The sequence below is a fragment of the Ottowia sp. genome (assembly GCF_035444425.1).
Lineage (GTDB): Bacteria > Pseudomonadota > Gammaproteobacteria > Burkholderiales > Burkholderiaceae_C > Ottowia.
Genome location: NZ_DAOMOQ010000014.1, coordinates 1 through 56,528, shown reverse-complemented (window position 1 = coordinate 56,528; position 56,528 = coordinate 1). Strand labels below are relative to the sequence as shown.

Genomic DNA, 56,528 nt, shown 5'->3' with positions numbered 1-56,528 from the left:
GCCCGCACAGGTAGGCCTTCTGGCCCACAAAGCTGCCGCCGAAATGCGCCTTGGCCGCTTCGTGCACGAAGCCGCGGAAGCCGTCCCAGTCCGAGCCCTCGGGCTCGTGCGAGAGCGCCGGCACGTACGAGAAGTTGGCGTGCTGTTCGGCGAGCGCGCGGAACTCGGCGTCGTAGTACAGCTCCTCGTGCGAACGCTGTCCGTAGACCAGGGTGATGGGCAGCGTGCAGCCGCGCGAGAGCAGGTCCGCGATCATCGAGCGCGGGCTCGACAGCCCCGAGCCGCCGGCCATGAACAGCATCGGCTGGCGCGCCGACTCGCGCACGAAGAAACGGCCGTAGGGGCCGGCCACGCGCAGGCGGTCGCCGGCCTTGAGCTGCTCGTGCAGCCAGGTGGTGCCGGCGCCGCCGGGCAGCTTGCGCACGTTGAGCTCGATGCCCTTCGTGGCGGCCACGTCGGCGGGTTGATTGGCGATCGAGAAGGCGCGGCTGCCCACACCCGGGATTTCCACCTGCACGTACTGCCCCGCCTGGAAGTCGATGGCCTTGTCCAGCTGCAGGTGGATCGCCTTGATGGTGGGCGTGAGGTCCTCGACGCGGCTGACCGTGGCCGCGAAGTCGCGCACCGGGATCACGCGCGCATCGGGTTCCTCGTCGATGTCGGCCTCGATGGTGGTGTCGGCCTGCAGCGTGGCGCAGCAGGCCAGGGTCTTGCCGTCGTCGCGCTCGAAGTCCATCAGCGCGAACGGGTTGGCCGCGCCGTGGTCCACCTCGCCATCGCAGACCTGCACCTTGCAGGTGCCGCAGAGGCCGTGGCCGCAGGCGTGCGGCAGGTAGAGACCCTGCCGCAGCACCGCGTCCAGCACGGTCTGGCCTTCTTCGACCTCGATGGTCGCGCCCAGCGGCTCGATCGTCAGTTGGTAGCTCATGGCCGGATCAGCTGAACGAACCTTTGATCCCTGTGAGCCCAGGGGTTCTGAAGCGGATCGCGTCCTTGTGCACCAGGCCGTTCTCGGCCAGCGACTTGGCCGGGTCGGGCGTCCAGGGCTGGCCGTTCTTCTTCCACTCGGCCCGGGCCCAGTCGATCCTGGCGAAGTCCGGGTGGTAACCGTAGATGCCGGGCAGCACCGCGGCCGACATCGCGCCGAACGGGGTGTCCGGCGGCAGCGGCAGGCAGACGGGGGCGCAGAACATCAGGTGGTCTTCCCAGCCGATGTAGAGCAGCGGGGCGGGGAAGTTCTCGCGCACATCCCTGGGCGTGAACTCGTAGGGGGCGATGGCGACGACGCTCATTTCTGCTCTCCTTGCACCAGGGGCTCGCCCTTCCAGGCGGCAAAGTTCTTCTGGTCTTCCGAACCTTCGAAGTCGAAGTTGTCGCGGCCGACTTCCATCTCGTAGTACTTGAACACGGCCATCAGCGGGTCGAAGCCCTCGGCGGTCGGGTCGGTGCCTTCGGGGAAGCAGTGGCCCTGGTAGATCTGGTGCACCGGCAGCCAGCTCTGCACGTACTTCTCGGGCTCGTGGTCGAAGATGCTCTTGCAGTGGTCGCTGCAGAAGTGGTACTTGTAGGCCTTGTAGTCGCTGTCGCGGTAGCAGATCTTGCTGGGGTCACCCTCTTCGGTGAACAGCATCGGGATCTGGCAGGTGGTGCACAGCATCGGCAGCGTCTTGTTGTAGAAGCGCTTGCCTTCGGCGGCCTGGTCGCGCCAGAACTCCCAGCGCGGGCGGTAGTACTTGTCGAAGGTCTCGGGGTACTTCTCGCTCAGCCAGGCCAGTTCGTCTTCCTTGGGCACCCAGGTGTGTAACGGGGCGGCGCCGTTGTAGTTGTAGAAGGTGGCCCAGGTCTGGTGGCTGATGTGGTCCTTGCCTTCGCAGGCCTGCTTCCAGCCGGCCGGCTCGCGGATGCCGTAGCGCGCCAGGTCCTTGAACAGGGCGCCGCCGTTTTCTTCGGCGTACATCTCCCAGGCTTCCTTCCAGCTCATCACGCGCTTGGGCAGCATGTAGTCCTGCATCATCGCGACCAGGGTCAGCAGGCGGTAGCCGCGCCAGAACCACTTGTCGATCCAGCGCTGCACGATGGGCACGTTGTCCGGGTCCTGCTCCAGCATGAACTTGATGCACTCGATGCCCAGCGTCATGTGGCGGCTCTCGTCGCTCTGCGCCGAGAAGCCGAAGGTGACGGTGGACATGTCGCCGTTGTGCGCCGCGCCGCTCATGAAGGGCACGAACAGCAGGTTGGTCAGCACGTACTCGAAGCTGAAGCTGACGGCGGTGAGGAACTCGAACGGACCACTGGTGCAGGCGTCTTCGAAGAAGGACTTCGGCACCGACAGGTACCACACGCGGTCGTACCAGTGGTTCGAGTGGTGAATGCCGTTGAAGTACTTGTTGTAGTGGCTGATCGCGTGCGTCTCGGTCTGGTAGTGGCGCAGCTCGTCGATGGACTGCATCTGCGCCGCGACGCGGGCGCCTTCGCCGGTGAACTGGCGGCCCACATGGGCGAAGCCGCGGTGCGCGTAGTACTCCAGCGGCGTCACGCCCTGGATGAACAGCTTGAGCGCGTTGACGTAGCGCGCGTCGGACACGCCGAGCTGGCCGTTGTTCTGCGCGAAGGCCTCGATGACGGCGTAGAGCTTCTTCTCCTTCTCGCCCTGGTACTTCCAGTAGGCGTCCATGGTCAGGCGGAACGGGTCCTGCCACTTGTCCCAGTCGTGGATCTTGATGCCCTCGTACTTGTCGTACGGGAACACCTTGTCCATCGGCTGGTAGCTGGTCTCCCAGCCCAGGCCGCGCGTCATGGCGGCGTAGCGTTCTTTCAGGCCGAGCTTCTTGCTCGCAACTCTCGTGTCCATGCGTGTCTCCTTCTGCTCGTGATTCAGTGTTTCCAGCTCAGCGTGAGCTGGTCGTCGTCCTCGTCGATGTAGCCCGAGAGGGTGACGAGGTTGACGTGGATGGCCTGCAGGTCGTAGGGGCGACCGGTGAGGCCCTCGATGGTTTCGCGGCGGATGGTCAGGCTGCCGGGCGCGTTGATCTTGACCAGGCCGGTCGGGTGGGTCAGCACCGCGTTCGGGTTGTCGGCCACGATGGCGTCGATCACCGGACGGGACTCTTCGTTGTGCTGGAAGGCGATGAATACGTCGGACATGTTGTGGTCTCCTGTTCAGGCCTGGTCAGGTGGTGACGCCGGTCTTGGCCAGGCGCGCCTGCAGCTGCACGCGGGCGTCGCTCAACACGGTTTCTCCGGTCTCGCCCAGGGCCAGGCGGGCGATGGGCGAGAGGGCGGCCTGGGCGCGGTCCATCCAGTGGCCGGCCCAGCCGCGCAGCAGGGCTTTGTTGGCGTCCGATTCGGCGCCCGCGGCCTTGATGACGGCGTCGATCCAGCGCGCGGTTTCGTCGTGCCACTCGGGCATGAAGCTGGTCAGCATCGCGACCGCGGTGCCGCCCTGCAGGGCGACGTGGTCGTCCACGAAGCCACCGTAGATCAGCGGGTACAGCAGGCCGTCGAGCGCGAAGTTCTGCGCCACGAACAGCTCGAACGGGTCGCTGACCACGAAGCTGTCCTCGACCAGCCGGCGCAGGCCCTGCCACTCGGGGGCGTCCAGCCAGGCCTGCTTGCCGTCTTCCAGCGACTGCGGCTCGCCCAGCACCAGGCCCAGGCGGGTCAGGTACTGCGCCACACCCAGGTTGTCCATCGCGTGGAACATGGCCGGCGCGGTGAAGGCAGTGCCAAAACCGTAGGCGCAGATGGACGCGTTGTTCATGTTGGCGCCCCAGGCCGCGTGGCGCAGCGGCATCAGCACCGTCAGGGCCTTCTCGCGCACGCCGTCGGGCATCTTGCCGACCATGCCGCGCTGCTCGACGAACTGGAAGTTGGCCTCCATCGCGTCCTGCTGCTTGGCGCGGGTCATGGTCCAGGTGGCGTAATAAAACTGGCGCGGGTCTTTGAGCACGTACCAGTCGGCCAGCACGATCTTGCTGCGGCTGGCGTCGAAGAGTTCGTGGCCCGGGTCCCAGGTCGGCCGGTAGTGGAAGTTGACCATCGGCTGAGCGCCGAAGGTGGCCTCCTGGTAGCGGCTGGCGGTCTTGTCGCCGCCGATGTATTTCGCCACGTGGGCGTAGGTCTGGCGCAGCGGCGTGATCTCCCGCGCCTGCAGGTCGATGTTCATCGGTGCTTATCTCCGTTGGAATGGTTGTTGAACGGCTCTCGGGAACTCAGGTGTCCAGACGCTGCACCCGGTTGTTGGCGCAGAAGGCCTCGAAGGCCGAGGCCGGCAGCATCAGCTCCACCGCCAGCTCCGGCCAGCCGATCGAGAACTCGAAGGCGACCAGGCCGTCGGCACGGCGTTCGATCACCCGCACGAAGCGCAGCGAGGTGTCGACGGCGGGCAGGGAGGTGTCGGTGGTCTGGGGCATGGTGCTGGGGGCGGTCGGTGCGTTGTCGGACGCGTCCCCTCTCGCAGATGGCGTGCCAGTCCGACCGGGTCGGGCCAAAAATCTCGATATTTCAGGGAAATCCCTGATGAAAAAGCCGGTGTGCAGCGCAGCATCCGGATCGCCCGGCACTCTTCGATAGCCTGTTTCTTGAGCTGTTGCGGTGCAGCACGAAGGAAAAGTCTTGATTTGATGAGGCGCTTTTGGCCGCGAGTGATCAAATGATCAATTTCAGGCACTGCTTCGCCGGCTTGTCGATCTGGGGGAGCGTGGCGGAAAATATCGAGATTCCAGTCGCCGCAGAGCGACCCACCGGAGACACCTTTGGACCCCCATCTGACCTACCCGCCCGACAACGACCTGCGCCGGCTGCTGCGCTTCGAGCCGCACAGCGGCGCCATCTGGCTGGGCGAGCGGCGCATGGTGCTGCTGCACACCGCGGCGCTGACGGCGCTGCGCCACGACCTCATCACCTCGGTCGGCAAGGACCACGCGCGGCGCCTGCTCACGCGCATGGGCTATGCCTGCGGCCTGCACGATGCGGGCTTCGCGGCCAAGACGCGCGGCAAGAAGACACTGGAAGACATGTTCCTGGTCGGGCCGCAGCTGCACATGCTCGAAGGCGCGGCGCGCGTCACGCCGGTGCGGCTGGAGATGGACGCCGCGGCCGGCCGCTTCGAGGGCGTGTTCCGCTGGGACGACTCCTGGGAGGCGCACGCGCACCGGCTGCAATACGGCGTGGTCGACGAGCCGGCCTGCTGGACCCTGCTGGGTTACGCGAGCGGCTACACCAGCGCCTTCATGGGCCGGCTGATCCTGTACAAGGAGACGAAGTGTTCGGCCTGCGGCGACGACCATTGCCTGATCGAAGGCCGGCCGATCGACGAGTGGCCCGACGGTGACGCGCACCGCCAGTACTTCGAGGACGACTCGCTGCTGGAGAAGATGGCCGCGCTGAGCCAGCAGGTCGAGGCGTTGAAGAACACGCTGGAGCCGGCCGAGTCGGGTGGCATGCTGGTCGGCTCCTCGCCGGGCTTCCAGCACGCGCACGACCTGATGCGCCGCGCCGCGGCGACGCAGGTGACGGTGCTGCTCACCGGCGAGACCGGCGTGGGCAAGGAGCGCTTCGCGCGCGCACTGCACGAACACTCCGAGCGCGCCGCCGGGCCGTTCGTGGCGGTCAACTGCGCGGCGCTGCCGGCCGAGCTGATCGAGGCCGAGCTGTTCGGCGTCGAGAAGGGCGCCTTCACCGGTGCCCACGCGGCGCGGGCCGGCCGCTTCGAGCGGGCCGAAGGCGGCACGCTGTTCCTCGACGAGGTGGGCGACATGTCGCTGCCGGCGCAGGCCAAGCTGCTGCGCGTGCTGCAGGAGGGCGAGATCGAGCGCCTGGGCAGCGAGAGCGCGCGCAAGGTCAACGTGCGCCTCGTGACGGCGACCAACGTCAACCTCGAAGCCGCGGTCGAACGCGGGCAGTTCCGGCGCGACCTGTTCTACCGCCTCAACGTCTACCCGATCTGCATCCCGCCGCTGCGCGAACGCAGCAGCGACATCGAGCCGCTGGCTCGGCACCTGCTGGCGCGCTTCACCGCGCTGCACCAGAAGCGCCTGGGCGGCTTCAGCGACCGCGCGCTGCAAGCGCTGGCTCGCCACCGCTGGCCCGGCAACGTGCGCGAGCTGGAGAACCTGGTCGAGCGCGGCGTGATCCTGGCGGCGCAGGGCGGCGTGATCGAGGTCGAGCACCTGTTCCCCAACCAGTCCGAGCCGGCGCAGGACGGCATCGACCCGCAGGGCCGGCTGGCGCGCCGTGCGCCCGAGGACGAGCTGCGCCTGTGCGCGCAGGTGCTCGATGCCGGCGTGCCGATCGAGACCCTGGAGGCGCAGGTGCTGGCCCTGGCGGTCGAGCGCAGCCGCGGCAATCTGGCCGGCGCCGCCCGCCTGCTGGGTCTGAGCCGCGCGCAGCTGGCCTACCGGCTCAAACGCCAGCATCAACAGGAAGCCGATTGAGGTCATCACCATGCTGCAAGACCTGCTTCAACCCGCACACGCCGCCGGCCCCGCGCCGCGCAGCGACGAACCCGAGCCGCGCACCCTCACCGAACGCGCCTACCGGGCGCTGCGTCACGACATCGTGTGTGGCGATCTGCAGCCGGGCCAGCGCCTGCGCGTCGAGCACCTCAAGGACCACTACGGCGTGGGCGCCGGCACGCTGCGCGAGGCGCTGGCGCTGCTGGTGTCCGACGCGCTGGTCACGGTCGAAGGCCAGCGCGGCTACCGCGTCAGCGCGGTCTCGCTGGACGATCTGCGCGACCTGACCGACACCCGCGTGCGGCTGGAAACCGAAGCGCTGCGCCAGTCGATCCGGCTCGGCGACGCGGGCTGGGAGCGCTCGGTGCGCGGGGCCTTTGCACGGCTCAGCGTGGCCGAGGAGGGCGGCGCCGGCCGCGACCCGGACCAGTGGGAGCGCGCCAACCGCCACTTCCACGAAACCCTGATCGCGGGCCACAGCTCACCCTGGACGCGGCACCTGCTGGACATCCTCTACCGCCACGGCGAGCGCTACCGCCACATCGCCATCCGCATCGGCGCCACGCCGGGCTTCGACCGCGATGTGCACGCCGAGCACGAGAGCATCTTTCTCGCGGCGATGGCGCGGCAGGAGGCCCGCGCCGCGCTGGCGCTGGAAGCCCATATCCGCCTGACCTGCGACATCCTGACCCGCCAGGCCGCCGCGGCGACAGGCGGCGGATTTAAGGCTGCGCTGAACAAGCCGTAGATCTCAACGAACCTCGCTGGCCGATTTCGACATGCGGGATTAGGTCGGCGAATCACGCATTCTGAGGCGACCTGAGACCCTTCTGGGCGTCTTCATCCGCCCTTGGCGCCCGCTGCGGGCGCACTCATGCCACGAGGCGCTGGCGCGCCAGGTGGATGTTGGCCAGACCCAGCACCACAAACGAGCGCGTGGCGTTCTTGGCCAGGCCCCGGTAGCGCACCTTGGCAAAGCCCCAGAGCCGTTTGACCACAGCGAAGACGTGTTCGACCCGGGCGCGGACCTTGGACTTGTTGTGGTTCCTGGATCGCTCAGCCTCGTCGATCTCGCCGCCCCTCCGCACGCGCTGGTTGGTGAAGTCCCGGGCCTTTGGGGGCCTTCGATCCGATCAACGCCTTCTGGCTGGCGTAGGCACTGTCGCCATACACACGCTGCTCATTGCCGTGCAGCAGATCGGGCAGCGGGTGCTTGTCGTGCACGTTGGCTGCTGTCACCACAGCGCTGTGCGCCAGCCCGGTGCGGCTGTCCACGCCAATGTGCAGCTTCATCCCGAAATACCACTGCTGGGCAGTACTTCACTTCGTCCCACACCTTGGCCCATTTTTTGCGCCAGGCCATCGGGCGCTGGCAACAGGCGCAAAGCTTTGTTGGCAAATCGCCTTTTCGCTGGGCTGTCATGGTGCAATGCTTCAGGGTGAGGTGTGACCTTGCCCCTGTTTCGTGTAGTTCTTAACCCACGATTCACGCGGCCTTTTTACGCTGTGCCTCGTACCAGCGCTGCTCGTATTGCATCGGGCTGAGGTAGCCCAGTGACGAATGCAACCTTCGGTGATTGTAGAAGGCCATCCAGTCCATCACCGCCTGACTTGCCTGCTCACGGGTGGCGAATTTGCACCCATGCACGCTGGCGGTTTTCAGCCGCCCCCAGAAGCTTTCCGTCGGTGCGTTGTCCCAACAGTTCCCCTTGCGGCTCATCGATGATTGGATGCCCCAGTTCTTCAGGGCCTGCTGGAACTCTGCGCTGCAATACTGGCTGCCCCGGTCGCTGTGGAATATCACCCCAGGAGGCGGTCTACGGCGCCACCACGCCATGGCCAGCGCGTCCTTGACCAAGCCCGCCTGCATGTGCGGCTGCAGGCTCCAGCCCACCACCTGACGGCTGAACAGGTCGATGACCGCAGCCAGGTACAGCCAGCCCTCGTCGGTCTGGATGTAGGTGATGTCGCCACTCCAGAGCTGGTTGGGCTCCTCGGGCTTGAAGCGCCGCTGCACCAGGTCGGGCGCCACCGGCAGGCTGTGTCTGCTGTCGGTGGTGACCACAAACTTGCGTTTCGTCCTGGCCTTGATGGCGTGCTGCTGCATGAGCTTGCGAACCCGGTCTTTGCCCACACGGATGCCTCGGGCCAGCAGTTCCTTGTGCATGCGTGGCCAGCCGTATTCGCCCTTGACCTGGGCGTGGATGGCACGAATGTGCGCCAGCAAGGCTTCGTCGCTGTAGCGCCGGCCAGGGCCACCGTGGCCAGACTCGCCTCGGCGCAGCCAGTTGAAGTACCCGCTCGCGCTCACCTCCAGCACACCGCAGGACACACTCACCGGATACAGCTTTCTCATTTGGTGAATCCAGGCGTACCTCGCAGCGTGTCCTGCGCGAAGTACGCCGCGGCTTTTTTTGCAACGTCACGCTCCATGCGAAGCCGGGCATTCTCGGCGCGCAGCCGAGCAATCTCCATTTTCTCGGGCGAGACTTGGATGCTCTTGTCACCACCGCCCGCACCGTCCAATTCTCCCTTGGCTGACAGCCGCACCCAGTTGCCCAGGCTCGCTTTGGGGATGCCCAGTACCTTGGCCACCACCGCAATCGGCTGACCCGAGCGCACCTGCCGAACAGCCTCCAGCTTGAACTCTCGCGTGTACTGCGCACGCACCTGCTTTTCACTCATCTCTGAACTCCTTGTCGGTATTTTCAACAAGGGCTAAGAACTCCACTTTTCAGGGGCAACCTCAGTTGACCTTCTGGCCTGCATGCGCGGCGTTCACGTGCACCAAGTGCCAATGCGCTCCGTCACATCGCGCCATTGAGAGGAAGATGGTGTTTGGCACCACGGGGTTTCGAAATTTCCAGGAAGGGAAAGACATGGACACACAAGCAAAACACGACCATGCCGGCCACCCCAACGGCGCGTCAAAACCACTTCATCCTGCGACCGGGCTGAAAGATCCCGTGTGCGGGATGGCGGTCACCGAGCAGTCGCCACACCACCTGGAGCACGCGGGGCAGCCCTACTATTTCTGCAGCGCGAAGTGCCAAGCCCGGTTTGCGGCCGAACCGGCCCGGTTTGTTCACGCCGAGGTGGGGCGTCACGCAGCCCCAACGCCCGCGCCGCAGGGCAAGCCCGGCACGCTCTACACCTGTCCCATGCACCCGGAGATCCGGCAGGACCACCCGGGCAACTGTCCCAAATGCGGCATGTCGCTGGAGCCGGTCATGCCCGAACTGGACGCTGAGGAGAACCCCGAGCTGGTGGACTTCCAGCGGCGGTTCTGGTGGACCTTGCCGCTCACGGTGGTGGTCGCCGTGCTGGCGATGTTCGGCCACAACCTCGGCTGGTTCGACATGACCACACAGAGCTGGATCGAGCTGGTGCTGACCGTGCCGATCGTGCTGTGGGCCGGCTGGCCATTCTTTGTGCGCGGCGCGCAGTCGATCGTGAACCGCAGCCCCAACATGTGGACGCTGATCAGTCTGGGCACCGGTTCGGCGTTTGTGTACAGCGTGGTGGCCACGGTGGCGCCGCAGGTGTTCCCCGACTCCTTTGTGTCGATGGGGCGGGTGTCGGTGTACTTCGAAGCGGCGGCGGTGATCATCTCGCTGACCTTGTTGGGTCAGCTGCTGGAACTCAAGGCACGGTCCCAAACCTCGGCCGCCATCCGCTCGCTGCTGGGTCTGGCGCCCAAGACCGCGCGGCGCATCGCGGCCGACGGGCAGGAAGAAGACGTGCCGCTGGCCCATGTGCATGTGGGCGACCTGCTGCGTGTGCGCCCCGGCGAAAAGGTGCCGACCGACGGCACCGTGGTCGAGGGCAGCAGCGCACTCGACGAATCGATGCTCACGGGCGAGCCGCTGCCGGTGACCAAGCGGGTCGGTGACAAGCTGATCGGCGCCACGCTCAACACCAGCGGTGCATTGGTGATGCGCTCCGAGCACGTGGGCTCGGATACCGTGCTCTCGCAGATCGTGCAGATGGTTGCCATGGCCCAGCGTTCGCGCGCGCCCATGCAGCGCATGGCCGACCAGGTGGCGGGCTACTTTGTCGTGGGTGTCGTGGTCGCGGCACTGGTCACCTTCTTCGGCTGGGGTCTGTTCGGACCCGAGCCGAGCTGGGTCTACGCACTCATCAATGCGGTGGCCGTGTTGATCATCGCGTGCCCCTGTGCGTTGGGCCTGGCGACGCCCATGTCCATCATGGTGGCGACCGGGCGCGGCGCCACCAACGGCGTCTTGTTTCGCGACGCCGCCGCCATCGAAAACCTGCGCAAGGTCGACACACTGATCGTCGACAAGACGGGCACGCTGACCGAAGGCCGCCCCACCTTCGAGCGTGCCATCGGACACGGGAGCGTCCCCGAAGACGAGGTCTTGCGCCTCGCCGCCAGCCTGGACCAGGGCAGCGAACACCCGCTGGCCGCCGCCATCGTGGCCGCAGCAAAGCAACAGGGGCTCACACTCGACAAGCCCGAGCAGTTCGACTCCGAGTCCGGCATCGGGGTCAAGGGTGTTGTGAGCGGCAAGCCCCTGGCCTTGGGCAACACGGCGCTGATGCAACAGCTGGGGGTGGACGTCGCGCCCCTGGCCGCCCAGGCCGAAGCACTGCGCGCACAGGGCGCCAGCGTCATGTTTCTCGCGGTGAACCAAGCGCTGGCCGGTCTGCTGGCGGTGTCCGACCCGGTCAAGACCACCACGGCGGACGCACTGGCCTCGCTGCGCCAGGCGAACATCCGCGTGATCATGGCCACCGGCGACGGCCTCACCACCGCGCGCTCCGTGGGTCAACGCCTGGGCATTGACGAGGTGCACGGAGAAGTGAAGCCCGCCGACAAACTCCAACTCGTGGAGAAACTCCAGGCGGAGGGCCGCGTGGTCGCGATGGCCGGTGACGGTATCAACGACGCGCCGGCACTGGCCCGCACCGATGTGGGCATTGCCATGGGCACGGGCACCGATGTGGCGATGAACAGCGCGCAACTCACGCTGGTCAAGGGCGATCTGCGGGGCATTGCGACGGCCCGCGCGCTCTCGGTGGCGACGGTGGAGAACATGAAGCAGAACCTGGCTTTCGCCTTCGTCTACAACGCCCTGGGCATTCCGCTGGCCGCGGGCTTGCTGTACCCGTTCACCGGCTGGCTGTTGTCGCCCATGATCGCCGCGCTGGCCATGTGCCTCAGCTCGGCCTCGGTGATCGGCAACGCGCTGCGGTTGCGGGGCGCAGTCATCCGGGAAGAGTGATTAGGACGCAGAAGTCCAAATGAAGAGACCTTCTCGTCAGAACTGACGAGAAGGTCTTGAAGGTCTGGCTCGCATGCAGCGAAGCCTTGACCGCAGGAGCGCAGGTGGCCAGCCTCAGTTGTGATGGCCTTTGTTCAGCAAGACATACAGACGCGCGACTTCGTTGCCCATCGTCGCGATGCTCTTCCCGTCGGCCGTCTGCATGACGGCACCCTTGCCGAGATGAATAGCACGTCCAAACTTGCTTTCCTTCGCCATCAGGCCGTCCTTGAAGACGTAGAGCTTTTGCCGCCCTGCAGCGAAATGACCTGCTTGGCCTCGGACTGCGCTGCGTCCATGGCGAATGCATGGGCCAGTCCGCCAGAGGAAATCATGCGATCTGAAAACCCATTTCTGATGCCTATGCCAGCAGACTAGAAGCGGGGTTTTTGGAAAGCCCACCGCGGCGCTGGTATCCGAGCACCACGGCCACGGACTGGTGGCCTGTCATCGCCATCGTGTCAGCGATCGAGACGTTCTGTGCGGCAGCTTCCGTCACAAAGCCCGACCGTAGCGAATGCGCAGAAAACTCCCCCTCAACACCCGCCAACAAACACCGCGCCTGAACGATGTCGCGCACGGACGCTGCCGACAGCGGGCCACCCAGGTGGCCGCCCTTGAGCACCCGACGGAAGAGGGCGCCCTCGCGGATCCCGCTGATCAGTAGCCAATCTTCCAGGGCAGCACCCGCAGCACCCAGCACCGGCTTGTGGTTCTCGGGCCGGTCGACGCCACTCTGGTTCGTTTTCGAGAACGCGAGCTCGTAAGAAAACTCCCCCCGCGCCAGACGCTTCAAAAATTTAACGTCGGCCGCGGCCACTTCGGAGCGCCGGCGCCCACCACTGGCCCAAGCAAAGAGGAGGAGGGCACGATCACGCTTCCCTTTCAATGTGTCGTCGCAGGTGGCCAGCACAAGCTGCAGCGGATCCTTGGTCAGCGCGTCTTTTTTCTTGGGCAACTCGCCGCGCTTGGCGTAGGCCTTGCGCGTGCGCGAGAGCAGCTCGCGCACCTTGGGGTCCTGACAGGGGTTTTTCACGTCGCGCATCTTGTGCGCTTTGGAGAGCACGGCCAGGCGGTGCACCAGCGTGTTGTGCGCCATCGGTCCCGTCTTTCCCTTGTAGCCGGCCTCGACCAGGGCGGCGTCGATCTTCGCCGGCAGCTCGTGCACCAAGCCCTTGGGCGTGGTGCGCTGCGCGTGGTCGACGATGAACTGCAGCACGCAGGCCGCGGGCAGCGGCAGGCTGATTTGCGCGCCGTAACGGATCCCGTACCAGGCGGCCCAATATCGAAGTGCGCTGCGGTAGCTCAGTTGCGTGTTGAGCGATTCGCCCTCGCGCAGCAGGTCGGCCACGGCCTGCGCGGTCATATCGCTCAACTCGTGCGGCTGCAGGGCCGGGGTTTTCTGGAGGATGGGCAGGCGCATGTTCAGGGCAGGGTGATTGAAGGATATTTCTCGCACATACTATGTATGATTTGATACGAAATTGGCCGATAAGTCACGATAAGTATCCCTTATCGTTGGTAATTTAACCGTTGAAGCAGGGCGATGCAAATGAAAAGTACGAGAGTCACTCGAGGCGTCCAGGTCGACGAGGTTTGGGCCGCGGCCGATGCGGTGCTCTCGCAGGGTGAGCGGCCCACGATCGAGCGCGTGCGCGCGTACCTTGGCCGGGGGTCGCCGAACACCGTGGCGCCCATGCTCGATGCCTGGTACGGCTCTTTGGCCAAGCGACTGGACGCGAATGGTGGCGAAGAGGGAACCGGAGAGCAGGGCGCCCTGCCAGCACCGGTTCTGCGGGTGGCCAAGGCGCTGTGGGGTCGCGCCCAGCAGCATGCCCAGGAGCAGGCGGCGCAATCGGTACAGGTCGATCGAGACGCACTGGAAAAGCTGGTAGAGCGGCTCGCTGCCGAGCGAACAGCCTTGGATCAAGAACAGCAACGGTTGAACGAGCGCTCGGAAGCACTGGGCGCAGCGCTTCTGGCCAAGGATCACCAGATCGCCGATCTGATGCGCCAGGTCACCGACCTCCAAAAAGGGCTGGCGGGTAGGGACGCCGACATTGAATCCGTGCGCACCCAGCATGCTGCGGCAACGCAAGCGTTGCAAGCCGAGCGTGGTCGCCTCAATGCGCTGAACGAGGAGCACCGGCAGGAGCGTGAGCGCCTGGAGCAACGAGCTTCCGCTCAGGAACGACGGCTGTTGGAGGACGTCGATAGGACCCGGCAGGAACTGAAGCGCGTCACCCTCTTGCTCGCAGATGACAATAAAAAAGCGGCCAAGTCGTTGGCAGATTCGCACGAGCAAGCCCAGTCGCTTCGGGTGCAGGTCAGCGCCCTGATCGCCGAGAACGCAGGCTTGGCCCGTGAGATCCTTTCTGCACGCGAGGATCTGCAGATGGCGCACTCGCACCAGGAGCAGTTGCAAAAAGACATGGCTGACCTATTGGTCCAGCTCAAAGCACGCCTACCCAAGGGGGGCGCCAACACTGAGACGCCCGCGACGCGGTCCAAAATGAAGACCGTGCTCAAACGCTAGTAGCGCGACAGCACGATGCTTTCGCTCCAAGCTCCAGGCCCTGGCTGCGCACCAACCATACGCTGTACAGCGTATGGAATGCTTTGAGCACATAGTCGAAGGCGCGTTGGATGGTAGCTACGGTCACTCAGTTGAAAAAATATTAGTTAAATCAAATACTTAGCCTCCTTTCTGCGGATTTTGCAGGAATCACGGCCGACCCTCCGGTACGCCGGGAATCTGGCCACCTTCAATTGGTAGGCTACCGAGCGCACCTCCCGCTCGGCGGTCTCGGCCTTGAGCAGTTGAGACAGGATGGGCTGTGCCGCATCGAAGGCCGGTGCACCTTGCTCAGCCAGTTCCGCAACCGCCTGGGCCATACCGTGCATCTTGAGCTCGCGCAACATGATCACGATGGAAGCGATGGCAGGGTCATGACGCATAGCGCACCTCCCTCAATTGGTCGTAGCGAAGCACATTGGCCTGGGGTTCCACCGCCAGCTTGAGGGCCTGGGGCGAAGTGACCGGTGCTGGAGCGGGCTTGCCGTCCAGCAGGCGATGGAGCACGTTCAGGATGTGGGTCTTGCTGGCAGCACCTGACTCCAGTGCCAGCTCCACTGCGGTGAGTACCGCCTGCTCGTCGTGGTGCAGCACCAGTGCCAGAACCTCCACCATCTCCCGGTCGCCGCCGGGTTGCTTGAGCAAGGTGGCCTGCAGTCGCTTGAAGGCCGCTGGTAGCTCCAGGAACGGAGCACCATTGCGCAAGGCTCCGGGCTTGCGCTGCAGCACCGCCAGGTAGTGGCGCCAGTCGTAGACGGTCAGCCCAGCACCATGGTGGTTACGCTCGATCAGGCGCTGGTGCTCGCACACGATCTGGCCTTCGGCGGCAATCACCAAGCGGTCTGCGTAGACCCGCAGGCTTACAGGCCGGTTGGCATACGGGGCCGGCACGCTGTAGCGGTTGCGCTCGAAGTGGACCAAGCAGGTGGGCGAGACGCGCTTGGTGTGCTCCACAAAGCCATCGAAGGGCCGAGGCATCGGCATCAAGGTTGCCTTCTCTTGAGCCCAGACATCCGCGACGGTGCCCGGCAACTTGCCATGCTCGATCTCATTCCATAAGGCCACGCAGCGCTCCTCAAGCCAGGCGTTGAGCTCAGTCAGGCCTGGGAATGGCGGCACCACCTGCCACAAGCGATGGCGGGCGTCGCGCACGTTCTTCTCCACCTGGCCCTTCTCCCAGCCCGACGCGGGATTGCAGAACTCGGCCTCGAACAGGAAGTGGCTGACCATGGCCGCAAAGCGCGCATTGACGTCGCGCTCCTTGCCACGGCGCACCCGGTCTACAGCGGTGCGCATGTTGTCGTAGATGCCACGGCGGGGCACACCGCCCAGAACTACGAACGCATGGTTGTGAGCGTCAAACAGCATCTCGTGCGTCTGCAGCGGATAGGCGCGCAGGTAGAACGCTCGGCTGTGGCTGAGCTTGAAGTGGGCCACTTGCAGCTTGGTGCGCACTCCGGCCAGCACTGCCCAGTCCTCGCTCCAGTCGAACTGGAAGGCCTCACCTGGGCCGAAGGCCAGGGGAACGAAGGTGCCGCGGCCGGTGGTCTGCTGGGCCACCACGCGCTGCTCTTGCCACAGCCGGGCAAAGGCGGCAACCCGGTTGTAGGAGCCGGTATAGCCCAGGGCCTGCAGATCAGCGTACATCTGCTTGACGGTACGCCGCTGCTTGCGGGATCGGCCAGCTTCCGTCTTGAGCCAGCCCGAGAGCTTCGATGCGAAGGGATCGAGCTTGGATGGACTGACCCGCTTGGCATAGTGCGGCTCGGCCTCGCCTGCGCGCAGGTACTTGCGGATGGTGTTGCGCGAGAGGCCCGTGCGGCGGGCGATCTCTCGGATGGACAACTGCTCTCGCAGGGCCCAGCGCCTGATGACACTCAGTGTTGCCACGTCTATCACTCCTGGTCTCCTGCTGCTCAACAAAGCAGCAGGTTAGGGTTAGTACGTGGGTCAGGTTTGGATGGAAATCCTGGGGGTTAGTGGGTCACTTCTGCGTGGAAATCAACATCAAGCACGTCCGCGCCCATTGGGACGAAATCCTGCGGCTGGCCACCTCGATCAAGCAGGGCACGGTGACGGCCTCGCTGATGCTCAGGAAACTCGGCAGCTACCCGCGCCAGAACGGCCTGGCCGTAGCGCTGCGCGAGCTGGGGCGCATCGAGCGCACGCTGTTCATTCTGGACTGGCTGCAAAGCGTCGAACTGCGCCGCCGCGTACATGCCGGGCTGAACAAGGGTGAAGCGCGCAACGCACTGGCGCGCGCCGTGTTCTTCAACCGCCTGGGAGAAATCCGCGACCGCAGTTTCGAGCAGCAGCGCTACCGGGCCAGCGGCCTCAACCTGGTGACGGCGGCCATCGTACTGTGGAATACGGTCTATTTGGAGCGGGCGACACACGGGCTACGTGGCACTGGTCATGCCGTCGATGATGTGCTGTTGCAGTACCTATCGCCGCTAGGCTGGGAACACATCAACCTGACCGGCGATTACCTCTGGCGCAGCAGCGCCAAGATCGGCGCGGGCAAGTTCAGGCCGTTGCGAGCATTGCAACCGGCTTAACGTGCTTTATTTTCCGAATTCTGAGACGACCCCGACTACGAGGTGCTGGGCGAGACCAACGGCATGATGCTGGTGTCGGTGACCGGCACGGCGGTGAAGATGGGCTGAGCGCGCTCGTCGGGCGGCGCGGGGCATCAGCGCTTGCTGCCGGTGGAGGCAGAGGCAGCCGCGCCGCCGGTCAGCAGCTGCCTCAGCACCACGGCGTCGTTGTGCTGCTCGTCGCGCGCCGAGTACACCAGCGTCAGCACGCCGTCGCGCGCGAACCCGCGCAGCTGCGCCATCAACTCGGGTTTCTGCGCCAGTTCCTCTGCATAACGCTGCTGGAATTCGTCCCAGCGCGCGGGGTCGTGGCCGAACCACTTGCGCAGCTGGGTGCTGGGGCCGAGCTCCTTCAGCCACAGATCCAGCGCCGCATCCTCCTTGCGCACGCCGCGCGGCCACAGGCGGTCGATCAGGACCCGCTTGCCGTCGCTGGCGGCGGGTTCTTCATAGGCGCGTTTCAGCTTGACGCGCGCGGCGGCGATGCGGGCCATGGCCGTGGGCCGGGGCGGGCGTTCAGCCCTTGGCTGGATGGCGCGCCGCGTACTCGTTCATGGCGTCGAGCGCCAGGTTCGAGTGCGCGTAGGCCGCGCCGGCACGCATCTCGGACGCGACCCAGATGGCTTCCATGATCTCCTGCTCGGTCGCGCCCTTGCGCAGCGCGCCGGCGGTGTGGCCGCGGATGCAGTAGGGGCACTGCGTCACGTGTGCCACCGCCACGGCGATCAGCTCCTTCATCTTGGCCGGCAGCGCCCCATCGGCGAATGCGGCCTTGCTGAAGGCCTTGAAGGCCGCGGTCGCATCGGGCGTGAGCTGCTCGCGCTTGTCGCTCAGCTCGCGCGAGGCGGAGGGAAACATGTCATGGCTCATGGTCAAACTCCTCGAACGGGATGCATCTACGCTTGGCCGGCAGCCAGGGCGTTCTCGAACTCGACCTCGGTGCGCAGGCCATCGAGGTCGCGGTGGACGAAGGCCGCCGCCAGCTCCTTGCCGGCCCGGCGGTACGAAATGCGGCAGTCGCGCTTGTCGAGGTCGCCATCGATCTTGATCTCGTCGAAGCGCTCGGCGTGGCCGACGTAGGCGAGCCCGAAGTCGTACTGCTCGGTCCAGAAGAACGGCACCATGTCGAAGCGCTCGCGCTGTCCCAGCATGTTGTGTGCCGCCACCTGCCCGAGCCGCTGCGCCACCACCCAGTGCTCGACCCGGATCGGCTCGCCGCTGTGCGGATCGGGCCAGCGCACGATGTCGCCGGCGGCGTAGATGCCCGGCACGCTGGTCTGCAGGTACTCGTCGACCTTGACGCCCTTGTCGATCGCCAGGCCGGCCTGTTCGGCCAGTTCCAGCGCAGGCCGCACGCCGACACCGATCACCACCAGGTCGGCCGCCAGCGACTCGCCGCTGGACAGCTTGACCGCCTGTTCGCTGATCGATTCCGGCGTGACGCCGAGGTGGAAGCGCACGCCGTGCTGTTCGTGCAGGCGCTTGAGGAAGTCGCCCACCTGGGCGCCCAGCACACGCTCCATCAGCACGGTTTCGCGGCCGACGACATCGACCTCGAGGCCGCGCTTGCGCAGCGACGCCGCCACCTCGAGTCCGATGAAGCTGGCGCCGATGACGACGGCGCGGCGCGCCTTTGCCGCTGCGGCGACCAGGTTCCGCGCATCGGCCCAGCTGCGCAGGTAGTGCACGTGCGGCAGGTCGGCGCCCGGCAGCGGCAGCCGCACCGGGTTGGCGCCGGTGGCCAGCAGCAGGGCGTCGTAGCCGTGCCGGCTGCCGTCCTCGAGTTGCACCTCGCGCCTGGCGGTGTCGATGGCGCCGACGCGGCTGTTCAGCCGCAGGTCGATGCGCTGCTCCGCATAGAACTCGGCTGGACGCAGCGGCACCCAGTCGTCGGGCGCGCTGCCGTCCAGATAGGACTTGGACAGGTTGGGGCGGTCGCAGGGTGCATCGGCGTCGGCGCTGAAGATCGTGATCGAACCCTCGTGGCCGGAGCTGCGCAGCGCCTCGGCGGCGGCGCTGCCGGCGGCGCCGCCGCCGATAATCACGATCGAGCGCGGCGTGCCGGTAGTGGCGGCGGGTGCCGGCGGCGCAGTGTCAGGTGCGCGATCGCGGACGTAGATACGACCGTCATCCTCATCGACCTGCCAGGTCGACACCGGCTTGAGTGCTGGCGCACGCACCGCCTCGCCGGTGCGCAGGCTGAAGGCGGCGTGGTGCCAGGGGCAGCGCACCGTATCGTCGACCAGCAGGCCTTCATCAAGCGGGCCGTTCCAGTGCGTGCAGACGGCGCCGACGGCGAACAGCTCGCTGCCGCGACGCACCAGGATCATCGGCTCGCCATAGGCGTGGCCGAGCAGCATCTCGCCGTCCTTGACATCGGTGGCGGCCACGCCCAAGGCAAAGTCGGGGCCGGAAATCGGGAAATCGTCGCTTGCCATGATCATTCTCCTGCGCCAGGCGCCGGCCCTTGATGGCCGGGAAGCCCGGCGCTCGCATCGACGATGCATCAAGCGCCGAACGCGCCCGTGCAGCCCACTGTAGGCGCAAATGCATTTCAGTTCACCCCCGGGGCGGTTTACCCCGATGAACTGTCAACTTCCGCGCCCATGCCGCAGGCACGCTGACAGACACGAAGGGCCCGAAAGAAAAGCGGCAGCCGTCGGCTGCCGCTTCTGGGTGGCGCAGGGGAACGCTTACGGCGCGCCGACCTTGCCACTGCCGTCGTGCATCCAGCGCGCATGGGTGGGGGCCTGCTTGGTGCGGTCCCACTCGTTCAGCATGTCCCACTTGACCTCGTCCAGCGCCTTGTCCATCTGGGGCGTGGAGGTGTTGGCGGCCAGTTCCAGCCGGTGGCCGCTGGGATCGCGGAAATAGATCGACTGGAAGATGGTGTGGTCGGTCGGGCCGACGACCTCGATGCCGTCCGCCTCGAGCCTGGCCTTGACCTTCATCATGGTGTCGACCGAATCGACCTTGAGCGCCAGGTGCTGGGTCCAGGCCGGCGTGTTGGCGTCCGACGGCGCCAGCATCGGCGCCTTGGTCGGCAGCTCGAAGAAGGCCAGCACGTTGCCATTGCCGGCGTCGAGGAAGATGTGCATGTACGGGTCGGGTTCCTTGGTGGACGGCACCTGGTTCTCGGCAATCGCCAGGATGAAGTCCATATCGAGGTACTTCTGGTACCACTCGACGGTTTCCTTGGCGTTCTTGCAGCGGTAGGCAACGTGGTGGATCTTTTCAACGATCGCCATGGGGTGTCTCCTTTGGGTTGGTGAGCGGAATTTACACGCCCTCGCGCGCGATCGCCATCGCCTCGCGCAGCACGCCGATGTCACCGATGTGGTTGGCCAGCAGCAGGATCAGGCGTGCGTTGACCATGGCGCTCTGCTCGTCGCTGAGGTCGCGGTGGGTGTCGATCAGGGCCTCGTAGAAATCGTCGCCGGGCGAGTAGGCCTGGAAATAGCGATGGCCGGCTTCGCGGAAGTTGGGTTCGGTGTTCAGGGGCATGGCGGGTTTCCTTGATGGGGTCAGACGTTGCAGGTGGCGCGGGCCACGGCGGCCTTGACCTTGCCGGCGTCGAACGTGCGCCAGCGAGCGGCCACGTGCTGGTCGGGGCGCACCAGGTAGCTGCTGCCGGGCTTCAGGTCGTAGCGTTCGGCGATGCAGCCCTGGGTGTCGATCAGCGTCTTCAGCCCGCCCGGCGCCTGACCCCGCCGGGCGACGATGACGGGCTCGACCTCGATGCCATTGGCATCCGCGTTCAGCTCGCCCAGCGCCTTCGCGGTGGCGGCGTCGAGCCCCGATGCGTCCTCGACATGGTGCAGCAACTGGAAGCGGTTGCCGAGCTGTTGCAGCAGCCACCCGTCGCTGCCACCGACCTGGACCGGCGCATCGGCCATCGGCGCGCCGGGAATCATGTGGCCCTGGAACTCGTCCGTGTCGGGCGTGTTCAGGCTGGAACTGGCCAGCCAGCTCGGCACCGACAGCCGGCCGGAGTTGACCAGTGCGCGTGCGAACGGGTACTTGGCGGCCAACTCCAGCACCGCGTTGCGGAAGGTCTTGCTGGTGTTGCTCTTGGGCGTGATGAAATCGGTCGAGCGGGTCGAGTTCGCGATGTTCTCGTCGGCCGCGTAGCCGCGTTCCTCCGAATAGCTGTCGAGCAGGGTGGCTGGAGCCTTGCCATCCATCACGAGCTTGAGCTTCCAGGCCAGGTTGTCGGTGTCCTGGATGCCCGAGTTGGCGCCGCGCGCGCCGAACGGCGAAACCTGGTGCGCCGCATCGCCCACAAACAGCACGCGGCCGTGGTTGAACTGGTTCATGCGCCGGCACTGGAAGGTGTAGACGCTGACCCATTCGAGCTCGAACTCGCGCTCGTCGCCCAGCATCGCCTTGATGCGGGGGATCACCTTCTCGGGCTTCTTCTCCTGTTCCGGATCGGCCTGCCAGCCGAGCTGGAAATCGATGCGCCACACGTTGTCGGCCTGCTTGTGCAGCAGCACCGACTGGTTGGGGTGGAAGGGCGGGTCGAACCAGAACCAGCGCTCGGCCGGGAAATCGGCCTTCATCACCACGTCGGCAATGAGGAAGCGGTCCATGAAGATCTTGCCGTCGATGTCCAGGCCCAGCATGTTGCGGATCGGCGAGCGCGCGCCGTCGGCGACCACCAGCCAGTCGGTGGTGAGTGAGTAGGGGCCCTCGGGCGTTTCCACGCGCACCGTCACCTTGTCATCGCCCGGCACCACCGAGATGACATTGCTCTTGAAGCGCATCTGCAGCTTGCCCTCGAGCTGGCGCGCGCGCTCGATCAGGTACTCCTCGAGGTAGTACTGCTGCAGGTTGATCATGCCCGGGCGGTGGTGGAACGGCTCCGGGCGCAGGTTGAAGTTGAACACCTCGCTCTCGCGCAGAAAGGTGCGGCCGACGTCCCAGCTGACGCCTTTCTGCACGAACTTGTCGCCGCAGCCCATGCGGTCGAGCACTTCCAGCGCACGCTTGGCGTAGCAGACGCCGCGCGAGCCGATCGACACCGTGTCGTCGTTGTCGAGCAGCAGCACATCCTGGCCGAGCTGGGCCAGGTCGATGGCCGCCGACAGGCCGACCGGGCCGGCGCCGACCACGACCACGGGATAGTGACCTGGCTTGCCCTCGGTCAGCTCGGGTGGCTTGACGAAATCGAATTTTGGGTAGGTGAAGGTTTTCTGCACCGTTTGTCTCCTCTTGTGCTCCGCCTGATTCAATCGGCCGCGGAGCGGGCCGGATCCGCAAATGCCGTGCGCTGAGCGGTATCAGGCACGGCCATGCTCCCGCTTCAACAGCGAGGGGAAAGCGCCGTCAGGTGGCTGGGCGCTTACGCCTTCTGCAGTTCATGCCACATCTCCTGATCGCGCTCGGCGGTCCAGATGCGCGGATCGCGGATGCCGCTGGCCTCGTCGTGGGCGCGGGTCACGTCGAACGGCAGGCAGTGCTCGTAGATGAAAACATGGCCGAACTTCGGGTCCATGGCCTTGCGCGTGTGTTTCATGCAGGCGTTCAGATCCATGCCCTGCGCCACGGCTTCCCGCGCACTCTGGTACAGCGTCGACACGAAGTCGCGTGTGTAGGCCAGGCCCAGGTTCACCGCCTCTGGCGTCATCAAAGCCGGGCCGCGGCCGGGCACCAGCTTGTCGAACTTCATCGCGGCGAGGTTGTCGAGCGTCTGCGGCCAGTCGGCCAGGTAGGCGTCCCCGGTGTAGCAGGCGGCATCCGCCTCGACCAGATCGCCCGAGAAGCAGATGCTCTGCTGCGGCAGGTAGACGATGGTGTCGCCCTTGGTGTGGCCGCGGCCGATCTGCTTGATCTTGACTTCCAGCTTGCCCAGCCACAGCGTCATGTCGCCGGTGAAGGTGAGGGTGGGCCAGGTCAGTCCGGGCACGCTCTCGACGGCCTGGAACAGGCGCGGGAAGCGGCCGATCTCGGAATCCATGTCCTGCTGGCCGCGCTCGACGATCAGGTCGTAGGTGTCCTGGCTGGCGATGACCTGCTGCAGGCCTTCGTCACGATAGCCCGAGGCGCCGAGCACACGCACCGCGTGGTAGTGCGTCAGCACCACGTACTTGATCGGCTTGTCGGTGATCTCGCGAATCTTCCTGATCACGCCCTGCGCCGCCACCGGGGTGGCGGTGGCGTCGATGATCATGCAGCCGTCGTCGCCGATGATGACGCCGGTGTTCGGGTCGCCCTCGGCGGTGTAGGCGTAGGCGTTGTCAGACAGCTTGTCCCAGCTGATCTGCTTTTCTTCCAGGTCGGCCTGGGAAGCGAACTTCTTTTCGGTCATCAGGGTGTCTCCAATGCAAAGTGGGAACCGAGGCCTGATTATCGATGTTTTTAGCTATTAGTCAATGCATTTGCCTATGTTTAATAAACTGCCTTGGGAAGCGGGGCCGACAAGCGTCCGGTGGTCACGCTGGACGACCTCAAGAGAAACGGCTTTCACGCCCCCGCTGAAATCCCGGTCTCGTGGGCCGCGGTGCGCGACCAGTGGCGTGCATCGGCCAGGCGGTTCGCCTGACCACACGACCAAGAGGTAGCACTCGCCGCTTGCCCCGACAGCCGGAATTGGAGCCCCCAGGATCCAAATCCGGCCGTCAGCAGCCTCATCGACGACCCTGCGCCCCCAGCCGGCGCGAAACGGCGTCGGCATGCTCGCGCAGCATGCGTCCGGCCGGGCCGTCGATGTCGGCGTCGAACGCACCCTGCGGGCCGAACATGGTGATCACCAGCGCGATGTGCCCGGCGGTGTCGAACACCGGCGCGCACAGGGTGTTGACACCGGGCAGCGGCACCGACTGGCCGCGCCCCATGCCGGTGGCGCGGATCTCCTGCAACAGCTGCTGCACCTCGGGCGAATCGAAATCCGCGGATGTGCCACCGACCACGCGGCGATGCTCGTCCTCCAGCATGGTGCGCACCATCCTCTCGGGCAGGTAGGCGGCGAACACGCGGCCGGTGATGGTGTTGAACACCGACATCACCGTGCCGACACGCAGGTTGACATGCAGCGGGTAGCGCGGCTCGTCCAGCCGCACCACCGTCGGCCCCAGGTGGCCCCAGACCGCCAGCGCCACGCTCAGGTCGGCGCGCGCGGCGAGCAGGGCGGCCTCCTGGCTGGCTTCGGTCAGCGGATCGAGCTGCTGCAGGGCCGCCAGCCCCATCTGCAAGGCCATCGGCCCCAACTCGTAATGGCCGGTCAGCGGGCTTTGCTTGACCATGCCGGCGGCCATGAAGCTGACCAGGTACGGATGCGCCTTGCCGGGCGGCATGCCCGCCAGCTGGGCCAGTTCCTTCAGGGGCAACGGGCGGTGCTGCTCGGTCAGCACCTGCAGCACGCGCATGCCGACCACGACCGACTGGATGCGACGCTGGCGCTTGGGTTGCTCGTCCGCAGGCGGGCTCTCCAGGCCACCGCTCGGGTTCGACTCAGGACGCCGTGATGAAACCATGCCGGGATTATCCGTGCACGGCCTGATGGCACGAAGCTTGCCGATCACGCTGCCAGCAGGTTTTCTGATTTGGCGGCATGATCCGTCATCGTTTCACGTTCAAGCAAGGAGAACAACCGTGAGCCAACTCAACATCGCCGTCGTGGTGGGCAGCATTCGCAAGGAATCCTACAACCGCCAGTTCGCCGAGGCGCTGGTCAAGCAGTTTCCGGCCGAGTTCAAGGCCAGCTTCGTCCGTATCGACGATCTGCCGCTGTACAACCAGGACAGCGACGCTGCGCCGCCGGTGGCGCCGGTCAAGCGCCTGCGCGACGAGATCGCAGCGGCCGATGGCGTGCTGTTCGTCACGCCCGAGTACAACCGCTCGATCCCCGGCGGACTCAAGAACGCCATCGACCAGGCATCGCGCCCCTGGGGCGAGAGCAAATGGGCGGGCAAGCCGGCGGCGGTGGCCGGGGTGTCGATCGGCGCCGTGGGCACGGCCGTGGCGCAGGCCAATCTGCGCAGCGTGCTTTCGTTCCTGGCCATGCCCGAAATGGGCCAGCCCGAGATGTACATCCAGTGGAAGGATGGCCTGGTGGTGGACGGCGCGATCGGTCCGGACAGCCGCGAGCACGTGCAGAAGTTCGTCGACGCCTTCGTGGCCTGGGTCAAGAAGCACGCCTGACACCGGATTCCGGCCACTGCTGGCGACACGCCCGCCACCGCGCGGGTGTGCGGGTGCCCATGCGGCGTTCCGGGGAAGCCATAGAATCGCCCGCTGAAGTGCGTTTGACGACACGGCCACGGGAACCTTGACGGCGGGTTTGGGCTCCAGCCATGCGCCACGGCGCGAACCATCCCGGAGAAGACCATCTTGCCCAGTTCCCTGTTCACCCAGCCACGCCGCGTGTTCGCGGGCATCGCCATCCTGTGCGCCGGCATGCTCGCCTACGGCATCCTGTACCTGCAGAACGTGGTCGGACTGGAGCCTTGCCCGATGTGCATCGTGCAGCGCTACTGCCTGATTTTGCTGGGCGTGTTCAGCGCGCTGGCGGCATTCTCGAAAGGGCCGGTCGGCTGGCGCTTCTGGGGTCTGCTGGGAGTTGCCATCGGCAGCTTCGGCGCCTTCACCGCAGCGCGCCAGAGCTGGCTGCAGTGGAACCCGCCGGAGCTCGCCACCTGCGGACGCGACCTGTTCGGCATGATCGAATCATTTCCCCTGCAGCGCGCAATCCCCATGATCTTTCGCGGCGCCGGCGACTGCAGCGCGATCGACTGGACCTTCATGGGTCTGACCATCGCCAACTGGTCATTCGTCTGGTTCGTGATCTTCATCATCGCCATCCTGGTCACGCTGCTGAAACTGCCCAGCCGGCGCAACGGGGTCATGCCGGCCTGACTTGGCTTGGCTCTGCAGAACGGGAAAGCGGCCATCGGCCGCTTTTTTCATGGTGGTTCCGCAGCGCGTCGTCAGGTCCGCTTGAGCACGCGCAGCAGCAGGACCAGGATGACCGCTCCGAGCGTCGCCACCACGATGCTGCCCAGCAGGCCGCCACCGACCGCGCCACCCAGGGAGCCGAACAGGAAGCCGCCGAGCAGCGCGCCCAGCACACCGACGATGAGATCACCGACCAGGCCGAAACCGCCACCCTTGACCAACACGCCGGCCAGCCAGCCGGCGATCAACCCGACGAGAATGAACCAGATGAGTTCCATGGCGCCTGACTCCCGAACAGTACTGCGATGACCTACTGTAGGCAGCGGCCCCGGTCGCCGCCGTAGGAGAAGTACCCGCACAGCTGCCAGCAAGACTGGCGATTGCGCTACAGTTTCTTGACCAGCACCTGGCTCTTGCGGTCCCAGTTGTACTTGCGCTTGCGCGCTTCGGGCAGCCACTCGGGGTCCATCGGCTGGAAGCCGCGCTTGATGAACCAGTGCATGGTGCGCGTGGTCAGCACGAAGATGCTTTGCAGTCCGGCTTCGCGGGCGCGCTGCTCGATCCGCTTGAGCACCTTCTCGCCATCGCCCTGGCCCTGGCTTTGCGACGACACGGTGAGCGCCGCCATCTCGCCGGTCTTGGCTTCCGGATAGGGATACAGCGCGGCGCAGGCGAACAGCACGCCGTCGTGCTCGACGATGCTGTAGTTGCCGATGTCGCGCTCGATCTCGGTGCGGCTGCGCTTGACCAGGGTGCCGTCCTGCTCGAACGGCTCGATCAGGCGCAGGATGCCGGCCACGTCATCATGGGTCGCTTCGCGCAGGCTCTCCAGCTTCTCGTCGACCACCATGGTGCCGATGCCGTCGTGCATGTAGATTTCCAGCAGCACCGAGCCGTCGACCGCGAACGGCAGGATGTGGCTGCGCTCGACGCCGTGCTCGCAGGCGGTGACGCAGTGGCGCAGGTAGAAGCCCACGTCGGTGGCGTGCTCGGGCATCGGCAGGCGCGCCATCAGCGCGCGCGCCTCGGCCAGCGGGATCTCGGTGTCGATCGGGTTGTCGTCGGCCTCGGGTTCCAGCGGCCGCACGCGGATGCCGGGCCGTTCGGTCAGGAAGATCAGCTTGTCGGCCTGCAGCGCCATGGCGACCGAGGTCGCCACTTCCTCCATCGACAGGTTGAACGCCTCGCCGGTGGGCGAGAAGCCGACCGGCGAGATCAGCACCAGCGCGCCGGCGTCGAGCGAGCGTGTGATGCCCGCCACGTCGACCTTGCGCACCACACCGGTGCTCTTGAAATCGACGCCGTCGATGATGCCCATCGGCCGCGCGGTCAGGAAGTTGCCCGAGATCACGCGCACCTTGGAGCCGGCCATCGGCGTGTTCGGCAGGCCCTGGCTGAAGGCGGCCTCGACCTCGTAGCGCAGTTGGCCGGCCGCCTCCTGCGCGCAGTCCAGCGCCACCTCGTCGGTGATGCGCAGGCCATGGTGGTACCTGGCCTCGTGGCCCTTGGCACGGAGCTGTTCATTGACCTGCGGGCGGAAGCCGTGCACCAGCACGATCCGCACGCCCATGCTCTGGATCAGCGCCAGGTCGGTGGCGATGTTGCCCAGCTTGCCGGCCGCAACCGCCTCGCCGACCACGCCGACCACAAAGGTCTTGCCGCGGTGCATGTGGATGTACGGTGCCACCGCGCGAAACCAGGGGACGAAGGTGAAGTTGAAGACGGTGGACATGCCGGGATGAGGTGCGCAGGGGCGGCGAGGGCGCGCCGACGGAAGAAAGGCGCAAGTTTAACGAGCGCGGCAGCCTGCGCAGGGTGCCGATGCGCACTCAGACCTCGCTGGGTCGTTGCCCGGGGGCAAGATTCAGGACTCCGGAACGTGCTTGTCTGCCTTCGCATTGCTGCACGCGTGAGCCGGATTTCAGCTCCGGGCCGGCTTGCCCGAAGCACGCGCCTTGGCCAGGCGGCGGTACACGGTGGCGCGGCTCAGGCCCAGGGTTTGCGCCGCCTGGCTGACGTTGCCGCCGGCGGCGCGCACAGCCTGGTGGATCAGGTCGTTTTCCAGCGCCCGCAGCGGCAGCTGCGGGCCCGCCGGGCGGCCCGGGGCGCTGGCGGTCCGGACGGCATGCACCCAGACGCGCAGGCCGGACCACAAGGGCACGCTGGCCGGCAGCCCGCGCTGCGCCTGGTCGAACAGCTGCATCCAGGGCTGGGCGAACAGATCACCGGCATGCAGCGCGCCGCCCGCCAGGCCGGCCAGCGCCGGCAGCATGGCGCGCGCGGCCGGGTTGGCACTGACCACGGCGCCTTCGCCGTCCAGGCAGAGCAGGGCGCCACCGTCGCCGTCGGCCGCTGCGTCGTCCCAGGCCAGGCGCATGCGCAGCGCGTGCGGCACCGCCAGCGTCAAGGCATCCTCGATCGCGCGGGCCGAGCGTGCCACCAGGTGCTTGAGCTCCGGCCGCTCGGCCACGTTGATGCCGGTCAGGTCCAGCATGCCGACGCAGCCGCCGCGCGGGCCGAACAGCGGCGCGCCAGCGCAGCTGTAGACGCTGGTGGCGTCGAAAAAGTGCTCGCCGCGGTGCAGCCAGACCGGATGCAGCTCGCCCAGCGCGGCGCCGATGGCACTGGTGCCGATGCTGCGCTCGGACAGATCGACACCCACCCGCGCGATCACCTCGGCATGGCGATCATGTCGGTCGATAGCGCCGGCGGTCTCGACCACGCAGCCCTCGGCGTCGGTCAGGATGGCGAAATAGCGGATCGGCGCCACGGCACGCGCCAGACGCTGCATCTCCGGGCGGGCAGCGGCCAGCAGCGCGTGGTGCGCGTTCTCGGCGCGGCGGCGCGCCCCGGCCGGCACCAGGTCGAAGCCGATGGCCTGCTCGGGCCGTCGGCCCTGCTGCAGGCAGCGTTGCCAGGAGCGCGTGATCCAGGCACGGTCGAACCAGGCCTCGACCAGCGTGGTGGTGGCCGACGCGCCCTCCTGCAGCACGGCCGCGCGGGCCCGCTCGATCTGGTACTGGCGCTGCTCCGGCATGAGTCAAGTCATCGATCGCACGAACAAGTGGATGTCCTCGCGGACGAGGGTCCGGATCATTGTCTCATTCTGAGAATATCGGCCGCCCACGCGCGGAACCTAGGGTTTCACCTAGCCGACGAGCCGGACGGTCCCTCAAGAATGAGAGGTTCACTGTCCCACCAACTCTTCGAACCGACGGGAGACAAACCATGCAGCTGCAACTGAAGGTCAACGGCAAGCCGGTGACCGCTGACGTTCCCCCCAACACCCTGCTGGTGCAGCTGCTGCGCGAGCACCTGCAGCTGACCGGCACCCACGTCGGCTGCGACACCGCGCAGTGCGGCGCCTGCACCGTGCTGGTGCAATCGGACGGCGGCGAGAGCCGCGCCATCAAGTCCTGCAACGTGCTGGCGGCGCAGATGCAGGGCGCCGAGGTGACCACCATCGAAGGCATCGCCGCCGCCGACGGCACCATGCACCCGATGCAGGCCGCGTTCAAGGACGCCCACGGCCTGCAGTGCGGCTTCTGCACCCCCGGCATGGTGCTCAGCAGCATCGACCTGCTGGCGCAGCACCCGCAGGCCAGCGAGGCCGAGATCCGCGAACTGCTGGAAGGCAATATCTGCCGCTGCACCGGCTACCAGAACATCGTGAAAGCGGTGCAACAGGCCCAGCAGGCCATGGCCTGACCGCGCCAGCCAAGGAGACAAGACCATGGGTGCCAACGAATTTGCAAAGCTGCCGCACATCGGCGAATCGATTAAGCGCAAGGAGGACGAGCGCTTCCTGACCGGTGTCGGCCAGTACACCGACGACATCAATCTGCCGAACCAGAAATACGCCGTGTTCGTGCGCTCGCCGCACGCGCACGCCATCGTCAAGAGCGTCGACACCGGCGCCGCATCGGCCATGCCCGGCGTGGCGCGCGTGTTCACCGGCAAGGACATCGAGGGCAAGATGGGTGGCCTGCCCTGCGGCTGGCTGATCAGCAACCCCGACGGCTCGCCGATGAAGGAGCCGCCACACCCGATCCTGGCCATCCACAAGGTACGCTATGTCGGTGACCACGTGGCCATGGTGGTGGCCGACACGCTGCAGCAGGCCAAGGACGCCGCCGAGGCCGTGGAGGTCGACTACGAGGTGCTCGACGCGGTGATCGACATGCGCACGGCAAGCAATGGCCCGGCGCTGCACGACGAAGCGCCGGACAACCACTGCTACAAGTGGACGCTGGGCGACAAGGCGGCGGTGCAGGAGGCCTTCGCCAAGGCGGCCCACGTGAGCAAGATCGAACTGGTCAACAACCGCCTGATCCCCAACGCCATGGAGCCGCGCGCGGCCATCGCCAGCTACAACCGCGCGACCGAGGAATACCAGCTCTACACCACCAGCCAGAACCCGCACGTCGCGCGCCTGCTGCTGACGGCCTTCGTGCTGCAACTGCCCGAGCACAAGGTGCGCGTGATCGCGCCCGACGTTGGTGGCGGCTTCGGCTCCAAGATCTTCCTCTATGCCGAAGAGGTCGCCTGCACCTGGGCCGCCAAGCAACTCAACTGCGCCATCAAGTGGACCGCCGAGCGTGCCGAGTCCTTCGTCAGCGACGCCCACGGGCGCGACCACATCACGCAGGCCGAGATGGCGATGGACCAGGACGGCAAGTTCCTGGCGCTGCGCGTGCACACAGACGCCAACCTGGGCTCCTACCTGTCCACCTTCGCCTCCAGCGTGCCGACCATCCTGTATGGCACGCTGCTGGCAGGCCAGTACACCACGCCGCAGATCTACGTCGAGGTCGATGGCTGGTTCACCAGCACCGCACCGGTCGATGCCTACCGCGGCGCCGGCCGGCCCGAGGCCACCTACGTGCTGGAGCGCCTGGTCACCCGTTGCGCCTGGGACCTGGGCTTGAGCCAGGACGAGATCCGCAAGCGCAACTTCATCACCAGCTTCCCGTACCAGACGCCGGTGGCGCTGCAGTACGACGTCGGCGACTATCCGGCCTGCATGGCGCAGTCGCAGGAACTCGCCGACGTGGCCGGTTTCGAGGCGCGCCGCGCCGCCAGCGAGGCCAAGGGGCTCAGGCGCGGCATCGGCTACTCGAGCTACATCGAGGCCTGCGGCCTGGCGCCGAGCAACATCGCCGGCGCGCTCGGTGCCCGGGCCGGCCTGTTCGAAGCCGGCGAGGTGCGCGTGCACCCCACGGGCAGCGTGACGGTGTTCACCGGCTCGCACAGTCACGGGCAAGGGCACGAGACCACCTTCGCGCAGTTGGTGGCGGCACGGCTCGGCATCGACCCATCGCAGGTCGACATCGTGCACGGCGACACCGGCCGCGTGCCCTTCGGCATGGGCACCTACGGCAGCCGATCGCTCAGCGTGGGCGGCACGGCGATCATGAAGGCGCTCGACAAGATCGAGACCAAGGCGAAGAAAATCGCCGCCCACCTGATGGAGGCCAGCGACGCCGACATCGAGTTCAGCGGCGGCGAGTTCAGCGTCAAGGGCACCGACAAGAAGATCCCCTTCGCCCAGGTGGCGCTGACCGCCTATGTGCCGCACAACTACCCGCTCGACAAGCTGGAGCCGGGCCTGAACGAGACCGCGTTCTACGACCCGACCAACTTCACCTACCCGGCCGGCACCTACATCTGCGAGGTCGAGGTCGATCCAGCCACCGGCGTGGTGCGGGTGGACCGCTTCACCGCCGTCGATGACTTCGGCGTCATCGTCAACCCGATGATCGTCGAAGGCCAGGTGCACGGCGGCCTGGCGCAGGGCATCGGCCAGGCGCTGCTGGAGCACGGCGTCTACGACCCGGACAGCGGCCAGCTGCTGACCGGCAGCTACATGGACTACACCATGCCGCGCGCGGCCGACTTCCCCGAGTTCAGGCTCGGCCACGTCTGCACGCCCTGCACGCACAACCCGATCGGCAGCAAGGGCTGCGGCGAGGCCGGTGCCATCGGCTCGCCACCGGCGGTGATCAACGCCGTGCTGGACGCGCTCCGGCCGCTGGGCGTGAAGGACTTCGACATGCCCGCCACGCCGCACCGCGTGTGGCAGGCGATCCAGAACGCCCAGGCTTGAGGAGATCGACACCATGTATGCATTCACCTTTGAACGTCCCACCAGCCAGGCCGACGCCGTCAAGCTGGCGCAGGCCGGGGGCAAGCTGCTGGCCGGTGGCCAGACTCTGCTGGCCTCGATGAAGCTGCGCCTGGCCAACCCGGAACAACTGGTCGACCTGGGCGCCATCCAGGACCTGGCCGGTATCCGCAGGGAGGGCAGCAGCCTGGTCATCGGCGCCATGACGCGCCACGCCGACGTGGCGGCGAACGCCGAGGTGCGCGGCGCCATCCCCGCGCTGGCGGAACTGGCCGCCGGCATTGGCGACAAGCAGGTGCGGGCCATGGGCACGCTGGGCGGCTCGGTGGCCAACAACGATCCGGCCGCCGACTACCCCGCCGCCGTGCTGGCGCTGGGCGCGACCATCGTCACCGACCGGCGCGAGATCGCGGCGGACGATTACTTCCAGGGCCTGTTCGCCACCGCGCTGGAGGACGGCGAGCTGATCACCGCCGTGCGCTTCCCGATCCCGAAGCGCGCCGCCTACGCCAAGTTCCGCCAGCCGGCCTCGCTGTTCGCGCTGATCGGCGTGTTCGTCGCCGACACCGGCGATGGCGTGCGGGCGGTGGTGACCGGCGGCGGCAACGGCGTGTTCCGTCATGCTGGCCTCGAGACCGCGCTCGGCCAGAGCTTCACGCCCGAGGCCGCAGCCGGCGTCAAGACCGACGCCGGTGAATTGAACGGCGACCTGCACGGCAGCGCAGAGTACCGCGCGCACCTGGTCGGCGTGATGGCAAAGCAGGCGGTCGCGAAGGCGCTGGCCTGAGCGCTGCCACCGTGGGAGCGGCCGGGGCACGCAGGGCGGGACGGCACCGCCAGCGTGGTCCAAGCCACTCCCACACGAAGCATGAAACTGACCAGCGCTTGACCGGCAAGCCAGAGCAGTTCTGGAATCGATAGTCAATGAGCGCTCCCATCCCGCCCTTTCAAACCATCGACGCGCTGATGCAGGCGCTCGAAGGCGCCGGCTACTTCGCTGACCGGCGCCTGGCGACCGCCGCCTTCCTGGCGCTCAGGCTGCAGCGGCCCCTGCTGCTCGAGGGCGAGCCCGGCGTCGGCAAGACCGAGCTCGCCAAGTCGCTGGCTCAGGCGCTGCAGCGCGAGCTGATCCGCCTGCAGTGCTACGACGGCCTGGAGCAGCGCGAGGCGCTGTACGAGTGGAACTACACCGCACAGCTGCTGCACCTGCGCGCCGCCGAGGGACGCGCGCCCGCGGACGAGATCGAGCGCGAGGTCTACCAGCCGCACTACCTGATCCGTCGGCCGCTGCTGCAGGCGCTGCAGACGCCGCCGCCCGGCGCCGTGCTGCTGATCGACGAGGTCGACCGTGCCGACGAACCCTTCGAGGCCTTTCTGCTCGAGTACCTGGGCGAGTACCAGGTCAGCATCCCCGAGCTGGGCACGGTGCGCGCGGCCGCCACGCCGGTCACGATCCTCACCAGCAACCGCACGCGCGAATTGAACGATGCGGTCAAGCGCCGCTGCCTGTACCACTGGCTCGACTACCCCGAGCGCGAGCGCGAACTGGCGATCGTGCGCGCCCGCGTGCCCGAGGCGCCGCAGGCCCTGGCCGACCAGGTGGCGGCCTTCGTGCACCGGCTGCGCAGCACGCCACACGCGGCACTGTTCCAGCGCGCCCCCGGCATCGCCGAAAGCGTCGAATGGGCCAAGGCGCTGGTCGCGCTCGACACCCTGGCGCTCGATCCGGAGGTGGTGCAGGGCACGGCCGGCGTGCTGTTCAAGCAGCGCGAGGACGTCGCGGCGCTGACGCGGGAACTGATCACGGAGGTGCTGGCAACGGAGGAGGGCGCGTGAGCACCCTGCTCGGCGACGCCCGCAGCGGCAAGCTGGCCGACAACCTGACCGCTTTCGGCCGCACGCTGCGCCGCGCCGGCCTGCGCGTTGATGCCGCGCGCATCGCGCTGGCTCAGCAGGCGCTGCAGCACACCGGCGTCGACCGCCGCGGCGACGTCAGCGCCGCGTTGGAGGCCGTGCTGGTCAGCCGTGAGGAAGACCGCGCCGTGTTCCGCGAGTTGTTCGACGCCTTCTTCCGCGACCCCGAACTGGCGCACAAGCTGCTGGCGCAGATGCTGCCGCGTGCCGACGGCACGGCCGAGCCGCCACGCCAGCGCCCGCGCGTGCGTGAAGCGCTGGCGCCGCCCAAGGCAGCGCAGGCGCCACGCGCGCCACGGGCCACCGACAAGGAGTTCGAGTTCGACGCCACCATGACGGCGAGCGAACTGGCGCGCCTGAAGCACGCGGACTTCAACCAGTTGTCGGCCAGCGAATACCGGCTCATCGAGCGCCTGGTGCGCGACATCCGGCTGCCGGTGCCCACAGTGCCGGCGCGGCGGGTGCGCACCGGCTGGCGCGGCGCGCGCATGCACTGGAGCCACACGCTGCGGGACGCCGCCCGCACCGGCGGCGAGCTGATGACGCTGCACCGCCTGCAGCGCCGGCGCGAGCCGCTGCCGCTGCTGCTGCTAGTCGACGTGTCGGGTTCGATGGAGCGCTACGCGCGCCTGCTGCTGGCCTTTCTGCACGCTGCCACCCAGCACATCGATGGCCAGCGCATCCGGCGCGATGCGTTTGCCTTCGGCATGCACCTGACCGATCTGACGCCAGCCTTCCGCGAAGCCGATACCGACGCCATGCTGCGCGTGGCCGGCCGCGCCATCGACGACTTTGCCGGCGGGACGCGCTTGGGCGACGCACTGGCCACGCTGCGCCAGCAGCATGCGCGCCGCCTGGTCGGCCGCCGCACCCTGGTGCTGCTGGTCAGCGACGGCCTCGACACCGGCGAACCCGAGGACCTGGCGCGCGAGCTGGACTGGCTGGGGCGCCACAGCCGCGCCCTGCTGTGGCTCAACCCCTTGATGCGCTACGACGGCTACGCACCCACCGCACGCTGCGCCGCGGTGCTGCACCGCGCCGCCGATGGCATGCTGGCGGTGCACAACGTCAGCAAGCTGCAGGATCTGGCGGACGGCATCGCATCGCTGATGAAGAACTAGGACGACGGAGAATCATCCCATGGACATGCAAGGCAGCAGGCAACTCGCCGTGACGCAGCAACAGGCCTGGCAAGCGCTGAACGACCCCGAGGTGCTGAAGGCCTGCATCCCCGGCTGCGACAGCATCGAGGCCACGGGCGAGAACGCCTATGCGCTGGTCAATGCGATCAAGGTCGGCCCGGTGTCGGCCAAGTTCAAGGGCAACATCCAACTGGCCGACGTCAATGCACCCGAGAGCTACACGCTCAATTTCGAGGGCAACGGCGGGGCCGCCGGCTTCGGCAAGGGCAGCGCCAAGGTCGTGCTGACGCCCAACGACGCCGGCTGCGAACTGGGCTACACGGTGCATGCCACGGTGGGCGGCAAGATCGCCCAGGTCGGCCAGCGCCTGATCGACGGCGTCGCCAAGTCGACGGCCGAGAACTTCTTCAAGCGCTTCGACGAGGAAATGCAGCAGCGCCATCCGGCCCCGGCCGGCGCAGAAGCCGCGCCGGCCGCAGTGGCACAACCCGCGCGCGGAGTGCCGGCATGGGTGTGGATCGCTGGCGCGATCGTGCTGCTGCTGGGATACTGGCTGCTGCGAAGTTGAAGCGAATGACCCAAAGGAGGTCCAGCCATGGATAACCTTGATCTGACGGTGCTGCGCGCGCTGCGCGACTGGCGGCTGGCCGGCAAGCCGGCCCTGCTGGCCACGGTGGTGCGCACCTGGGGTTCCTCGCCGCGCCCGGTCGGCTCGATCATGGCGCTGGCCGGCAGCGGCGCGGTGGTCGGCTCGGTGTCGGGCGGCTGCATCGAGGACGACCTGATCGCTCGCTACACCCACCCCGGTGCCAAGGACGCGATCGGTCCGACCGGCCCGCCGCAGTTCGCCAAGTACGGCGTCACGGCGGACGAAGCGCACCGCTTCGGACTGCCCTGCGGCGGCACGCTGGAGGTGCTGCTGGAATACGATCCCGACCCGCAGGCACTGGCCGAGCTGGTCGAGGCGCTGGACGCCGGACGCCTGATCCGCCGCAGCGTGCGCCTGTCCGACGGCACGGTCACGCAAGCGCCGGCGGACGAGCCCGATGAACTGAGCGTCGACGAGACCGAGCTGATTAACACCTTCGGCCCCGGCTACCGCATGCTGCTGATCGGCGCCGGCCAGCTAGGCGAGTACCTGGCGACGATGGCGCTGTTCTGCGGCTTTACCGTCACCGTGTGCGATCCGCGCGAGGAATACCGCGGCGCCTGGAGCGTGAAGGGCGCGACCGTTGACGCCCGCATGCCCGACGACGTGGTGCTCGACTTCAAGCCCGATGGCCGCAGTTGCGTGCTGGCGCTGACGCACGACCCCAAGCTGGACGACCTGGCGCTGCTGGAGGCGATCAAGACCGAGGCCTTCTACGTCGGCGCCATCGGCAGCCGGCGCAACAACGCGCTGCGCCGTGAGCGCATGATCGAGCACTTTGAGCAGACCGAGGACAGCCTGAAGACGCTGCGCGGGCCGATCGGCATCTACATCGGCAGCAAGACCCCGCCCGAGATCGCTGTCAGCATCATGGCCGAGGTGCTGGCGGTGAAGAACGGCGTGGCGCTGCCGCGCGACATGGACATCGCCCACGTGAAGGACACGCAAGGCGTGGCCTTCAGCGACGCCGGCGCGCCGGTCTGCTACGTCGGCTGATGCGAGCCGAGCGCATCGGCGCCATCGTCATGGCCGCCGGTGCCGGCCGGCGCATGGGCTACCGCCCGAAGTGCCTGCTGCAGAACGAGGGCATGCCGCTGATCGAGCGCACGCTGCGCCTGCTGCTTCAGTCCGGCGTGGCACCGGTGGTGGTGGTGCTCGGCCATCACGCTGAACGCATCGAGTTGGTGCTGCAGCGCCTGCGCGATACGCTGGGGGCGCCGGAGCGGCTGCAATGGGTGCACAACGCCGAGCCGGACGCCGGGCAGGGCGGCTCGACCCGCTGCGGCCTGGCCGCGCTGCCGCCCGATCTGGACGGCGTGCTGGTCGCACTGGCCGACCAGCCGCTGCTGCAGGCGCAGGACGTCCGCGCCATCCTGGATGCCTGGGCCGGGCGGGCGCCCGGCGTCGAGCTGGTGCTGCCGACGCACCAGGGCCAGCCCGGCCACCCGCTGGTGTTCGGCCCGGCCGTGCGCCGCACCGTGGCCGCCGGGCAGGGCGGCGAGGGCGTGCGCGAATGGCGCCGCACGCATGCGGCGCAGGTACAGGCGCTGGCGCTCGATCACGCCCGCTGCACCACCGACATCGACACCGAGGCCGACGTGGCGCGGCTGGCGGCCGAGCAGGGCGTGCAGCTCAACTGGGCCGAGTGACCCTAGAAACAGCAGTTGACCGCTCGCCATCCTTGGGCAACCCGCATGCGTGCTGACTTTCACGACTTCGATCACGTTCACCGGTTGGGTGAGCGCGCTATGCACCCGATCGCACCGCGCTGGCCGCACCATGCCGCGTTGCTCGTCCTTGTAGGCACGAGCCTGCGGCGTCGTCTCGCCTTGCCTGGCACGCCCATCGCGGCACGCTCGGGCGCATCCCACTGCCGTTTCTAGGGTGACCCGGGTTCAGCCGCCCAGGTAGGCCTTGCGCACGGCGTCGTTCTTCAGCAGGTTGGCGCCGGTGTCTTCCAGCACCAGGCGGCCGTTCTCCAGCACGTAGCCGCGGTCGGCGATCTGCAACGCGCGGTTGGCGTTCTGCTCGACCAGGAATACCGTCACGCCCTCGTCGCGGATCGACTGGATGATCTCGAAGATCTGCGCGATGACCAGCGGCGCCAGGCCCAGCGTCGGTTCGTCCAGCAGCAGCAGGCGCGGCTTGCTCATCAGCGCGCGGCCGATCGCCAGCATCTGCTGCTCGCCGCCCGAGAGCGTGCCGGCGCGCTGCGTCGCGCGCTCGCGCAGGCGTGGGAACAGCGCGAACACGTGCTCGATGCCCTCAGCGATCTGCGCCGTGTCGAGAAAGAAGCCGCCCATCTGCAGGTTCTCGGTCACCGTCAGCTGCGGGAACACGCGCCGTCCCTCGGGCGAGACGGCAATGCCCTTGCGCATGATCAGGTGCGAGGGCATCAGGGTCACGTCCTGGCCTTCCAGGATCACGCGGCCGCTGCTGGCGCGCGGGTTGCCGCACACGGTCATCAGCAGCGAGGTCTTGCCGGCGCCGTTGGAGCCGATCAGCGACACGATCTCGCCGGTGTCGACATGCAGGCTGACCTTGTCCACCGCGCAGACGGCGCCGTAGTGGGTGCTCAGGTCCTTCACCTCCAGCATGACCGCCATCATTCTTCTCCCAGGTAGGCCTTGATCACGCGCGGGTCCTGGCGGATCGCCTCGGGCTGATCCAGGGCGATCGGGCGGCCGTGCTCCATCACCAGGATGCGCTCGGACACACCCATCACCAGGCTCATGTCGTGCTCGATCAGCAGCACCGCCAGGTCGTGCCGGTCGCGCAGCCGCCGGATCATGTCCTGCAGGTCGCGTTTTTCCTGCGGGTTCAGGCCGGCGGCTGGCTCGTCGAGCATCAGCACGCGCGGTTCGGTGACCATGCAGCGCGCGATCTCCAGCCGGCGCTGGTGGCCGTAGGCCAGGGTGCCGGCCTCGCGGTTGACGAACTCACGCAGTTCCATGTCATCGAGCCAGCGCAGCGCGCGGTCGAGCGCCTTCTGCTCGCTCTCACGGTAGCTGCGCGTGGCGAACAGGCCCGCCGGCAGCGAGGTACGCAGGTGCCGGTGCTGGGCCACCAGCAGGTTCTCCAGCACCGTCATGTTCTTGAACAGGCGCACGTTCTGGAAGGTGCGCACCACGCCGTGCCGGGCCACGACGTGGCTGCCCAGGCCAGCCAGATCGCGCCCCTGCAGGCGGATGCGGCCGGTGGTGGGGCGATAAAAGCCGCTGATGCAGTTGAACACCGTCGTCTTGCCGGCGCCGTTGGGGCCGATGATGGCGAAGATCTCGCGCTCGCGGACGCTGAAGCCGATGCCGTCGACGGCCAACAGGCCGCCGAAGCGCATGTTCAGGTCCTCGACCTGCAGGAAGTTGTCGTCGCCGGCGGCCATCACTCGATCTCCACCTGGTGCCGTTTCATGGGCAGCAGGCCCTGCGGGCGCCACACCATCATCACGATCATCACCAGGCCGAACACCAGCATGCGGTACTCGGCGAACTCGCGCGCCAACTCGGGCAGCACAGTGAGCAAGATGGCCGCCAGGATGACACCCATCTGCGAGCCCATGCCGCCGAGCACCACGATCGCCAGGATCAGCGCCGACTCGATGAAGGTGAAGGACTCGGGGTTGACGATGCCCTGGCGCGCGGCAAAGAAGGCGCCGCCGAAGCCGGCGAACATGGCGCCCAGCGTGAACGCCGACAGCTTGATCGTCATCGGGTTCAGGCCGAGCGAGCGGCAGGCGATCTCGTCCTCGCGCAGCGCCTCCCAGGCGCGGCCGATCGGCATGCGGATCAGCCGGTTGGAGATCCACAGCGTCAGCCCCGCCAGCACCAGCGCCATCAGGTACAGCAGGATCACCATGTGCAGCGAGTTGAACTCGAGCCCGAAGAACTGATGGAAGGTGGTGGCGCCCTCGGTGCTGGCGTTGCGCGTCATCTCGAGGCCGAACAGGGTCGGCTTCGGGATGCCCGAGATGCCGTCCGGCCCGCCGGTGTAGTCGGTCAGGTTGACCAGCAGCAGGCGGATGATCTCGCCGAAGCCCAGCGTCACGATGGCCAGGTAGTCGCCGCGCAGGCGCAGCACCGGAAAGCCCAGCACGTAGCCGAACAGCGCCGATACCGCGCCGGCCAGCGGCAGCGCCTCCCAGAAGCCCCAGCCGGCCCAGTGGTAGAGCATGGCGTAGGTGTAGGCGCCGGTGGCGTAGAAGCCGACGAAGCCCAGGTCCAGCAGGCCGGCAAAGCCGACCACGATGTTCAGGCCGAGGCCGAGCATGACGTAGATCAGCGCCAGCGTGGCGATGTCGACCGCGTTGCGGCCGGCCATGAAGGGCCAGGTGACGGCAACGATCATGGTCAGCGCCAGCAGTACGTTGCGCCGGCGCGCCGACACCGTGGGCAGCTCCGGCCAGGGGATGCGGCGCGTGCCGCCGAGGCCGGCCAGCCAGGGGCGCAGCAGTTGCACCGTGAACACCGCCAGGCAGGCCCAGGCGACCTTGTCCCAGTGCGGCTCCAGCACGGTGCGCACGCCGGCGCGCTCAAGCCGCAGACCGAAGATGGGGATCACCAGCAGCGCCGTCAGTACGCTGGCCATGATGGCCTGGGTCAGGCTCTGGCGCCAGTCGGGACGCGCACGGAGGGAGGTGGCGGCGGCGCTCATCAGACTTTCTCCACCTCGGGCTTGCCGAGCAGGCCGCTGGGGCGCACCAGCAGCACCAGCACCAGCACGACGAAGGCCACGATGTCCTTGTACTCGGACGAGATGTAGGCGGCCGCCAGCGTCTCGGCCACGCCCAGCAGCACGCCGCCCAGCATGGCGCCCGGGATCGATCCGATGCCGCCCAGCACCGCCGCCGTGAAGGCCTTGATGCCGGCAATGAAGCCGATGAACGGGTTGAGCTTGCCCACCGCCAGCGCGATCAGCACACCGCCGACGGCCGCCAGCATGGCGCCCAGCACGAAGGTGAAAGAGATCACGCGGTTGGTGTCGATGCCCAGCAGGCTGGCCATGTGCATGTCCTGTGAGCAGGCGCGCGAGGCCCGGCCCATGCGCGAACCGCGGATGTACAGCGTCAGCAGCACCATCAGCACCGTGGTGACCACGATCACCAGCACGCGCGAATAGGGCACGAAGATCTCGAAGCCGCCGTCGCCACCGAAGCGGAACGCGCCCGGGATCAGCGAGGGCACCGCCATGTCGCGCGCGCCCTGGCCCAGCGCGACCCAGTTCTGCAGGAAGATCGACATGCCGATGGCCGAGATCAGCGGCACCAGGCGCGGGCTGTTGCGCAGCGGCCGGTAGGCCAGCTGGTCGACCGCGTAGCCGTAGGCGCCGGTCACCAGCACCGCCATCAGCAGCATCAATGAGATCACCAGCCAGATCGGCAGCCCGCTCTGCACGCCGATGGCCGACAGCGTGACCAGGCCGACGTAGCCGCCGATCATGTAGATCTCGCCGTGGGCGAAGTTGATCATGCCGATGATGCCGTACACCATCGTGTAGCCGATCGCGATCAGCGCATAGATCGCACCCAGCGACAGGCCGTTGAACAGCTGCTGGATCAGTTGGGCCAGGAAGTCGGACATGCGCAGCCTCTCGATGAACGCGGGAATCGCGAGGCCGTGCGGGCCCCGCAACGGACGGCACCCCGGGGTCTGCCCCGGACTTGGACGGGGAAAAGACGCCGGGGCGCGCGATCAGGCCTCTGGGGAGCGGGTGTGCCTTACTTGACGACCGACTTGCTGCCGTCCTTGTGCCACTCGAACACCTGGAACTCGAACGACTTCAGGTCGCCTTTGGCATCCCAGGAGATGTTGCCCAGCGGAGTGTCGAAGCTGGTCTTGTGCAGGTGGTCGGCCACCTTCTTCGGGTCGTCGCCGACGGCCTTGATGCTGTCCAGGATCACCTGGGTGGCGGCATAGGCGGTGAGCTGGAACGCTCCCGAGGGATCGCGCTTCTTGTCCTTGAAGGCCTTCACCACGGCGGCGTTCTTCGGGTTGGCGGCGAAGTCGGCCGGCAGCGTCAGCAGCATGCCCTCGACGGCCGGGCCGGCAATGGCGTTGATCTCCGGGTTGCCCACGCCCTCGGGCCCCATCATCTTGACCTTCAGGCCCTGCTCGCCGGCCTGGCGCAGCAGCAGTCCCATCTCGGGGTGGTAGCCGCCGTAGTAGACGAAGTCCGCGCCCGCGCTCTTGAGCTTGGTGATGACGGCCGAGTAGTCGCTGTCGCCGGCGTTGATGCCCTCGAACAGCGTCACGTCGACGCCGGCCTTCTTCAGGTCGTCGCGCACGGCGGCGGCAATGCCCTGGCCGTAGGACTGCTTGTCGTGCAGCACGGCGACCTTCTTGGGCTTGATCTTGCTGGTGATGAACTTGGCGGCCGAGGGGCCCTGCTGGTCGTCGCGGCCGATGGTGCGGAAGATGTAGTGGTAGTTCTTGCCGTCGGTCAGGTTGGGCGAGGTGGCCGAGGGGGTCACCACCACCACGCCCTCGTTGTTGTAGATCGGCGCGGCGGCGATCGACGCGCCCGAACACACCGGGCCGACCACGTAGTGGATCTTGTCGTTGACCACGCGGTTGGCGGCCACCGGGCCCTGCTTGGGCTCGCAGGCGTCGTCCACGGTGACGACCTCGATCTTCTTGCCATTCACGCCGCCGGCGGCGTTGGCCAGCTCGACCGCCGTGTTCACGCCTTCCTTGATCATGTCACCATACTGCGTCAGCGGGCCGGTGGCCGGGATGACGGTGGCGATCTTGATCTGGGCGTGGGCGCTGGTGAAGGCCAGCAGGCCGGCGACGCCCAGGGCGGCGGCAACGTTCTTCATGCGGAAAGCCGTTTTCATCATGTCCCTCTCATTCAATCGATTCAGAAAACAGGCATCGGCACGCTGATGAAAGAGCAGCGCCATGGCGCGCGGCCGGCCTGGCTGGGAACCACGAGTCTACCGGCTTAGCGCCCCCGGGCGGAATCACGCAATCCCGATTGGGTCAATGGCGGGGCGGGGCGGGGCAGGCGGGCGGCACCGCTGCCGGCGCGTTGGGATAATCGGGGCCTTCATGTCCCAGCCAGCTTCCGGCGCGCTCCAGCCGACGATCGAGTTTCCCCCCGACCTGCCCGTATCGGCGCGCCGCGCCGATATCGAGGCGGCGCTGCGCAGCCACCAGGTGGTGGTGGTCTGCGGCGAGACCGGCTCGGGCAAGACCACGCAACTGCCCAAGATCGCACTGGCCATGGGGCGCGGGCGCATGAACGCCCCGCCAGGGCAGCGCGGCCGGCTGATCGGCCACACGCAGCCGCGCCGCATCGCCGCCACCAGCGTGGCCCGGCGCATCGCGGACGAGCTGAAGACGCCGCTGGGCGAAGTGGTCGGCTACAAGGTGCGCTTCAACGACCGCCTGTCGGCCGGCGCCAGCATCAAGCTGATGACCGACGGCATCCTGCTGGCCGAAACGCAGACCGATCCGCTGCTGAAGAACTACGACACGCTGATCATCGACGAGGCGCACGAGCGCAGCCTGAACATCGACTTCCTGCTTGGCTACCTGAAGCAGATCCTGCCCAGGCGACCGGACCTGAAGCTGATCGTGACCTCGGCCACCATCGACGCCGACCGCTTCGCGCAGCACTTCGCGATGCCGAGGCGCCCCGCCGCCGGGCCGCCCCAAGGCGGGGCAGCCCCCTCGGGGGGCAGCGCAACAGGCGAAGCCGTGGAGCGTGGGGGCCTCGTTCCAGCACCGGTCCTGCTGGTGTCGGGGCGCATGTACCCGGTCGAGCAGCGCTGGCGGCCGTTCGAGGAAAGCCGCGATCACGACCTGAACGACGCCATCGCCGAGGCGGTGGATGAAGTATGGACGGGTCGTCCTGCCGGTGACATCCTGATCTTCCTGCCGGGCGAACGCGAGATCCGCGACGCCGCCGAGCATCTGCGCGGCCACCTGGCGCGCAGCCCGCTGACGCGCGGCGCCGAAGTGCTGCCCCTGTTCGCGCGCCTGAGCCAGGCCGAGCAGGACCGCGTGTTCGACACCCACGGCGCACCGCGCATCGTCATCGCCACCAACGTGGCCGAGACCTCGCTCACGGTGCCGGGCATCAAGTACGTCATCGACCCGGGCACGGCGCGCGTCAAGCGCTACAGCTACCGCAGCAAGGTGGAGCAGCTGCTGGTCGAGCCGGTGAGCCAGGCCGCGGCCAACCAGCGAGCCGGGCGCTGCGGGCGTGTCAGCGACGGCATCTGCATCCGGCTGTACGACGAGAAGGACTTCGCCGGCCGACCGCGCTTCACCGACCCGGAGATCCTGCGCTCCTCGCTGGCGGCGGTGATCCTGCGCATGAAGAGCCTGCACCTGGGCGGCGAGGGCGGGCGGGTGGGGGATTTTCCCTTTCTCGACGCGCCGTCCGGCCGGGCCATCGCCGACGGCATCCAACTGCTGCAGGAGCTGGGTGCGATGGACGAGGCGCAGGCGCTCACTGCCCTGGGCCACGAGCTGTCCCGCCTGCCGCTGGATCCGCGCGTCGGGCGCATGATCCTGGCGGCGCGCGAGCGCGGCGCGCTGCGCGAGGTGCTGGTCATCGCCGCCGCCCTCAGCGTGCAGGACGTGCGCGACCGGCCGCTGGAGCAACAGGCGCAGGCCGACCAGGCGCACGCCAAGTTCGACGACGAGAAGAGCGAGTTCTCGGGCTATCTGCGGCTGTGGAAGTGGCTGCACGATGCGCGCGGGGGGCAAGTCGTCCGTACGCGGCGCGAAATGGCGGCAGCCGAGGGCAAGGGCGCAGTCAGGAAGTCTGCCAACCTGGTCGCGTTGCCCGCAGCGCAGCGTGCCGCGCTGGCGATGGAGGCAGCGCGCAAGGCGCTGGGCGGGTCGGCTGCCGCGCCAGCGGTCGCTGACCAGCCGACCCACAAGCTCAGCAACCGTCAGTGGGAGAACCTGCTGCGCCAGAACTTCATCAGCGTGCGCCGCGTGCGCGAATGGCGCGACATCCACACGCAGTTGCACACCGTCGTCGCCGAGCACGGGTGGATGGAAAACGCACGCGGCCCGGCGCCGGGCCGCCCCAAGCCGGGCTCGGCCCCCTCGGGGGGCAGCGCAGACGCGCAGCGCGGAGCGTGGGGGCATGTTTCCGCTGGCTACGAGGCGTTGCACAAGTCCCTGCTCGCCGGTCTGCTGGGCAACGTGGGCCACAAGCTGGAGAGCGACGACGCCGCCAGCGGCGAATACCTGGGCGCGCGCGGCATCAAGTTCCACCGCCATCCCGGTGCGCACCTGAGCAAGCGACCCGGCAGGTGGATCGTCGCCGCCGAACTGGTGGAGACCACGCGGCTGTTCGGCCGCGGCATCGCGACCATCGAGCCGCAGTGGCTGGAGGAGGTCGGTGGCCACCTCTTGAAGAAGCAGTTGCTGGAGCCGCACTGGGAAAAGAAGGCGCAGGACGTGGTTGCCCTGGAGCGCGCCACGCTGTACGGGCTGGTGGTCTACAGCGGCCGGCGCCGGAGCTACGGCGCGGTCGACCCGCAGGCCGCGCGCGAGATCTTCATCCGCGAGGCGCTGGTGAACAGCGAGTGGCCGGACGACTGGACGCGCCGCCTGCCGTTCCTGCAAGCGAACCAGCGGGCGATCGCCAAGGTCGAGGAACTCGAGCACAAGAGCCGGCGCCAGGACGTGCTGGTCGACGACGAGCTGATCTATGCCTTCTACGACAGCCAGATCCCGGCCGGCATCAGCAACGGCCGCGACTTCGAGCGCTGGTGGCGCGAAGCCAGCCAGGCGAACCCGAAGCTGCTGCAGCTGACGCGCGAGGAGCTGATGCGCCACGAGGCGGCGGGCATCACCAGCGCCGCTTTCCCGAAGATGATCCGCCTGGGTGGCGTCGACTGCGCCGCCAGCTACCTGCATGAACCGGGCGATGCCAAGGACGGCCTCACCGTCACCGTGCCGCTGTTCGTGCTGAACCAGGTCAGCGAGGCGCGCTGCGAATGGCTGGTGCCGGGCATGCTGAAGCCCAAGATCCAGGCGCTGCTGAAAAGCCTGCCACAGCGGCCGCGCAGCCGCTTCGTGCCGCTGCCCGAGAGCGCGGCGCGGCTGAACGAGGTGCTGGGCACACCGGAAGCCTTCGGCCACGGCAGCCTGACCGATGCGCTGCTCAAACTGGTGCGCGAGGCCACCGGCCTGGATGTCAGGCGCACCGACTTCAAGCTCGACATGCTGCCGGCGCACCTGTTCATGAACTTCCGCGTGGTTGACGAGCATGGCCGCCAGCGCGGGCAGGGGCGCAACCTGGCGGCGCTGAAGGCCGAACTGGGCGGCGAGGCGCGCGGCGCGTTCCAGGCGCTGGCGGGCCTGAAAGTGGCCAAGGTGGAGATCGCCGCGCCCCCGGCGGGTTCGGGTCGAGAAGCGCCTTCCGCACCCGCCGCCCAGGCGCAGGCAGCCATCAAGAAAAGCGAGGGCACGACGGCATCCGCCGACACCCACCACACCACTTGGGACTTCGGTGAGCTCCCCGAGCTGATGGAAATCCGCCGCAAGGGGCAGACGCTGATCGGTTTTCCGGCTCTGATCGACGCCGGCGACGCCGTCACTATCGAGGTTTTCGACGAACCCGAACTCGCCGCGGCAAAGCACCGCGTTGGCCTGCGCCGCCTGTTCGCGTTGCAGCTCAGGGACGCGCTCAAGTACCTCGAAAAGAACGTGCCTGACTTGCAGAAGATGTCGGTCGCCTACATGCCGCTCGGCACGGCCGAAGAGCTGCGCCAGCAGATCATCGACGTCGCGCTGGAGCGCGCCTTCCTTGTCGAGCCGCTGCCGATGAACGAGGCCGAATTCAGGCAACGCATGGAAGAAGGCCGCGCCCGCCTGACCCTGATCGCCAACGAGATCGCGCGCCTGGCCGGCGTGATCCTCGGCGAATACGCCAGCGCGGCGCGCAAGATCAAGGACACGCGGAACTCGGCCGACGCCACTCGGGACGCGAGCGAGCAGTTGCAGCGCCTGATGCCGAAGAACTTCCTCGCTGCGACGCCGTGGTCCGCGCTGCAGCACTTCCCGCGCTACCTCAAGGCCATCGTGCTGCGGCTCGACAAGCTGCGCGCCGACCCGGCGCGCGACGCCCAGCGCATGGCCGAGGTGCGCACGCAGGACCAGCGCTTCTGGCGTCTGGTGGCCGAGCGCAAGGGCCAGCAGGACGCGCGTCTGCAGGAGCTGCGCTGGCTGCTGGAGGAACTGCGCGTGAGCTTCTTCGCGCAGGAGCTGCGCACGCCGCAACCGGTGAGCATCAAGCGGCTGGACAAGGTGTGGGCGCAGGTGCAGGGCTAGGTTCGACGGCTGGGCTCGGCGCCGACCCATAATCAGCCCGGTTTCGTTTCCCCGCATCCACCTTGATCAACCGGAGAACCACCGTGAGCAACGACACCAAGCCGACTCAGGCCGCACCCCAGGTCGAGGACCTGAAAACCCTGCTGAGCTACCAGCCACAGGCCATCGTCAGCCGCATGCTGGTCAAGAACAGCGGCGGCAGCGTGACGCTGTTCGCCTTCGAGGGCGGCGAAGGCCTGAGCGAACACACGGCGCCGTTCGATGCCCTGGTGATCGGGGTGGAGGGTTCGGCCGACATCATGGTGGCCGGCCAGCACTACCAGGTGGCAGAAGGCCAGTCGCTGCTGATGCCGGCCAACATCCCGCACGCGGTGCACCCGCAGGGCCGCTTCAAGATGCTGCTGGTGATGATCAAGGAAGTGAAGAACTGAGGCTGCGGGGCGGGGCACCGGGGCGCTACTGCGCCTCCAGCACCTCCATCAGTTCCTGCTCGATCGCCAGCTGCGTCTTGCTGTGCTGCAGCGACGCGCCCTGCAGCAGGAACACGTCCTCGACGCGTTCGCCCAGGGTGGTGATCTTGGCCAGTTCGAGGTCGATGTGGTGCGCCGCCAGCACGCGGGCGATGCCGTAGAGCAGGCCCAGGCGGTCGCTGGCGGTCACGCTCAGCACCCAGCGCTGGCCTTTCTCGTCCGGCCGCAGATCGATGCGCGGTGCCACCGGGAAGTTGCGCACCCGGCGTGACACACGGCCCAGGCGCGGTGCCGGCAGCGGCCCCTGGCTTTCGATGGCATTGGGCAGCTCGGCCTCGACCATGAGGACGAATTCCCGAGAATCCTCCTCCGGCACCAGCTGGCTGACGACCTGGAAGGTGTCGAGCGCGTAGCCCTTGCGCGTGGTGTGGATCTTGGCGTCGAGGATCGAGAAGCCGGCGCGGTCGAAGTAGCCGCAGATGCGCGCGAACAGGTCCGGCCGGTCGTGCACGTAGACCATCACCTGCAGGCCTTCGCCGACCGGCGACAGGCGCGCGCGCACCAGGGCCTGCTCGGGCGCGGCGGCGCCGGCTTGCACATGGCCGGCCAGCTGCTCGGCATGCCAGGCGATGTCGCCGGCGTCATGCCGCATGAAGTAGCTGACATCGAGCGTGGCCCACAGCGCCGGGGGCGCGTGCGCCGGCTCGGCGCCGTTCGCCATCCTGGCCAGCTGCTTGAGCGCGGCGCGCTTGCGCGACTCGATCAGCGCGTTGGCGTCGGGTGCACGTCCGCCCAGCGCGCGCACGGTAAGCTTGTACAGGTCTTCCAGCAGCTTGCCCTTCCAGGCGTTCCAGACCTTGGGGCTGGTGCCGCGCACGTCGGCCACCGTGAGCAGGTAGAGCGCGGTGAGTCGGCGCTCGTTGCCGACGCGCTGCGCGAAGGCGGCGATCACCTCGGGATCGCTCAGGTCCTCGGTCTGCGCAATGCGGCTCATGGCCAGGTGCTCGCGCACCAGGAACTCGATCAGGTCGGCATCCTGCCGCTGGATGCCGTGCTGGCGGCAGAAACGCTGCACCTCGTGCGCGCCCAGGTCTGAATGGTCGCCACCACGGCCCTTGGCGATGTCGTGGAACAGCGCGGCCACGTACAACAGCCACGGCTTGTCCCAGCCGGCCGCCAGCTGCGAGCAGAACGGGTATTCGTGCGCGTGCTCGGCGATGAAGAAGCGCCGCATGTTGCGCAGCACCATCAGGATGTGCTGGTCCACCGTGTAGACGTGGAACAGATCGTGCTGCATCTGGCCGACGATGCGGCGGAACGCCCACAGGTAGCGCCCCAGCACCGAGGTCTGGTTCATCAGCCGGAACGCGTGCGTGATGCCCTGCGGCTGCTGCAGGATGGCCAGGAAGGTCTTGCGGTTGACCGGGTCGTCGCGAAAGTTCCGGTCCATCAGCTTGCGGGCGTTGTAGAGCGCGCGCAGGGTGCGTACCGACAGGCCCTTGATGCTGGGCGTCTGCGCGTACAGCAGAAAGGTCTCGAGGATGGCCTGCGGCGTGCGCTGGTACAGGTCGTCGCTGGCGACCTCGATCATGCCGTCCTTGTCGAAAAAGCGCTTGTTGATGCGGCGCAGGTTCGGCTCGGGCTCGCCGCGCTTGCGGCGCAGGTGCTCCTCAATGCTTTGCAGCAGCAGCTGGTTGAGCTGGGTCACCGCCTTGGCGGCCCAGTAGTACTGGCGCATCAGCAGTTCGCTGGCGCGGGTGACGATGCGGCCGTCACCATCCAGCCGGTGCTTGAAGCGCAGCGACTCGGCCACCGTGTTCTGCAGGTCGAACACCAACCGGTCCTCGCGCCGGCCGGCGACCAGGTGCAGCCGGGTGCGGATCAGTGCCAGCACGGCCTCGTTGTGGCGCAGCTGGCGCAGCTCGTGCGCCGTCACCAGGCCGGCGCTGCGCAGGTCCTGCCAACGGTCGCCGATGCCGGCGGCGCGGGCGGTCCACAGGATCACCTGCAGGTCGCGCAGGCCGCCGGGCGACTCCTTGCAATTCGGCTCAAGCGCGTAGGGCGTGTCCTCGTACTTGATGTGGCGCTGGCGCATCTCCAGCCGCTTGGCGGTGAAGAAATCCAGCGGGTCCAGCACGGCCGTGTAGCAGCGCCGGAATTCCCTGAACAGTGCGCGGCTGCCGGTGATCAGGCGCGCCTCCAGCAAGGCGGTCTGCACGCTGACGTCGTTGCGCGCCACGCTCAGGCAGTCGTTCACGGTGCGGACGCTGGAGCCGATCTCCAGCCCGCTGTCCCAGCAGGCGCTGATGAAGCCCTCGATGCGCTGGCGCAGTGCGGTGTCGACCGCCGGGTTGGCTCCGGCCGGCAGCAGCACCAGCACGTCGACGTCGGAATACGGGTACAGCTCGCCGCGCCCGTAGCCGCCCACCGCCAGCAGCGCGCAATCGGCGTCGAAGCCGGCCTGGGCCCACAGTCCGCGCAGGGCTTCATCGACCAGCAGCGTCAGGCGCCTGAGGCCGGCACGCGCACCGCGCAGGCCGGCATGGCTGCGCCGCAACGCCTGCAGCAACTGCTGCTTGCGGGCGCGGAAATCATCCGCCGGCAGCGCAGCGGCAGGCGTGTCGACGTCGGCGTGCATCGCTGGGAAGCGCCGCTTCAGGGGCCGCGTCAGGCGGCGGCGCGCTCCATGCCCTTGACGAAGTCGGGGATCGCCGGGCTGCCGCTTGATAGCGTCAGCACCTCGTAGCCGCTCGGCGTCACCAGCACGGTGTGCTCCCACTGCGCCGACAGGCTGCGGTCCTTGGTGACGATGGTCCAGCCATCGGGCATTTCCTTGATGTCGCGCCGCCCGATGTTGATCATCGGCTCGATGGTGAAGGTCATGCCCGGCAGCAGTTCCTCGCCGGTGCCCGGCTTGCCGTAGTGCAGCACCTGTGGATCCTCGTGAAAGCGCTGGCCGATGCCGTGGCCGCAGAACTCGCGCACCACCGACAGGCCGTGGCCCTCGACGAACTTCTGGATCGCGTGGCCGATGTCGCCCAGCCGCGCGCCCGGGCGCACCTGCTCGATGCCCAGCCACATGGCATCGAAGGTCAGCGCGCACAGGCGCCTGGCGGCGATCGACACCTCGCCGATCTCGAACATGCGGCTGTTGTCGCCGTACCAGCCGTCCTCGGTGATGACGGTGACGTCGACGTTGACGATGTCGCCTTTCTTCAGCGGCTTGTCGGCCGGAATGCCGTGGCAGACCACGTGGTTGACCGAGGTGCAGACGTGGCCGGGGTAGGGCGGATAGCCCGGCGGCTGGTAGCCCACGGTGGCCGAGCGCGTGCCCTGCGCCGCCATCGCCGCGGCACTCAGGCGATCGATCTCCAGTGTGGTGATGCCCGGCTTGATGTGCGGCGTGATGCTGTCCAGCACTTCCGACGCCAGGCGGCAGGCCTCGCGCATGCCTGCAATGCCGGCCTCGTCCTTGATGGTGATGGTCATGGCGGCAAATTATCCCATCGGGTGTTCAGCCCTGCTGGGCCGTCGGCGATAGCCGTTGCACCGCCTCCGCCAGCGCCACCACCGAGCGCGGCGCGCTGCCCTCGGCCTTGTTGTTGATCGTGACGTAGGCACTGTGGCCGCCGCCGGTGGTGCCGGCGATGACCCGGGCCAGCGCGGCGCGCGTGTGCGGGTCGGGGTCGACCAGCTGGTCGAAAGGTTCGTAGCTGCGCTTGGCGGCTTCGTAGCCGTGCGCGCCATGCTGGCGGTGCAGGTTCCAGCGGCACACCAGCGGGCCCGGCCAGAGCGCCCGCAGTAACGGCGACTGCTGCTCGATCGGCGGCATCCTGGCGTGCAGGCCGAGGCAGTAGGTCACTGCATTGTGCGTGCGCGCGGCACGCAGCGCCCGGGCCAGCAGCGGCGCATGCTCGGCCGACAGGAACGCCGCATCGCGCAGCTCGACAGCCAGCACACCATCGGGCGCCTGCGGCTGCAAGGCCGGCAGCGCGGCCAGCAGGGCGCCGATGCGCTCGATCACGGCGGGCAGATCGGCCAGCAACGAGCGGGGCAGGGGGCTGATCTGGAACACCAGCGCGCCGACGCGCGTACCCAGCCCTTGCAGCGCGGGTTCGACGAACTCGCGCCAGGCCAGCTCATGGCTCAGAAAGGCCGGATTGGGTTCCATGCCGCGGCCATCCTCGGCGCGCACCCAGGCGTCCGTCACCAGCGCCGGCGCCTTGACGACGAAGCGGAAGTCCGCCGGCACCTGCGTGGCATAGCGTGCGTACTGGCTGGCGGTGAGCGGTCGATAGAACACACGGTCCAGGCTGACGCTGCGCAGCAGCGGATGCCGGGCGTAGGCCGTGAGGCCATCCTTGGACAGTCTACCTTCAGCGTAGTCACCGTCCCAGACCAGGCCGTTCCAGCCGGGGAAATTCCAGGACGAGGTGCCCAGGTGCAGGCGTGGCGGCAGTGCGCCGGCGAGCGCGATCAGCCCGGGCAAGGGCGCAACCGCCTGCACGCCCTTTGCCTGCTCGCGCGTGCGGCGGGGCAGCGAGTCGCGGGCGCCATTCGGCCCGGCCTCCGGCGCTGGCGGCGCCGATTCGAACAGACCCGCCTGGTCACTGTGCGGCGAAACCACGGCTGCTCCACATGCTTGTTCTGCGTCCTGTCGCGTCCTGGTGCGAAATCCTGGTGTCCTCTGCGTCCGGCTGCTTGCAGCCGATCGCTCCGACAGCATAGGCGCTCCGCCTCGCGCATGGCCTGCGCTACCATGCTGCGCATCATGTACCTGCCACCCCAGTTCGCCAGCCAGGACCCACGGCTTGCTGCACGGCTGATGCGCGAGCACCCTTTCGCCAGCCTGATCACGCTGGACGACGACGGCCAGCCTTTCGTTACGCAACTGCCGCTGCACCTGGTGGAAGAGGACGGCGGGTTCACGCTGCTCGGGCACGTGGCGCGACCCAACCCGCAATGGCGCCAGCTGCAGGCCAGGCCGCGCGCCACGGTGACCTTCCTCGGCCCGCACGCCTACATGTCGCCGCGCGTGTACCCGGACCTGGCGCGCGTGCCGACCTGGAACTACCTCGCGGTGCACTGCAGCGTCAGCGCACGGCTGCTGGCGCACGAGGACGAGGCCGGCAAGGATCGCTTGCTGAAATGCCTGATCGGCGACCACGAACCCGCCTATGCTGAGCAATGGCGCGGCATCGACCCCGAACTACAGCACAAGCTGCTGGCCGGCATCGTCGCCTTCGAACTGAAGGTCGACGACTGGCAGTGCAAGCTCAAGCTGAACCAGCACCGCAAGGAATCGCACGCGGCCATGCACGCCAGCTACGCCGGCGGCACGCTCGATGAGCGTGCGCTGGCAGCCTGGATGCAGACACTGGGCCTGGCGCCACCCAGCGCTTGATGCCGGGCCGTCGTCATGCGCGCATTGGGTCTGCTTGGTCTGCTGCTGGCGCTGATGATCGTCGGCTGGCTGGTGCAGCAGCAGCTTGGCGGCACCCGGTGGCCTGCCTCATCGCCCGCCGCATCCGGGGCGGCGTCGTCGCCCGGCAACGATGGGCCGGCGCCGCAGCGACAGATCCAGCAATTCAAGCGGCAACTGGACGAGGCCATGCAAGTCCGGCGTGAGTTGCCGGAGGACGCGAAATGAGCCGCGCCGCCGAAGCTCGCCGGCGCCACGCCACATGACGACGCCCGATCCATCCCAGGCCATCGGCCAGATCGTCGCCAGCGACACCGAAGCCATGCAGTGGGCGCTGGCCGAAGCCCGCGCCGCCGCTGCGGCCGGCGAGGTGCCAGTCGGCGCCGTGGTGGTGCGGGCGGGGCGCATCATCGCCAGCGGCCGCAACGCGCCGATCGGCACGCACGACCCGACCGCCCATGCTGAAATCGCCGCGCTGCGCATGGCGGCTGCCGCGCTGGGCAACTACCGGCTCGATGGCTGCGCGCTCTACGTGACGCTGGAGCCGTGCGCGATGTGCGCCGGCGCCATGCTGCACGCGCGGCTGGAGTGCGTGGTGTACGGCGCCGCCGACCCGCGCACCGGCGCGGCCGGTTCGGTCGTCGATCTGTTCGCCGACACACGCCTGAACCATCAGACGCGGGTTCAGGGCGGCGTGCTGGCGGATGCATGCGCGGCACTGCTGCGCGGATTCTTCGCGCCGCGCCGCGTCAACCCCAGTCCGCTGCGGGACGATGCGCTGCGCACCCCCGACAGCGCCTTCGCCGATCTGCCGGGCTATCCGTGGGCGCCCCACTATGTCAGCGACCTGCCGGCGCTCAATGGCCTGCGCCTGCACTACCTGGACGAGGGGCCGGTTGGCGCGCCGCGCACCTGGCTGTGCCTGCACGGCAACCCGAGCTGGAGCTATCTGTACCGGCACATGATCCCGGTGTTCCTGGCCGCCGGCGACCGCGTGGTGGCGCCGGACCTGATCGGTTTCGGCCGCAGTGACAAGCCCAAGAAGGAATCCGGGCACAGCTTTGGCTGGCATCGCCAGGTATTGCTGGAACTGGTCGAACGGCTGGACTTGCAACGCATCGTGCTCGTCGTGCAGGACTGGGGCGGCGTCCTGGGCCTGACGCTGCCGATAGGCGCGCCCACGCGCTACGCCAGCCTGCTGGTGATGAACACGCTGCTGGCCACCGGCAACACTCCGCTGCCGCCCGGCTTTATGGCCTGGCGCGAGTGGTGTGCCAAAAATGCCGCATACGACATCGGACAGCTGCTGGCACGCGGCAACCCGCAGCTCAGTGCGGCGGAATGCGCCGCCTACAGGGCGCCGTTTCCCGATGCCGGTCATCGCGCCGCCACGCGCGCGTTCCCGCGGCTGGTTCCTGAGCAGCCGGATGATGACGGGGCCGCGACATCCCGCGCCGCACGGGCGTTCTGGCGCGACCACTGGCAGGGGCGCAGCCTCATGGCCGTCGGCGTGCAGGACCCGGTCCTGGGCTGGCCGGTGATGGAACAGCTGCGCGCGGACATCCGGAATTGCCCGGAGCCGATCCGGGTGGAGCAGGGCGGTCACTTCGTCCCCGAGCAGGGCGCGGACATTGCCGAGCAGGCTGTGCGCCGTCTCTAGCCGGTTTGGGCAAGAATGGGGCCATCAGGAGGCATCAACCATGAAGCTGATCGACATATTCCAGGAAGAACACGTGCTGATCGACCAGGTGCTCGGCTCCTTGCGCACCTACGTCGACCGGCTCTGCGACGGCACGGCCGACCCGGATGACGGCAGGCGGTTCGCTGCATTCTTCACCCAGTTCGCCGGCCACTTCCATCACGACCGGGAGGAGCGCGTGTTCCTCGATGCGCTGGTGAAGGAGGCTGAACTGCCGGGCGACCGCGGTCCGGTGCGCGCCTTCCTGCGCGAGCATGCCGAGATGGAAGGCTGGATGCGCGAGCTGACGCCGTTGCTCGACCGCCAGCCGGAATCCGATGCCGATCGCGAGCAGCTTCGATCCATGGCGGTGCGCTACTCGCACGCGCTCTGGCGCCATATCGACGCGGAAAACTCGGTCCTGTTCGTGGAGGGGACCGAGCGGCTCCAGCGCAGCGGCATCCTCGAACTGCCGGATCGGCCGATGACCGATGCGGAAGCGGCTGCGCGCGACGGCGCTGCGGATCTGCCGGCCCGCTACCCGCCCCTGGAGGACAATGCGCTCACGCGCGGTGACGGTTGTTTCATGTGCCGAGCCCATGGCGAGACCTGCGACGGGCTCGAAGCCGAGTGGTGGACGGATCTCGAGTGGGAAGAGTTTCACCTGAGGTGAAGGCAGCGACTGACCCGCCGAACGCCCCGTTTCCCGGTCAAGCCCATGTCCCACATCTACGTTTATTCCCCTTCCGGCGCCGTGCGCGACCGTGCGGCGTTCCGGCGCGGTGTCAAGCGTCTGCAGGCGCTGGGGCACGAGGTCGAGATCGACCCGGCGGCCCTCACGACCCACCAGCGCTTCGCCGGCGACGATGCGACCCGGCTGGCGGCGATCGGGCGCGCGGCGGCCAGCGGCGCCGACGTGGCGCTGGTCACGCGCGGCGGCTACGGGCTGACCCGGCTGCTGCCCGAGCTGCCCTACCGCCAACTGGCTCGCGCGGCCGACAAGGGCATGCGCTTCGTCGGTTTGAGCGACTTCACCGTGCTGCAGCTGGCCTTGCTGGCCCGGACCGGCACCATCAGCTGGGCCGGCCCGGCGTTGCTGGAAGGCTTCGGCGCTGCCGACACCGCTGATGCAGCCGACGGCCACGGCGGCAAGCCCGGAGCTGCCACGCCGGACGAGATCATGCTGGCCTGTTTCGACGACATGGTGAGCGGAGCAGGCGAGGGCACCGGCTGGCGCCTGCCGGCGTCCGACCTCGCCGCCCTGGCGAACCGCAGCGGCTCGCTGGCACATCGCGCGCCCTTGTGGGGCGGCAACCTGACCATGGTGGTGTCGCTGCTCGGCACGCCCTGGTGGCCCGACGTGCGCGGCGGCGTGCTGTTCCTGGAGGACGTCGGCGAGCACCCGTACCGCATCGAACGCATGCTGGCGCAGTTGCTGCACGCCGGTGTGCTGGCGCAGCAGCGCGCCATCGTGCTCGGCCAGTTCACCGAATACCGCCTGGCGCCGCACGACCGCGGCTATTCGATGCGCAAGGTGTTCGAGTGGCTGCGCAGCCAGCTCAAGATCCCCGTGCTGACCGGCCTGCCATTCGGCCATGTGCCGACCAAGGTGCTGCTGCCGGTGGGCGCGAAGATCGATCTGCTGGTCGAAGGCCGGGATGCGCTGTTGTTGTGGGGACATCAGCATTGAAGCCAGTCGATGCGCTTTTGCGTGAGCGACATCGCCAGTGCAAGGACGTGAGGCATCAGGCAAGCGTCACGCGACGCGGACGCAAATATACAGCCAACCCCATAGCATTATTAACATAATACACATTGTATGAAGTAGCCTGGGCTTCAAAAAAGGGCTTGAGCCCTCGTTGCTTCACCTTGCTGCTTCACTCTTCAACCACTTCGTGATTCCTGGCTATTTTTCCTCGCTGAACTGCACACAAGCCCGAATCTAACTGCAAGTCGTGGTGTGTGTCTGAAGTTGGTCTTGACCCCATCCCACGGACAGGTATTGGCTTGATGCTCAAGCGT

The 56,528-nt window shown here is 67.5% G+C and carries 50 protein-coding genes and 4 pseudogenes (1 of these 54 running past the window's edge); 22 read left to right on the top strand and 32 right to left on the bottom strand.

Features of this window, described 5'->3' with window-relative positions; all coding sequences use genetic code 11:
* The 6 genes in view from PK606_RS07750 to PK606_RS07725 are tightly spaced (at most 46 nt apart) and all read right to left on the bottom strand, a layout consistent with a single transcriptional unit that may run on beyond the window.
* On the bottom strand, positions 1 to 928 hold the 5' portion of the coding sequence (locus PK606_RS07750; RefSeq protein WP_008344265.1) for an NADH:ubiquinone reductase (Na(+)-transporting) subunit F. Its footprint begins 134 nt before the window's first position; the window shows 928 of its 1,062 coding nt (coding positions 1-928); its start codon is at positions 926 to 928; its stop codon lies beyond the left edge, outside the window.
* Between the two features lie 7 nt (positions 929 to 935).
* Entirely contained in the window at positions 936 to 1,292 is a 357-nt protein-coding gene (locus PK606_RS07745) for a phenol hydroxylase subunit P4 (RefSeq protein ID WP_066786859.1), read from the bottom strand.
* Positions 1,289 to 2,851: an aromatic/alkene/methane monooxygenase hydroxylase/oxygenase subunit alpha gene (locus tag PK606_RS07740; protein WP_324562447.1), complete on the bottom strand. Its 1,563-nt coding sequence runs from the start codon at positions 2,849 to 2,851 to the stop codon at positions 1,289 to 1,291. Before PK606_RS07740 ends, PK606_RS07745 begins: the two co-directional genes overlap by 4 nt.
* Before the next feature lie 23 nt (positions 2,852 to 2,874).
* Positions 2,875 to 3,144, bottom strand: coding sequence for an MmoB/DmpM family protein (locus PK606_RS07735; RefSeq protein WP_008344278.1), 270 nt, complete (start codon positions 3,142 to 3,144; stop codon positions 2,875 to 2,877).
* A 25-nt stretch (positions 3,145 to 3,169) separates the two neighbouring features.
* A complete protein-coding gene (locus PK606_RS07730) occupies positions 3,170 to 4,165 on the bottom strand; it encodes an aromatic/alkene monooxygenase hydroxylase subunit beta (protein WP_324562437.1) in 996 nt (331 codons plus the stop codon).
* Between the two features lie 46 nt (positions 4,166 to 4,211).
* Entirely contained in the window at positions 4,212 to 4,412 is a 201-nt protein-coding gene (locus tag PK606_RS07725) for a phenol hydroxylase subunit (protein WP_108499285.1), read from the bottom strand.
* A gap of 342 nt (positions 4,413 to 4,754) precedes the next feature.
* On the opposite strand from PK606_RS07725, the gene PK606_RS07720 reads away from it, so the two are divergent.
* Together PK606_RS07720 and PK606_RS07715 are read left to right on the top strand one after the other, a co-directional pair.
* On the top strand, positions 4,755 to 6,434 hold the full coding sequence (locus PK606_RS07720) for a sigma 54-interacting transcriptional regulator (protein WP_324562433.1): 1,680 nt from the start codon (positions 4,755 to 4,757) through the stop codon (positions 6,432 to 6,434).
* Between the two features lie 10 nt (positions 6,435 to 6,444).
* Positions 6,445 to 7,203 (top strand): GntR family transcriptional regulator, encoded by a 759-nt coding sequence (locus PK606_RS07715; RefSeq protein ID WP_324562431.1) that lies wholly within the window; start codon positions 6,445 to 6,447, stop codon positions 7,201 to 7,203.
* Between the two features lie 124 nt (positions 7,204 to 7,327).
* Here the strand turns inward: PK606_RS07715 and PK606_RS07710 are convergent.
* From PK606_RS07710 to PK606_RS07700, 3 genes and pseudogenes are all read right to left on the bottom strand, one after another.
* Positions 7,328 to 7,766 (bottom strand): annotated as a pseudogene (locus tag PK606_RS07710) (IS5 family transposase); the annotation flags it as partial.
* A gap of 13 nt (positions 7,767 to 7,779) precedes the next feature.
* Positions 7,780 to 7,878, bottom strand: a pseudogene (locus tag PK606_RS07705) (DUF2256 domain-containing protein); the annotation flags it as partial.
* A 63-nt stretch (positions 7,879 to 7,941) separates the two neighbouring features.
* Positions 7,942 to 9,140, bottom strand: a protein-coding gene (locus PK606_RS07700; RefSeq protein ID WP_085955278.1) for an IS3 family transposase whose coding sequence is annotated in 2 segments (ribosomal slippage) — positions 7,942 to 8,873 and positions 8,873 to 9,140 — 1,200 coding nt in all. Because the reading frame shifts where the segments join, the coding sequence is not laid out codon by codon here.
* A gap of 194 nt (positions 9,141 to 9,334) precedes the next feature.
* Here PK606_RS07700 and PK606_RS07695 point away from each other — a divergent pair.
* Complete coding sequence (locus PK606_RS07695) at positions 9,335 to 11,704, top strand: heavy metal translocating P-type ATPase (RefSeq protein WP_324562427.1); 2,370 nt, start codon at positions 9,335 to 9,337, stop codon at positions 11,702 to 11,704.
* A gap of 114 nt (positions 11,705 to 11,818) precedes the next feature.
* On the opposite strand, the gene PK606_RS07690 is transcribed toward PK606_RS07695, so the two are convergent.
* Together PK606_RS07690 and PK606_RS07685 are read right to left on the bottom strand one after the other, a co-directional pair.
* Positions 11,819 to 11,962 (bottom strand): CopK family periplasmic copper-binding protein, encoded by a 144-nt coding sequence (locus PK606_RS07690; RefSeq protein ID WP_256926916.1) that lies wholly within the window; start codon positions 11,960 to 11,962, stop codon positions 11,819 to 11,821.
* Positions 11,963 to 12,104: 142 nt separating this feature from the next.
* The gene (locus PK606_RS07685; RefSeq protein WP_324562424.1) at positions 12,105 to 13,166 is read right to left on the bottom strand and encodes a tyrosine-type recombinase/integrase; all 1,062 of its coding nucleotides are present in this window, start codon (positions 13,164 to 13,166) and stop codon (positions 12,105 to 12,107) included.
* A gap of 129 nt (positions 13,167 to 13,295) precedes the next feature.
* Here PK606_RS07685 and PK606_RS07680 point away from each other — a divergent pair, with 129 nt between their 5' ends.
* Positions 13,296 to 14,279, top strand: coding sequence for a DNA-binding protein (locus PK606_RS07680; RefSeq protein WP_324562422.1), 984 nt, complete (start codon positions 13,296 to 13,298; stop codon positions 14,277 to 14,279).
* A gap of 203 nt (positions 14,280 to 14,482) precedes the next feature.
* Here the strand turns inward: PK606_RS07680 and PK606_RS07675 are convergent.
* Positions 14,483 to 14,701, bottom strand: a pseudogene (locus PK606_RS07675) (ATP-binding protein); the annotation flags it as partial.
* A complete protein-coding gene (gene istA, locus PK606_RS07670; RefSeq protein ID WP_024814090.1) occupies positions 14,691 to 16,217 on the bottom strand; it encodes an IS21 family transposase in 1,527 nt (508 codons plus the stop codon). The pseudogene PK606_RS07675 and the gene istA, both read right to left, overlap by 11 nt.
* Positions 16,218 to 16,318: 101 nt before the next feature.
* Here istA and PK606_RS07665 point away from each other — a divergent pair.
* A pseudogene (locus tag PK606_RS07665) lies at positions 16,319 to 16,876 on the top strand (Tn3 family transposase); the annotation flags it as partial.
* Positions 16,877 to 17,010: 134 nt separating this feature from the next.
* On the opposite strand, the gene PK606_RS07660 reads toward PK606_RS07665, so the two are convergent.
* The 8 genes from PK606_RS07660 to PK606_RS07625 form a co-directional block, all read right to left on the bottom strand.
* Entirely contained in the window at positions 17,011 to 17,409 is a 399-nt protein-coding gene (locus tag PK606_RS07660; RefSeq protein WP_324562418.1) for a DUF488 domain-containing protein, read from the bottom strand.
* A 22-nt stretch (positions 17,410 to 17,431) separates the two neighbouring features.
* Positions 17,432 to 17,785, bottom strand: coding sequence for a carboxymuconolactone decarboxylase family protein (locus PK606_RS07655; protein ID WP_324562416.1), 354 nt, complete (start codon positions 17,783 to 17,785; stop codon positions 17,432 to 17,434).
* Between the two features lie 26 nt (positions 17,786 to 17,811).
* Positions 17,812 to 19,353, bottom strand: coding sequence for an FAD-dependent oxidoreductase (locus PK606_RS07650; RefSeq protein ID WP_324562414.1), 1,542 nt, complete (start codon positions 19,351 to 19,353; stop codon positions 17,812 to 17,814).
* 255 nt (positions 19,354 to 19,608) lie between these two features.
* Entirely contained in the window at positions 19,609 to 20,163 is a 555-nt protein-coding gene (locus PK606_RS07645) for a VOC family protein (RefSeq protein ID WP_324562411.1), read from the bottom strand.
* A gap of 31 nt (positions 20,164 to 20,194) precedes the next feature.
* Positions 20,195 to 20,419: a DUF2783 domain-containing protein gene (locus PK606_RS07640; protein ID WP_324562409.1), complete on the bottom strand. Its 225-nt coding sequence runs from the start codon at positions 20,417 to 20,419 to the stop codon at positions 20,195 to 20,197.
* A gap of 20 nt (positions 20,420 to 20,439) precedes the next feature.
* Positions 20,440 to 22,116, bottom strand: coding sequence for an FAD-dependent oxidoreductase (locus PK606_RS07635; RefSeq protein WP_324562407.1), 1,677 nt, complete (start codon positions 22,114 to 22,116; stop codon positions 20,440 to 20,442).
* A gap of 143 nt (positions 22,117 to 22,259) precedes the next feature.
* On the bottom strand, positions 22,260 to 23,225 hold the full coding sequence (locus tag PK606_RS07630) for an MBL fold metallo-hydrolase (protein ID WP_324562404.1): 966 nt from the start codon (positions 23,223 to 23,225) through the stop codon (positions 22,260 to 22,262).
* Positions 23,226 to 23,544: 319 nt separating this feature from the next.
* On the bottom strand, positions 23,545 to 24,390 hold the full coding sequence (locus PK606_RS07625; RefSeq protein WP_324562402.1) for an IclR family transcriptional regulator: 846 nt from the start codon (positions 24,388 to 24,390) through the stop codon (positions 23,545 to 23,547).
* A 118-nt stretch (positions 24,391 to 24,508) separates the two neighbouring features.
* Between PK606_RS07625 and PK606_RS07620 the strand changes: the two genes are divergently transcribed.
* Together PK606_RS07620 and PK606_RS07615 are read left to right on the top strand one after the other, a co-directional pair.
* Positions 24,509 to 25,057, top strand: a complete 549-nt coding sequence (locus tag PK606_RS07620) for an NADPH-dependent FMN reductase (protein WP_324562399.1) — start codon at positions 24,509 to 24,511, stop codon at positions 25,055 to 25,057.
* A 186-nt stretch (positions 25,058 to 25,243) separates the two neighbouring features.
* The gene (locus PK606_RS07615; protein ID WP_502920803.1) at positions 25,244 to 25,771 is read left to right on the top strand and encodes a disulfide bond formation protein B; all 528 of its coding nucleotides are present in this window, start codon (positions 25,244 to 25,246) and stop codon (positions 25,769 to 25,771) included.
* A 71-nt stretch (positions 25,772 to 25,842) separates the two neighbouring features.
* On the opposite strand, the gene PK606_RS07610 is transcribed toward PK606_RS07615, so the two are convergent.
* The 3 genes from PK606_RS07610 to PK606_RS07600 form a co-directional block, all read right to left on the bottom strand.
* Positions 25,843 to 26,088 (bottom strand): GlsB/YeaQ/YmgE family stress response membrane protein, encoded by a 246-nt coding sequence (locus tag PK606_RS07610; protein WP_324562395.1) that lies wholly within the window; start codon positions 26,086 to 26,088, stop codon positions 25,843 to 25,845.
* Positions 26,089 to 26,195: 107 nt separating this feature from the next.
* A complete protein-coding gene (gene argA, locus PK606_RS07605; RefSeq protein WP_324562394.1) occupies positions 26,196 to 27,542 on the bottom strand; it encodes an amino-acid N-acetyltransferase in 1,347 nt (448 codons plus the stop codon).
* A gap of 189 nt (positions 27,543 to 27,731) precedes the next feature.
* Positions 27,732 to 28,847 carry a helix-turn-helix domain-containing protein gene (locus PK606_RS07600; RefSeq protein WP_324562392.1) on the bottom strand — a complete coding sequence of 372 codons (1,116 nt, stop codon included), beginning with the start codon at positions 28,845 to 28,847 and terminating at the stop codon, positions 27,732 to 27,734.
* A gap of 191 nt (positions 28,848 to 29,038) precedes the next feature.
* Here PK606_RS07600 and PK606_RS07595 point away from each other — a divergent pair, with 191 nt between their 5' ends.
* The 8 genes from PK606_RS07595 to PK606_RS07560 all read left to right on the top strand — a co-directional run bounded on the left by PK606_RS07595 (position 29,039) and on the right by PK606_RS07560 (position 37,288).
* Positions 29,039 to 29,518: a (2Fe-2S)-binding protein gene (locus PK606_RS07595; RefSeq protein ID WP_324562390.1), complete on the top strand. Its 480-nt coding sequence runs from the start codon at positions 29,039 to 29,041 to the stop codon at positions 29,516 to 29,518.
* Positions 29,519 to 29,543: 25 nt separating this feature from the next.
* Positions 29,544 to 31,916, top strand: a complete 2,373-nt coding sequence (locus PK606_RS07590) for a xanthine dehydrogenase family protein molybdopterin-binding subunit (RefSeq protein ID WP_324562388.1) — start codon at positions 29,544 to 29,546, stop codon at positions 31,914 to 31,916.
* 13 nt (positions 31,917 to 31,929) lie between these two features.
* Positions 31,930 to 32,721: an FAD binding domain-containing protein gene (locus tag PK606_RS07585; protein WP_324562386.1), complete on the top strand. Its 792-nt coding sequence runs from the start codon at positions 31,930 to 31,932 to the stop codon at positions 32,719 to 32,721.
* Positions 32,722 to 32,858: 137 nt separating this feature from the next.
* Entirely contained in the window at positions 32,859 to 33,770 is a 912-nt protein-coding gene (locus PK606_RS07580; RefSeq protein WP_324562384.1) for an AAA family ATPase, read from the top strand.
* On the top strand, positions 33,767 to 34,969 hold the full coding sequence (locus PK606_RS07575; RefSeq protein ID WP_324562381.1) for a vWA domain-containing protein: 1,203 nt from the start codon (positions 33,767 to 33,769) through the stop codon (positions 34,967 to 34,969). The genes PK606_RS07580 and PK606_RS07575 overlap by 4 nt, the downstream gene beginning before the upstream one ends.
* Positions 34,970 to 34,988: 19 nt before the next feature.
* On the top strand, positions 34,989 to 35,558 hold the full coding sequence (locus PK606_RS07570) for an SRPBCC family protein (RefSeq protein ID WP_324562378.1): 570 nt from the start codon (positions 34,989 to 34,991) through the stop codon (positions 35,556 to 35,558).
* A 27-nt stretch (positions 35,559 to 35,585) separates the two neighbouring features.
* A complete protein-coding gene (locus PK606_RS07565) occupies positions 35,586 to 36,635 on the top strand; it encodes an XdhC family protein (protein WP_324562375.1) in 1,050 nt (349 codons plus the stop codon).
* Entirely contained in the window at positions 36,635 to 37,288 is a 654-nt protein-coding gene (locus PK606_RS07560) for a nucleotidyltransferase family protein (protein ID WP_324562372.1), read from the top strand. The genes PK606_RS07565 and PK606_RS07560 overlap by 1 nt, the downstream gene beginning before the upstream one ends.
* 246 nt (positions 37,289 to 37,534) lie before the next feature.
* Here PK606_RS07560 and PK606_RS07555 read toward each other — a convergent pair whose 3' ends face one another.
* The 5 genes from PK606_RS07555 to PK606_RS07535 form a co-directional block, all read right to left on the bottom strand.
* Entirely contained in the window at positions 37,535 to 38,245 is a 711-nt protein-coding gene (locus PK606_RS07555; protein WP_324562370.1) for an ABC transporter ATP-binding protein, read from the bottom strand.
* Positions 38,245 to 39,021: a high-affinity branched-chain amino acid ABC transporter ATP-binding protein LivG gene (gene livG, locus PK606_RS07550; RefSeq protein WP_324562368.1), complete on the bottom strand. Its 777-nt coding sequence runs from the start codon at positions 39,019 to 39,021 to the stop codon at positions 38,245 to 38,247. Before livG ends, PK606_RS07555 begins: the two co-directional genes overlap by 1 nt.
* On the bottom strand, positions 39,021 to 40,289 hold the full coding sequence (locus PK606_RS07545; protein ID WP_324562366.1) for a high-affinity branched-chain amino acid ABC transporter permease LivM: 1,269 nt from the start codon (positions 40,287 to 40,289) through the stop codon (positions 39,021 to 39,023). The genes livG and PK606_RS07545 overlap by 1 nt, the downstream gene beginning before the upstream one ends.
* Positions 40,289 to 41,215, bottom strand: coding sequence for a high-affinity branched-chain amino acid ABC transporter permease LivH (gene livH, locus PK606_RS07540; RefSeq protein WP_324562363.1), 927 nt, complete (start codon positions 41,213 to 41,215; stop codon positions 40,289 to 40,291). Before livH ends, PK606_RS07545 begins: the two co-directional genes overlap by 1 nt.
* A 137-nt stretch (positions 41,216 to 41,352) precedes the next feature.
* Complete coding sequence (locus PK606_RS07535) at positions 41,353 to 42,471, bottom strand: branched-chain amino acid ABC transporter substrate-binding protein (protein WP_324562478.1); 1,119 nt, start codon at positions 42,469 to 42,471, stop codon at positions 41,353 to 41,355.
* A gap of 214 nt (positions 42,472 to 42,685) precedes the next feature.
* Here PK606_RS07535 and hrpA point away from each other — a divergent pair, with 214 nt between their 5' ends.
* Both hrpA and PK606_RS07525 read left to right on the top strand, forming a co-directional pair.
* The gene (hrpA, locus tag PK606_RS07530; protein ID WP_324562361.1) at positions 42,686 to 46,936 is read left to right on the top strand and encodes an ATP-dependent RNA helicase HrpA; all 4,251 of its coding nucleotides are present in this window, start codon (positions 42,686 to 42,688) and stop codon (positions 46,934 to 46,936) included.
* 83 nt (positions 46,937 to 47,019) lie between these two features.
* Positions 47,020 to 47,367 (top strand): cupin domain-containing protein, encoded by a 348-nt coding sequence (locus tag PK606_RS07525; RefSeq protein WP_324562359.1) that lies wholly within the window; start codon positions 47,020 to 47,022, stop codon positions 47,365 to 47,367.
* Between the two features lie 25 nt (positions 47,368 to 47,392).
* On the opposite strand, the gene PK606_RS07520 is transcribed toward PK606_RS07525, so the two are convergent.
* The 3 genes from PK606_RS07520 to PK606_RS07510 are packed head-to-tail and all read right to left on the bottom strand — an operon-like array spanning position 47,393 to position 52,033.
* Positions 47,393 to 50,044 carry a [protein-PII] uridylyltransferase gene (locus tag PK606_RS07520; protein WP_324562357.1) on the bottom strand — a complete coding sequence of 884 codons (2,652 nt, stop codon included), beginning with the start codon at positions 50,042 to 50,044 and terminating at the stop codon, positions 47,393 to 47,395.
* A 29-nt stretch (positions 50,045 to 50,073) separates the two neighbouring features.
* Positions 50,074 to 50,895 (bottom strand): type I methionyl aminopeptidase, encoded by an 822-nt coding sequence (map, locus tag PK606_RS07515; RefSeq protein WP_324562355.1) that lies wholly within the window; start codon positions 50,893 to 50,895, stop codon positions 50,074 to 50,076.
* 25 nt (positions 50,896 to 50,920) lie between these two features.
* Entirely contained in the window at positions 50,921 to 52,033 is a 1,113-nt protein-coding gene (locus tag PK606_RS07510; RefSeq protein WP_324562353.1) for a DUF72 domain-containing protein, read from the bottom strand.
* A gap of 144 nt (positions 52,034 to 52,177) precedes the next feature.
* Between PK606_RS07510 and PK606_RS07505 the strand changes: the two genes are divergently transcribed.
* Genes PK606_RS07505 through PK606_RS07485 form a run of 5 tightly spaced genes read left to right on the top strand, consistent with a single transcriptional unit; the run spans position 52,178 to position 56,196 of the window.
* Positions 52,178 to 52,810: an FMN-binding negative transcriptional regulator gene (locus tag PK606_RS07505; RefSeq protein WP_324562351.1), complete on the top strand. Its 633-nt coding sequence runs from the start codon at positions 52,178 to 52,180 to the stop codon at positions 52,808 to 52,810.
* Positions 52,811 to 52,825: 15 nt separating this feature from the next.
* Complete coding sequence (locus tag PK606_RS07500) at positions 52,826 to 53,056, top strand: hypothetical protein (protein WP_324562349.1); 231 nt, start codon at positions 52,826 to 52,828, stop codon at positions 53,054 to 53,056.
* A gap of 34 nt (positions 53,057 to 53,090) precedes the next feature.
* Entirely contained in the window at positions 53,091 to 54,488 is a 1,398-nt protein-coding gene (tadA, locus tag PK606_RS07495) for a tRNA adenosine(34) deaminase TadA (RefSeq protein WP_324562347.1), read from the top strand.
* A gap of 40 nt (positions 54,489 to 54,528) precedes the next feature.
* Positions 54,529 to 55,179 carry a hemerythrin domain-containing protein gene (locus PK606_RS07490; protein WP_324562344.1) on the top strand — a complete coding sequence of 217 codons (651 nt, stop codon included), beginning with the start codon at positions 54,529 to 54,531 and terminating at the stop codon, positions 55,177 to 55,179.
* A gap of 45 nt (positions 55,180 to 55,224) precedes the next feature.
* Positions 55,225 to 56,196, top strand: a complete 972-nt coding sequence (locus tag PK606_RS07485; RefSeq protein WP_324562342.1) for an LD-carboxypeptidase — start codon at positions 55,225 to 55,227, stop codon at positions 56,194 to 56,196.
* Positions 56,197 to 56,528 lie beyond the last annotated feature (332 nt).

Coding starts and splice junctions, on each gene's coding strand:
- PK606_RS07745 (WP_066786859.1), bottom strand. CDS start 1,292: ATGAGCGTCGTCGCCATCGCCCCCTACGAGTTCACGCCCAGGGATGTG.
- PK606_RS07740 (WP_324562447.1), bottom strand. CDS start 2,851: ATGGACACGAGAGTTGCGAGCAAGAAGCTCGGCCTGAAAGAACGCTAC.
- PK606_RS07735 (WP_008344278.1), bottom strand. CDS start 3,144: ATGTCCGACGTATTCATCGCCTTCCAGCACAACGAAGAGTCCCGTCCG.
- PK606_RS07730 (WP_324562437.1), bottom strand. CDS start 4,165: ATGAACATCGACCTGCAGGCGCGGGAGATCACGCCGCTGCGCCAGACC.
- PK606_RS07725 (WP_108499285.1), bottom strand. CDS start 4,412: ATGCCCCAGACCACCGACACCTCCCTGCCCGCCGTCGACACCTCGCTG.
- PK606_RS07715 (WP_324562431.1), top strand. CDS start 6,445: ATGCTGCAAGACCTGCTTCAACCCGCACACGCCGCCGGCCCCGCGCCG.
- PK606_RS07695 (WP_324562427.1), top strand. CDS start 9,335: ATGGACACACAAGCAAAACACGACCATGCCGGCCACCCCAACGGCGCG.
- PK606_RS07690 (WP_256926916.1), bottom strand. CDS start 11,962: ATGGCGAAGGAAAGCAAGTTTGGACGTGCTATTCATCTCGGCAAGGGT.
- PK606_RS07685 (WP_324562424.1), bottom strand. CDS start 13,166: ATGCGCCTGCCCATCCTCCAGAAAACCCCGGCCCTGCAGCCGCACGAG.
- PK606_RS07680 (WP_324562422.1), top strand. CDS start 13,296: ATGAAAAGTACGAGAGTCACTCGAGGCGTCCAGGTCGACGAGGTTTGG.
- PK606_RS07660 (WP_324562418.1), bottom strand. CDS start 17,409: ATGGCCCGCATCGCCGCCGCGCGCGTCAAGCTGAAACGCGCCTATGAA.
- PK606_RS07655 (WP_324562416.1), bottom strand. CDS start 17,785: ATGAGCCATGACATGTTTCCCTCCGCCTCGCGCGAGCTGAGCGACAAG.
- PK606_RS07650 (WP_324562414.1), bottom strand. CDS start 19,353: ATGGCAAGCGACGATTTCCCGATTTCCGGCCCCGACTTTGCCTTGGGC.
- PK606_RS07645 (WP_324562411.1), bottom strand. CDS start 20,163: ATGGCGATCGTTGAAAAGATCCACCACGTTGCCTACCGCTGCAAGAAC.
- PK606_RS07640 (WP_324562409.1), bottom strand. CDS start 20,419: ATGCCCCTGAACACCGAACCCAACTTCCGCGAAGCCGGCCATCGCTAT.
- PK606_RS07630 (WP_324562404.1), bottom strand. CDS start 23,225: ATGACCGAAAAGAAGTTCGCTTCCCAGGCCGACCTGGAAGAAAAGCAG.
- PK606_RS07625 (WP_324562402.1), bottom strand. CDS start 24,390: ATGGTTTCATCACGGCGTCCTGAGTCGAACCCGAGCGGTGGCCTGGAG.
- PK606_RS07610 (WP_324562395.1), bottom strand. CDS start 26,088: ATGGAACTCATCTGGTTCATTCTCGTCGGGTTGATCGCCGGCTGGCTG.
- argA (WP_324562394.1), bottom strand. CDS start 27,542: ATGTCCACCGTCTTCAACTTCACCTTCGTCCCCTGGTTTCGCGCGGTG.
- PK606_RS07600 (WP_324562392.1), bottom strand. CDS start 28,847: ATGCCGGAGCAGCGCCAGTACCAGATCGAGCGGGCCCGCGCGGCCGTG.
- PK606_RS07595 (WP_324562390.1), top strand. CDS start 29,039: ATGCAGCTGCAACTGAAGGTCAACGGCAAGCCGGTGACCGCTGACGTT.
- PK606_RS07590 (WP_324562388.1), top strand. CDS start 29,544: ATGGGTGCCAACGAATTTGCAAAGCTGCCGCACATCGGCGAATCGATT.
- PK606_RS07585 (WP_324562386.1), top strand. CDS start 31,930: ATGTATGCATTCACCTTTGAACGTCCCACCAGCCAGGCCGACGCCGTC.
- PK606_RS07580 (WP_324562384.1), top strand. CDS start 32,859: ATGAGCGCTCCCATCCCGCCCTTTCAAACCATCGACGCGCTGATGCAG.
- PK606_RS07570 (WP_324562378.1), top strand. CDS start 34,989: ATGGACATGCAAGGCAGCAGGCAACTCGCCGTGACGCAGCAACAGGCC.
- PK606_RS07565 (WP_324562375.1), top strand. CDS start 35,586: ATGGATAACCTTGATCTGACGGTGCTGCGCGCGCTGCGCGACTGGCGG.
- PK606_RS07560 (WP_324562372.1), top strand. CDS start 36,635: ATGCGAGCCGAGCGCATCGGCGCCATCGTCATGGCCGCCGGTGCCGGC.
- PK606_RS07555 (WP_324562370.1), bottom strand. CDS start 38,245: ATGGCGGTCATGCTGGAGGTGAAGGACCTGAGCACCCACTACGGCGCC.
- livG (WP_324562368.1), bottom strand. CDS start 39,021: ATGGCCGCCGGCGACGACAACTTCCTGCAGGTCGAGGACCTGAACATG.
- PK606_RS07545 (WP_324562366.1), bottom strand. CDS start 40,289: ATGAGCGCCGCCGCCACCTCCCTCCGTGCGCGTCCCGACTGGCGCCAG.
- livH (WP_324562363.1), bottom strand. CDS start 41,215: ATGTCCGACTTCCTGGCCCAACTGATCCAGCAGCTGTTCAACGGCCTG.
- PK606_RS07535 (WP_324562478.1), bottom strand. CDS start 42,471: ATGAAAACGGCTTTCCGCATGAAGAACGTTGCCGCCGCCCTGGGCGTC.
- hrpA (WP_324562361.1), top strand. CDS start 42,686: ATGTCCCAGCCAGCTTCCGGCGCGCTCCAGCCGACGATCGAGTTTCCC.
- PK606_RS07520 (WP_324562357.1), bottom strand. CDS start 50,044: ATGCACGCCGACGTCGACACGCCTGCCGCTGCGCTGCCGGCGGATGAT.
- map (WP_324562355.1), bottom strand. CDS start 50,895: ATGACCATCACCATCAAGGACGAGGCCGGCATTGCAGGCATGCGCGAG.
- PK606_RS07505 (WP_324562351.1), top strand. CDS start 52,178: ATGTACCTGCCACCCCAGTTCGCCAGCCAGGACCCACGGCTTGCTGCA.
- PK606_RS07500 (WP_324562349.1), top strand. CDS start 52,826: ATGCGCGCATTGGGTCTGCTTGGTCTGCTGCTGGCGCTGATGATCGTC.
- tadA (WP_324562347.1), top strand. CDS start 53,091: ATGACGACGCCCGATCCATCCCAGGCCATCGGCCAGATCGTCGCCAGC.
- PK606_RS07490 (WP_324562344.1), top strand. CDS start 54,529: ATGAAGCTGATCGACATATTCCAGGAAGAACACGTGCTGATCGACCAG.
- PK606_RS07485 (WP_324562342.1), top strand. CDS start 55,225: ATGTCCCACATCTACGTTTATTCCCCTTCCGGCGCCGTGCGCGACCGT.